This window comes from Nonomuraea harbinensis, assembly GCF_019396385.1.
GTDB lineage: Bacteria > Actinomycetota > Actinomycetes > Streptosporangiales > Streptosporangiaceae > Nonomuraea > Nonomuraea ferruginea.
In genome coordinates this window covers 170,876-226,151 of the sequence record NZ_JAHKRN010000001.1, presented here as the reverse complement: position 1 = coordinate 226,151, position 55,276 = coordinate 170,876, and the positions used below count along the sequence as shown (strand labels likewise).

Annotated in this window: 56 protein-coding genes (2 of these 56 cut by a window edge); 24 read left to right on the top strand and 32 right to left on the bottom strand. The window is 72.0% G+C overall.

The genetic code is table 11. From position 1 onward, the window contains the following. On the top strand, window positions 1-418 hold the 3' portion of the coding sequence (locus KME79_RS01065; protein WP_219542906.1) for a hypothetical protein. Its footprint begins 323 nt before the window's first position; the window shows 418 of its 741 coding nt (coding positions 324-741); its start codon lies beyond the left edge, outside the window; its stop codon occupies window positions 416-418. An 11-nt stretch (window positions 419-429) separates the two neighbouring features. Here the strand turns inward: KME79_RS01065 and KME79_RS01060 are convergent, their stop codons facing one another. Both KME79_RS01060 and KME79_RS01055 read right to left on the bottom strand, forming a co-directional pair. Then, entirely contained in the window at window positions 430-1,977 is a 1,548-nt protein-coding gene (locus KME79_RS01060) for an OmpA family protein (RefSeq protein WP_219542905.1), read from the bottom strand. Between the two features lie 98 nt (window positions 1,978-2,075). Further along, the gene (locus tag KME79_RS01055; RefSeq protein ID WP_219542904.1) at window positions 2,076-3,224 is read right to left on the bottom strand and encodes an FAD-dependent monooxygenase; all 1,149 of its coding nucleotides are present in this window, start codon (window positions 3,222-3,224) and stop codon (window positions 2,076-2,078) included. Between the two features lie 53 nt (window positions 3,225-3,277). On the opposite strand from KME79_RS01055, the gene KME79_RS01050 reads away from it, so the two are divergent. Beyond that, on the top strand, window positions 3,278-3,835 hold the full coding sequence (locus KME79_RS01050) for a TetR/AcrR family transcriptional regulator (protein WP_148035424.1): 558 nt from the start codon (window positions 3,278-3,280) through the stop codon (window positions 3,833-3,835). Between the two features lie 79 nt (window positions 3,836-3,914). Then, window positions 3,915-4,982, top strand: a complete 1,068-nt coding sequence (locus KME79_RS01045) for a tetratricopeptide repeat protein (RefSeq protein ID WP_219542903.1) — start codon at window positions 3,915-3,917, stop codon at window positions 4,980-4,982. A gap of 1 nt (window position 4,983) precedes the next feature. Here the strand turns inward: KME79_RS01045 and KME79_RS01040 are convergent, their stop codons facing one another. The 3 genes from KME79_RS01040 to KME79_RS01030 form a co-directional block, all read right to left on the bottom strand. Beyond that, window positions 4,984-5,499: a hypothetical protein gene (locus tag KME79_RS01040; RefSeq protein WP_219542902.1), complete on the bottom strand. Its 516-nt coding sequence runs from the start codon at window positions 5,497-5,499 to the stop codon at window positions 4,984-4,986. 74 nt (window positions 5,500-5,573) lie between these two features. Next, on the bottom strand, window positions 5,574-6,857 hold the full coding sequence (locus KME79_RS01035) for an acyl-CoA dehydrogenase family protein (RefSeq protein ID WP_219542901.1): 1,284 nt from the start codon (window positions 6,855-6,857) through the stop codon (window positions 5,574-5,576). Continuing rightward, window positions 6,854-7,699 carry an enoyl-CoA hydratase/isomerase family protein gene (locus KME79_RS01030; protein WP_219542900.1) on the bottom strand — a complete coding sequence of 282 codons (846 nt, stop codon included), beginning with the start codon at window positions 7,697-7,699 and terminating at the stop codon, window positions 6,854-6,856. The genes KME79_RS01035 and KME79_RS01030 overlap by 4 nt, the downstream gene beginning before the upstream one ends. 74 nt (window positions 7,700-7,773) lie before the next feature. On the opposite strand from KME79_RS01030, the gene KME79_RS01025 reads away from it, so the two are divergent. Genes KME79_RS01025 through KME79_RS01000 form a run of 6 tightly spaced genes read left to right on the top strand, consistent with a single transcriptional unit; the run spans window position 7,774 to window position 13,456 of the window. Next, the gene (locus tag KME79_RS01025; RefSeq protein WP_219542899.1) at window positions 7,774-9,048 is read left to right on the top strand and encodes a hotdog family protein; all 1,275 of its coding nucleotides are present in this window, start codon (window positions 7,774-7,776) and stop codon (window positions 9,046-9,048) included. Then, window positions 9,045-10,247, top strand: a complete 1,203-nt coding sequence (locus KME79_RS01020; protein ID WP_219542898.1) for a CaiB/BaiF CoA transferase family protein — start codon at window positions 9,045-9,047, stop codon at window positions 10,245-10,247. The genes KME79_RS01025 and KME79_RS01020 overlap by 4 nt, the downstream gene beginning before the upstream one ends. Continuing rightward, the gene (locus tag KME79_RS46785) at window positions 10,244-11,389 is read left to right on the top strand and encodes an acyl-CoA dehydrogenase family protein (protein WP_308248731.1); all 1,146 of its coding nucleotides are present in this window, start codon (window positions 10,244-10,246) and stop codon (window positions 11,387-11,389) included. The genes KME79_RS01020 and KME79_RS46785 overlap by 4 nt, the downstream gene beginning before the upstream one ends. Before the next feature lie 18 nt (window positions 11,390-11,407). Beyond that, window positions 11,408-12,199, top strand: coding sequence for an enoyl-CoA hydratase/isomerase family protein (locus KME79_RS01010; RefSeq protein WP_148035432.1), 792 nt, complete (start codon window positions 11,408-11,410; stop codon window positions 12,197-12,199). Between the two features lie 43 nt (window positions 12,200-12,242). Further along, window positions 12,243-12,998 carry a 3-oxoacyl-ACP reductase FabG gene (gene fabG / locus KME79_RS01005; protein ID WP_246639052.1) on the top strand — a complete coding sequence of 252 codons (756 nt, stop codon included), beginning with the start codon at window positions 12,243-12,245 and terminating at the stop codon, window positions 12,996-12,998. Beyond that, window positions 12,998-13,456: a MaoC family dehydratase gene (locus tag KME79_RS01000; RefSeq protein WP_219542897.1), complete on the top strand. Its 459-nt coding sequence runs from the start codon at window positions 12,998-13,000 to the stop codon at window positions 13,454-13,456. Before fabG ends, KME79_RS01000 begins: the two co-directional genes overlap by 1 nt. A gap of 49 nt (window positions 13,457-13,505) precedes the next feature. Here KME79_RS01000 and KME79_RS00995 read toward each other — a convergent pair whose 3' ends face one another. From KME79_RS00995 to KME79_RS00985, 3 genes are all read right to left on the bottom strand, one after another. Next, window positions 13,506-14,507: an LLM class flavin-dependent oxidoreductase gene (locus KME79_RS00995; RefSeq protein ID WP_219542896.1), complete on the bottom strand. Its 1,002-nt coding sequence runs from the start codon at window positions 14,505-14,507 to the stop codon at window positions 13,506-13,508. A 9-nt stretch (window positions 14,508-14,516) separates the two neighbouring features. Continuing rightward, window positions 14,517-15,386, bottom strand: a complete 870-nt coding sequence (locus tag KME79_RS00990) for an amidohydrolase family protein (RefSeq protein ID WP_219542895.1) — start codon at window positions 15,384-15,386, stop codon at window positions 14,517-14,519. 71 nt (window positions 15,387-15,457) lie between these two features. Continuing rightward, window positions 15,458-16,654 (bottom strand): acyl-CoA dehydrogenase family protein, encoded by a 1,197-nt coding sequence (locus KME79_RS00985; protein ID WP_148035436.1) that lies wholly within the window; start codon window positions 16,652-16,654, stop codon window positions 15,458-15,460. Between the two features lie 136 nt (window positions 16,655-16,790). Between KME79_RS00985 and KME79_RS00980 the strand changes: the two genes are divergently transcribed. Continuing rightward, the gene (locus tag KME79_RS00980; RefSeq protein ID WP_308248730.1) at window positions 16,791-17,744 is read left to right on the top strand and encodes a MaoC family dehydratase; all 954 of its coding nucleotides are present in this window, start codon (window positions 16,791-16,793) and stop codon (window positions 17,742-17,744) included. A gap of 55 nt (window positions 17,745-17,799) precedes the next feature. Then, window positions 17,800-18,546, top strand: a complete 747-nt coding sequence (locus KME79_RS00975) for a GntR family transcriptional regulator (RefSeq protein WP_219542894.1) — start codon at window positions 17,800-17,802, stop codon at window positions 18,544-18,546. 79 nt (window positions 18,547-18,625) lie between these two features. Here the strand turns inward: KME79_RS00975 and KME79_RS00970 are convergent, their stop codons facing one another. The 3 genes from KME79_RS00970 to KME79_RS00960 all read right to left on the bottom strand — a co-directional run bounded on the left by KME79_RS00970 (window position 18,626) and on the right by KME79_RS00960 (window position 23,023). Further along, window positions 18,626-22,066, bottom strand: coding sequence for an AAA family ATPase (locus KME79_RS00970; RefSeq protein ID WP_219542893.1), 3,441 nt, complete (start codon window positions 22,064-22,066; stop codon window positions 18,626-18,628). A gap of 100 nt (window positions 22,067-22,166) precedes the next feature. Next, on the bottom strand, window positions 22,167-22,361 hold the full coding sequence (locus tag KME79_RS00965; RefSeq protein WP_148035439.1) for a CsbD family protein: 195 nt from the start codon (window positions 22,359-22,361) through the stop codon (window positions 22,167-22,169). A gap of 122 nt (window positions 22,362-22,483) precedes the next feature. Beyond that, a complete protein-coding gene (locus tag KME79_RS00960) occupies window positions 22,484-23,023 on the bottom strand; it encodes a DoxX family membrane protein (protein ID WP_219542892.1) in 540 nt (179 codons plus the stop codon). Between the two features lie 181 nt (window positions 23,024-23,204). Here KME79_RS00960 and KME79_RS44435 point away from each other — a divergent pair, with 181 nt between their 5' ends. Continuing rightward, entirely contained in the window at window positions 23,205-23,558 is a 354-nt protein-coding gene (locus KME79_RS44435; protein WP_308248729.1) for a DUF488 domain-containing protein, read from the top strand. A 5-nt stretch (window positions 23,559-23,563) separates the two neighbouring features. On the opposite strand, the gene KME79_RS00950 is transcribed toward KME79_RS44435, so the two are convergent. Genes KME79_RS00950 through KME79_RS00935 form a run of 4 tightly spaced genes read right to left on the bottom strand, consistent with a single transcriptional unit; the run spans window position 23,564 to window position 26,197 of the window. After that, on the bottom strand, window positions 23,564-23,971 hold the full coding sequence (locus KME79_RS00950; protein ID WP_219542890.1) for a nuclear transport factor 2 family protein: 408 nt from the start codon (window positions 23,969-23,971) through the stop codon (window positions 23,564-23,566). A 12-nt stretch (window positions 23,972-23,983) separates the two neighbouring features. Further along, on the bottom strand, window positions 23,984-24,196 hold the full coding sequence (locus KME79_RS00945; protein ID WP_148035443.1) for a ferredoxin: 213 nt from the start codon (window positions 24,194-24,196) through the stop codon (window positions 23,984-23,986). Window positions 24,197-24,218: 22 nt separating this feature from the next. After that, the gene (locus KME79_RS00940) at window positions 24,219-24,962 is read right to left on the bottom strand and encodes an SDR family oxidoreductase (RefSeq protein WP_148035444.1); all 744 of its coding nucleotides are present in this window, start codon (window positions 24,960-24,962) and stop codon (window positions 24,219-24,221) included. Then, the gene (locus KME79_RS00935) at window positions 24,959-26,197 is read right to left on the bottom strand and encodes a cytochrome P450 (protein WP_148035445.1); all 1,239 of its coding nucleotides are present in this window, start codon (window positions 26,195-26,197) and stop codon (window positions 24,959-24,961) included. The genes KME79_RS00940 and KME79_RS00935 overlap by 4 nt, the downstream gene beginning before the upstream one ends. A 120-nt stretch (window positions 26,198-26,317) precedes the next feature. Between KME79_RS00935 and KME79_RS00930 the strand changes: the two genes are divergently transcribed. After that, window positions 26,318-27,490 carry an NAD(P)/FAD-dependent oxidoreductase gene (locus KME79_RS00930; protein ID WP_219542889.1) on the top strand — a complete coding sequence of 391 codons (1,173 nt, stop codon included), beginning with the start codon at window positions 26,318-26,320 and terminating at the stop codon, window positions 27,488-27,490. A gap of 34 nt (window positions 27,491-27,524) precedes the next feature. On the opposite strand, the gene KME79_RS00925 is transcribed toward KME79_RS00930, so the two are convergent. The 3 genes from KME79_RS00925 to KME79_RS00915 are packed head-to-tail and all read right to left on the bottom strand — an operon-like array spanning window position 27,525 to window position 31,469. After that, window positions 27,525-28,649, bottom strand: coding sequence for an ABC transporter ATP-binding protein (locus KME79_RS00925; RefSeq protein ID WP_219542888.1), 1,125 nt, complete (start codon window positions 28,647-28,649; stop codon window positions 27,525-27,527). Beyond that, window positions 28,649-30,388, bottom strand: a complete 1,740-nt coding sequence (locus KME79_RS00920) for an ABC transporter permease (protein ID WP_219542887.1) — start codon at window positions 30,386-30,388, stop codon at window positions 28,649-28,651. The genes KME79_RS00925 and KME79_RS00920 overlap by 1 nt, the downstream gene beginning before the upstream one ends. A gap of 49 nt (window positions 30,389-30,437) precedes the next feature. Further along, on the bottom strand, window positions 30,438-31,469 hold the full coding sequence (locus KME79_RS00915; RefSeq protein WP_219542886.1) for an ABC transporter substrate-binding protein: 1,032 nt from the start codon (window positions 31,467-31,469) through the stop codon (window positions 30,438-30,440). 293 nt (window positions 31,470-31,762) lie between these two features. Between KME79_RS00915 and KME79_RS00910 the strand changes: the two genes are divergently transcribed. From KME79_RS00910 to KME79_RS00900, 3 genes are all read left to right on the top strand, one after another. Continuing rightward, complete coding sequence (locus tag KME79_RS00910) at window positions 31,763-33,010, top strand: serine/threonine-protein kinase (protein ID WP_219542885.1); 1,248 nt, start codon at window positions 31,763-31,765, stop codon at window positions 33,008-33,010. 80 nt (window positions 33,011-33,090) lie between these two features. Beyond that, window positions 33,091-34,344: a C39 family peptidase gene (locus tag KME79_RS00905; protein WP_219542884.1), complete on the top strand. Its 1,254-nt coding sequence runs from the start codon at window positions 33,091-33,093 to the stop codon at window positions 34,342-34,344. 241 nt (window positions 34,345-34,585) lie between these two features. After that, window positions 34,586-34,882 (top strand): hypothetical protein, encoded by a 297-nt coding sequence (locus KME79_RS00900; RefSeq protein ID WP_219542883.1) that lies wholly within the window; start codon window positions 34,586-34,588, stop codon window positions 34,880-34,882. 51 nt (window positions 34,883-34,933) lie between these two features. Here the strand turns inward: KME79_RS00900 and KME79_RS00895 are convergent, their stop codons facing one another. From KME79_RS00895 to KME79_RS00875, 5 genes are all read right to left on the bottom strand, one after another. Beyond that, entirely contained in the window at window positions 34,934-36,193 is a 1,260-nt protein-coding gene (locus KME79_RS00895; RefSeq protein WP_372452394.1) for an NAD(P)/FAD-dependent oxidoreductase, read from the bottom strand. A 101-nt stretch (window positions 36,194-36,294) separates the two neighbouring features. Continuing rightward, window positions 36,295-37,851, bottom strand: a complete 1,557-nt coding sequence (locus KME79_RS00890; protein ID WP_219542882.1) for a PucR family transcriptional regulator — start codon at window positions 37,849-37,851, stop codon at window positions 36,295-36,297. A 25-nt stretch (window positions 37,852-37,876) separates the two neighbouring features. Then, entirely contained in the window at window positions 37,877-39,034 is a 1,158-nt protein-coding gene (locus tag KME79_RS00885; protein WP_148035455.1) for an AI-2E family transporter, read from the bottom strand. A gap of 198 nt (window positions 39,035-39,232) precedes the next feature. Further along, a complete protein-coding gene (locus KME79_RS00880; RefSeq protein WP_219542881.1) occupies window positions 39,233-39,388 on the bottom strand; it encodes a hypothetical protein in 156 nt (51 codons plus the stop codon). Window positions 39,389-39,432: 44 nt separating this feature from the next. Beyond that, the gene (locus KME79_RS00875) at window positions 39,433-39,975 is read right to left on the bottom strand and encodes a hypothetical protein (RefSeq protein WP_219542880.1); all 543 of its coding nucleotides are present in this window, start codon (window positions 39,973-39,975) and stop codon (window positions 39,433-39,435) included. Between the two features lie 59 nt (window positions 39,976-40,034). Between KME79_RS00875 and KME79_RS00870 the strand changes: the two genes are divergently transcribed. After that, complete coding sequence (locus KME79_RS00870; protein WP_246639051.1) at window positions 40,035-40,991, top strand: NAD-dependent epimerase/dehydratase family protein; 957 nt, start codon at window positions 40,035-40,037, stop codon at window positions 40,989-40,991. Here KME79_RS00870 and KME79_RS00865 read toward each other — a convergent pair. Further along, a complete protein-coding gene (locus tag KME79_RS00865) occupies window positions 40,978-41,778 on the bottom strand; it encodes an IclR family transcriptional regulator domain-containing protein (RefSeq protein ID WP_219542879.1) in 801 nt (266 codons plus the stop codon). The two genes, KME79_RS00870 and KME79_RS00865, sit on opposite strands and share 14 nt — an antisense overlap. A gap of 35 nt (window positions 41,779-41,813) precedes the next feature. Beyond that, complete coding sequence (locus KME79_RS00860) at window positions 41,814-43,250, bottom strand: amidohydrolase family protein (protein ID WP_219542878.1); 1,437 nt, start codon at window positions 43,248-43,250, stop codon at window positions 41,814-41,816. Window positions 43,251-43,428: 178 nt separating this feature from the next. On the opposite strand from KME79_RS00860, the gene KME79_RS00855 reads away from it, so the two are divergent. From KME79_RS00855 to KME79_RS00830, 6 genes are read left to right on the top strand one after another with little or no spacing between them, the layout of a single operon-like run. Further along, window positions 43,429-44,595, top strand: a complete 1,167-nt coding sequence (locus KME79_RS00855; RefSeq protein ID WP_219542877.1) for a CaiB/BaiF CoA transferase family protein — start codon at window positions 43,429-43,431, stop codon at window positions 44,593-44,595. Further along, window positions 44,588-45,400 (top strand): citryl-CoA lyase, encoded by an 813-nt coding sequence (locus KME79_RS00850; protein WP_148035460.1) that lies wholly within the window; start codon window positions 44,588-44,590, stop codon window positions 45,398-45,400. Before KME79_RS00855 ends, KME79_RS00850 begins: the two co-directional genes overlap by 8 nt. Further along, window positions 45,393-46,256, top strand: a complete 864-nt coding sequence (locus KME79_RS00845) for a DODA-type extradiol aromatic ring-opening family dioxygenase (protein ID WP_148035461.1) — start codon at window positions 45,393-45,395, stop codon at window positions 46,254-46,256. The genes KME79_RS00850 and KME79_RS00845 overlap by 8 nt, the downstream gene beginning before the upstream one ends. Then, window positions 46,253-46,612, top strand: coding sequence for a hypothetical protein (locus KME79_RS00840; protein ID WP_148035462.1), 360 nt, complete (start codon window positions 46,253-46,255; stop codon window positions 46,610-46,612). Before KME79_RS00845 ends, KME79_RS00840 begins: the two co-directional genes overlap by 4 nt. A gap of 2 nt (window positions 46,613-46,614) precedes the next feature. Then, the gene (locus KME79_RS00835) at window positions 46,615-47,571 is read left to right on the top strand and encodes a quinone oxidoreductase family protein (RefSeq protein WP_219542876.1); all 957 of its coding nucleotides are present in this window, start codon (window positions 46,615-46,617) and stop codon (window positions 47,569-47,571) included. Between the two features lie 47 nt (window positions 47,572-47,618). Beyond that, window positions 47,619-48,434: an SAM-dependent methyltransferase gene (locus KME79_RS00830; protein ID WP_219542875.1), complete on the top strand. Its 816-nt coding sequence runs from the start codon at window positions 47,619-47,621 to the stop codon at window positions 48,432-48,434. Between the two features lie 5 nt (window positions 48,435-48,439). On the opposite strand, the gene KME79_RS00825 is transcribed toward KME79_RS00830, so the two are convergent. Together KME79_RS00825 and KME79_RS00820 are read right to left on the bottom strand one after the other, a co-directional pair. After that, window positions 48,440-49,072 (bottom strand): hypothetical protein, encoded by a 633-nt coding sequence (locus tag KME79_RS00825; RefSeq protein ID WP_219542874.1) that lies wholly within the window; start codon window positions 49,070-49,072, stop codon window positions 48,440-48,442. Beyond that, window positions 49,069-50,268 (bottom strand): hypothetical protein, encoded by a 1,200-nt coding sequence (locus KME79_RS00820; protein WP_219542873.1) that lies wholly within the window; start codon window positions 50,266-50,268, stop codon window positions 49,069-49,071. The genes KME79_RS00825 and KME79_RS00820 overlap by 4 nt, the downstream gene beginning before the upstream one ends. Window positions 50,269-50,457: 189 nt before the next feature. Here KME79_RS00820 and KME79_RS00815 point away from each other — a divergent pair, with 189 nt between their 5' ends. Continuing rightward, window positions 50,458-51,036, top strand: coding sequence for a hemerythrin domain-containing protein (locus KME79_RS00815; protein WP_308248728.1), 579 nt, complete (start codon window positions 50,458-50,460; stop codon window positions 51,034-51,036). A gap of 22 nt (window positions 51,037-51,058) precedes the next feature. On the opposite strand, the gene KME79_RS00810 is transcribed toward KME79_RS00815, so the two are convergent. The 5 genes in view from KME79_RS00810 to KME79_RS00790 are tightly spaced (each overlapping or abutting the next) and all read right to left on the bottom strand, a layout consistent with a single transcriptional unit that may run on beyond the window. Then, the gene (locus tag KME79_RS00810; protein ID WP_219542872.1) at window positions 51,059-51,634 is read right to left on the bottom strand and encodes an HPP family protein; all 576 of its coding nucleotides are present in this window, start codon (window positions 51,632-51,634) and stop codon (window positions 51,059-51,061) included. Beyond that, entirely contained in the window at window positions 51,631-52,365 is a 735-nt protein-coding gene (gene narI, locus KME79_RS00805) for a respiratory nitrate reductase subunit gamma (protein ID WP_219542871.1), read from the bottom strand. Before narI ends, KME79_RS00810 begins: the two co-directional genes overlap by 4 nt. Then, complete coding sequence (gene narJ, locus KME79_RS00800; RefSeq protein ID WP_219542870.1) at window positions 52,362-53,042, bottom strand: nitrate reductase molybdenum cofactor assembly chaperone; 681 nt, start codon at window positions 53,040-53,042, stop codon at window positions 52,362-52,364. The genes narI and narJ overlap by 4 nt, the downstream gene beginning before the upstream one ends. Beyond that, window positions 53,042-54,799 carry a nitrate reductase subunit beta gene (narH, locus tag KME79_RS00795; RefSeq protein ID WP_219542869.1) on the bottom strand — a complete coding sequence of 586 codons (1,758 nt, stop codon included), beginning with the start codon at window positions 54,797-54,799 and terminating at the stop codon, window positions 53,042-53,044. The genes narJ and narH overlap by 1 nt, the downstream gene beginning before the upstream one ends. Continuing rightward, on the bottom strand, window positions 54,799-55,276 hold the 3' portion of the coding sequence (locus KME79_RS00790; RefSeq protein WP_219542868.1) for a nitrate reductase subunit alpha. It continues 3,233 nt past the right edge of the window; only the last 478 of its 3,711 coding nucleotides appear in the window; the start codon falls outside the window, past its right edge; it ends in the stop codon at window positions 54,799-54,801. The genes narH and KME79_RS00790 overlap by 1 nt, the downstream gene beginning before the upstream one ends.

Below are 55,276 nucleotides of genomic sequence, written 5' to 3'. Positions count from 1 at the left end.
CGGGCACGTCAAGGTCGGCTACCTGCCCGAAGGACTGCGCTGGTCCACACGGTCGATCGACCACGGCGACATGTACTCCACCTCGTACAACTACAAGGGCGATGCCGAGGGTTTCTATCAGGTTCAGATCCTCATGTACGAGGAGGAGGCCGTCCGGGAGGTCACCGAACGGATCCAGCGCTATCGCGAGGAGAAGGACGGCGAGGACGTGATGATCGGCGACCGGAGCGGCTATCTGGTCGTGCAGCACGTCGGCGAGGACGGCATGGCGGGCTCCCCGACCCTCTTCCTCAAGATGGGCGACCGGCAGTGGGCCGAGATCACCTTCAGCCCCGTGTACGCCAAGGAGTTCTCCGGCGCCGAGGCCGTCAACACCGAGCTGAGGAAGATCGCGAAAGGACTCACCTCCACCATGTGACGCCCAGGTCCTCAGGTGATCGGGACGTCGCGCATCGGCTCGAAGGCGAACAGCTCGACGTCCACCGTCCGCACGTCCGGCGGTGGCGAGGTCATCAGGGCGAACGTCCTGACCCGCCCGCCCTGCGGCAGCTTGCCGAGCTGGCTGCACAGGCAGTGGTGAGCGGGCGGACCGGACGTGCGCAGGACGTAATAGCGGTTGTCGGCGGTGTCGGCGAGCGAGAGCCAGAAGAACTCGAAGGCCGCGATGTTGGTGGTGCCGGTGGACCTCCGGGCGTCCTCGTCCATCACGACGTCCTGCATCGTGATCTCGCGGGAGCTCTCGTTGCGGAAGTCGAAGGTGGCGATCAAGGTGGTGGGGCTCAGCCGGCGCAGTTCCACCAGGTCCGCGGTGACGCCCTCCATGCCCCGCAGCCCGGCGGCCGTCGCCCCGGTGGTGGCGGGCACGGACGGGCCCTCCTCCGGCTTCGGGACGGACGGGGTGGCCCGCGCGGTGGGGGCCGATCGCGGATAGCCCACCTCGACCCGGCGGTTGGCGGCGCGTGCCGCCTCCGAGCCGCCCTGCTCCTTCGGCTCGCGCTCGCCCTTGCCCTCGACCTCGAAGGTCAGGTCGCCGTCGGCTCCCGAGGCGCGGAGCGCCCGCTCCACCGCTTCGGCGCGGCGGCGGGAAAGCCCCAGGTTGTACGTGTCGTCGCCGACGTCGTCGGTGTGCCCGACGATCCGCACGGTCCCGGCGGCCTGGCTGCGGATCCGTTCGGCGGTGCCGCGCAGCGTGGCCCGCGCCTCGGAGGTCAGGCTCGCCTTGTCGAAGGCGAACAGCACGTCGGTGTCGAGCGCGATCTCCACTCTGTCGGAGGTCTCGGAGACCTTCTCGGCGGCGCCGCTGAGGTGGGTGGCCAGACCTCGGGTGTTGGGGAAGGCCGTGGCGATGGCAGCGGGGCCGGGCTCGTCCGGCGCGGCGGCCTGTCCGCGCGGGCCGATCGGCAACGGGGCCGTGACACCGGCGGCGAGCAGGCCCACCGCGACGCTGGTGGTCTCCGCGGGCACCCGGTAGACGATCCAGGCCTGGGCGGGCTCGGAGGTCACCGTCACCTTCCCGGACAGCTGGGTGCACAGGCAGGCCGCGCCCATCTCCTCCTTGTCGCGCTTCATCGCCAGATACACCGACAACCGTGGCTCGTCGAGGAGGAAGAATCCCGCCGAGGACGCGGTGTAGTTGTAGGCCACGGTGCCGGCGATCGCCGGGGGACCGAACTGGCCCAGATCGACCTCGCCGCGCTCGGCGCTGATCCGCAGCCGTGCGGTGACCGTGTCGGGGGTCGTCCGTTCCAGCGCGACCACGTCGATCCGGCCCGTGCCGGACCCGTCCCCCTCGCCGCCGACCCGCAGCGTCGCCAGCGCGGCGGGCCCTTCGGGGGCGGTCGGGGACGCGGCCGGCGCCGACGGCTCAGGTGCGCTGGCGGGCGGCTCCGCAGCGCACCCGGCCAGCAGCGCGACGACCGCCAGCGCGCTCGCCGTGATCGTGCTCCTACGGCCCGCGCGCCATAACGGCATGGTCATCCCCTCGTCCGCCCGACCGTTGATAGGACTTCGAACAACGGCATCCCGTCCGAGTCAGGATTTAAGCAGACTCGTCCGCGATGCGGGCGGATCAGCGCTCACTCGGCGTGCCAGAGGGCCGCGAGCTGCCGGGTGGCCAGGCGGGACGGTATCGCGCGCAGCAGCGCGTCGCGGAGCCACGCGGTGACGCCCGTCCGCGAGGTCATCCGTGACTGCCGGAACGCGCCCCGCATGACGCGGTTGGCGCTGGGCCGGCGCTCGGCGTCGTAGCGCAGCAGCCGCTCGGCGGCGTCCGCCGGCTCGGCGCCGGTGAGGTGGCGGGTGAGCGCGGCGGCGTCCTGGAACGCCTGGCTGGCGCCCTGGCCGAGATCGGGTGGCATGCCGTGCGCGGCGTCGCCGAGCAGCGCGACCCTGCCGGACACGTACGAGGGCAGAGGTTCGGCCAGGCCGGCGATCGGATCGACGTGGATGTCCGCGGGCGGCGTGTCCTCGATCAGCCTGGTGACCAGCGGGTGCCAGTCGGCCATCAGGGACAGCATCTGCCTACGCGCCTCCTCGGGGCCGGGCGGCGCGCCGCGCAGAGCGGTGTCGGTGAACCAGTAGAGCCGGTCCTCGCCGACGGGGAACAGGCCGAACATCGCCCCGCTGCGGCGGTCGACCAGCTGGCAGGCGAGCAGGTCCGGCGTGAGGTCTCCGGGGCGGGGCAGCATGCCGCGCAGGTCCAGCCGGCCGGTGCGGCGCAGACCGGGGTGGCGGGGGAACAGCTGGGCGCGCAGCTCGCCGGCGATGCCGTCGGCCGCGACCACGACGTCCGCTTCGGCGACGGCGCGGCCCCCGCTGATCACGGCCACCTCGGAGTCGCCGATCTCCAGACGGTCGACCGGGGTCGCGGTGCGCACCAGGTCGGCGGGCAGCGGGGCGCGCAGCGCCTGGTGGAGCTCCGCCCGCTCGACGATGACGACCGCGCCGATCTCCTCCTGCGCCCGGATCACGTCGGTGACGAGCAGCGGCCGGCCGCGCCAGTCACGCAGCCCTCCGGCGAAGGCTTCCGTGTGCCGCCCGCGGACGTCCTCGGCCAGCCCCAGCGCGTCGAGTGCGCGCAGCCCGTTGGGCATGATCGCGATCCCGGTGCCCTTCTCGCGCAGTGCGGCGCCCCGTTCGAGGAGTGTCACCTCGTGTCCCGCACGGTGCAGCCCCACCGCGACCGCCACCCCGCCCAGCCCCGCGCCGACCACCGCGATCCTCACGCGTCCTCCATTCACTACGATCGTACTAGTACGACTATTGGTAACATGGCCGCGTGCCGCCCGCCAATCCGGCCCGTCGCCGGGCACTGACCGATGCCGCCATCGAGTTGCTCGCGTCGTCGGGGGTGCACGGGCTGACCCATCGCGCGGTGGAGAAGGCGGCGGATCTCCCGCCGGGCACGGCCTCCAACTACTTCCGCAGCCGGGAGGCGCTGCTGGTGGCCGCGGCCGAACGCGTCGCCGAGCTGCATCACGCCGACACCGGCCGGGCCGTCGGGCGGCCCGCTCCCCTGGTCGACCTCCTGACCGAATCGCTGTTCGCCGCGGCGACCACCCTGCGCACCCGCTACCTGGCGATCTTCGAGCTCCAACTGGAGGCCGCCCGGCGACCGGCCCTGGCCCAGGCGCTCACGGGCCTTCACGACACGGCCTCACAGATCACCGCCGGGCAGCACGACCGGCTCGGCCTCACCATCCCGCGCGAGAAGATCCCCGCCATGATCGCTCTTTACGGGGGCGCCCTGTTCACCCTCGTCACCGCACCGCCCGAGAACGTCAACAGAGATCTGGTACGCGACCTGGTGCGGGTCATCGTGGACGGCTGCGCCTGAGCCTTGTATCCCGCGTTTCACACGGCGTCAGCGATCCGGGTCATTCTACTCGATCCCCTTGAGGGCTAACGTGACGCTTATGCCGTCGTTCAAGCCGCCTCGGTGGTCCAAACCGGCGGCGCCCGGCTATGGCCACGCCGCGGACGCGGCGCATTTCGTCGCCGCGCCACTGCTGGTGGCGGCGGGCGTGGCGATGATCGGCGTGGTGGGGGCCGATCGGGAACAATTCCGGTGGCCGGGAATGACCTTGTTATTCCTTTCCATCGCCATGATCGTTCTTGTGGGGAGCATTCAGTACGGATTCCAGGCCCGGGCGCTCCTCTATTCGGCAGGCGATCTGGAGGAGTGGTGGGGGGCCGCCGATCTGGAACGACATGAGGAAACTCTGCGTTCCCGGCAGCGGGAGGAATTCCGGCAATGGAAAATCAAGATCGGAAAGGCCGTACTTCTCTATAACGTAGGAGTGGCCATGCTCGGCGCGGGCCTGAGCCTGTGTGTCGCACCTCCGGCGGACGCCGGGGCGGGTGAGGCGATACCCCGCTGGATCGCCTGCGCACTCGTCGGAGCCGCCGCCGTCGCCGAGTTCGGCTGGGCGGTGCTGGCACGACAGGACTTCCAGCTCCACCGGCCGGCATGGCCGGGCTCTGGAGCCGGCCTCGATGGAGCGGGTGCTGTTCGCCGTCTTCGTGCCCGCGGCAGGAGTGACATGAACGGTTCCGAGTACGTCCGGCGGGGCGACGAACTGATGGCCGCCGGGCACATCGCCGCGGCGGTCGAATGCTTCGCCACCGCCCTCCGCCTCGATCCGGGTGATCCCGATGCCCACTTCGGGATCGGGTTCTGCGCGTACCAGAGCGGCGACGACGCCCGCGCCGTCCGCGCGCTGACGACCTGCATCGAGCTGCGACCGCAGTCTCCTTCGGTCGCCACCGCGTACATGATGAGATGCATGGCCAGGGCCAATCTGCAGGACCGCATGGGAGCCATGGAGGACTACCGGGAGGCGGTGTCCCGGGATCCCATGATGGCGGAGATCATCGAATCCATGACCTGCGTCGGAACGGCGCAGCTCGCGGTTCTGGCGGCGTTCTATCCGGCGAGGATGGCGCGGATCGCGCAGAAGCTGACCGCCCTGCACCCTCGGTAGATCAGGACATCTCCGGCTCGGCGTCCCAGAATCGGAACTCGGCCGACACCACCATGGGCCGGTGGGCCGAGACGCTCACGTAATACAGCAGGCAGTCCCCGGCGGGAAGGAGCGGCGGGACCTTCTTCAGCGCGAACGCCAGGCCGGACATCTTCAGGACGTGGGTGTTCTCGCCCTCACGGGACATCTCGCCGATCGCGTGCTTCACCGGGGCCGGGTCGCGCAGCAGGTGGACGAACTCCGCCATCCGGCTGTCGAACGGGCCCACGGCCAGGATGAAGAGGACGATCACCGCGAACACCACGCCAGGGAACAGACCTCCCTCCGTCTCCATGGTGGACGTCTCGAGCTCGCCACGCACCAGGCGGACGAAGAAGAGCACCGTCGGCAGCGCGAACACGGTCAGGGCGATCAGTCCGCCGGCGGTCCACACCAGGGCGTGGTAGACGATCCGGCGGACCAGGCGGCGGCGCTGCCGCCGCTCCCTGTTCGCGCCGCATCCCGCACCTTTCGCCACGTATGCGTTGCCCTGACCACCATTCAGCCTGCCGGGCGGCAGGATGTCCACTCCCGTCGGCTGGGCGGCGCGGGTCAGCTGCGGGGCAGGTCGCGCCAGGGCTTGCCGCGGTACGGGTCGAAGTCCTTGGGGAGGCCGAGCACGCGTTCGGCGATGACGTTCTTGTTGACCTCGGTGGTGCCGCCCTCGATGGTGTTGGCGCGGCTGCGGAGCATGCCCCGGGTCTCGGCGGGCATCGAGGCCCAGTACTCGGCGGGGGACGACGCCGTGCCTGGCCAGGCGATGGCGTCCTCGCCGGACAGGGTGGCGGCCGTCTCCTGGATGCGCTGGTTGAGGTCGGTGCCGTGGACCTTGCCGATCGAGCTCTCCGGGCCGGGGGGCAGGTTGCCGGCCTGGCGGGCGCGGACGCGGCGGTTGGTCCAGGTGCGGACCTGTTCCTCGCACCACAGCTCCACGATGCGGGCGCGGACCAGCGGGTCGTCCCAGCCGCCGGGGAGCCCGGACTCGGTGCGGCGGCGGGCCAGGCGGACGAGGTGCGAGGCGCTGACGCCGCCGATGCGGTCGACGCCGACGGATCCGCCGCCCGACACCATCTGGCGCTCGCCGGCGAGGGTGGCCTGGGCGACCCGCCAGCCGTTGCCGGGGTCGCCGAGCCGGTGCGCGTCGGGGACGCGGGCGCCGTCGAAGAACACCTCGAAGAACTCGGCCTCGCCGCCGATGTGCGGCAGCGGCCGCACCTCGACGCCGGGCTGGCGCATGGCGAGGAGGAAGTAGGTGATGCCCTGGTGCTTGGGGGCGTCGGGGTCGGTACGGGCGAGCAGCACCGCGTAGTCGGCCTGGTCGGCCCAGGTGGTCCACACCTTCTGGCCGTGCACGACCCAGGTGTCGCCGTCAAGTTCGGCCCTGGTGGAGAGGGAGGCGAGGTCGCTGCCGGAGCCTGGCTCGCTGAAGAGCTGGCACCAGATCTCCTCGGCCCTGGTGATCGGCTTGAGGAAGCGCCGCCGTTGTTCCTCCGTGCCGTGGGCGAACAGGGCGGGGGCGGCCAGGTTGAGGCCGAGCGGGTTGAGCCGGGGCAGGTGGTAGGGGCGCAGCGCCTCGTCGGCGGCCACGGCGGCCTTGCGCGACCAGCCGAGGCCGCCGTAGTCGACCTCCCAGGTGGCCGCGACCAGTCCGGACGCGCCGAGCTCGGGGTACCACGCGCGGTACTCCTCGCGGGTCCGGACGGTGCGCACGGCGCGCGGGCCGCCCTGCTCGCCGGCCTCGCGCCAGGCGGTGGGCAGGTGGGCCGCGATCCAGCCACGGGCGGCCTCCACAGCCTCGCCTGGGGTGACGTCCGGGCCGGTGGGCAATGCGGTCATGGGTGGATCTCCCCGTCAGCGTGAGGGCTCGCGCCCTGAGAGCGAATGGCGTCAAAAGGCCCTGCCTCAGCACGGCCGGACCCCGGGCGAGCCTGCGTGCGGGCGGCCTCCAGGCTGGCGGCCTCCACGTGGGCCTCCGCGCGGGCGGCCTCCGTGCGGGCGGCGGTGCGGCCGAGTTCCTGGGCGCGCCAGAGGGCCTGCTTGAGCGCGCGGGCGTGCGCGGGGTCGGCGGCGGCCACGGTCTCGGCGACCCGCTGGGCCGCGTCGCGCAGGGCGTCGGGCTCGACGACCTCGCCGACCAGGCCGAGCTGGTACGCGCGCGCCGCGTCGAGCCGCTCGTGGACGCCGATCAACGCGAGCCGGGCGGCGGCCGTGGCGGAGATCCGGCGCACCAGGCCGATCGCCTCCCAGGCGCTGACCTGGCCGACGCTGACGTGCGGGTCGAGGAAGGTGGCGGAAGCGGAGGCCAGGACGATGTCGGCGTCGACCACGAAGTGCAGCCCGCCGCCCGCGCAGACGCCGTTGACCGCAGCAACCACGGGGGTGCGGACGCCGAGATGCCAGCCGGTCAGCTCCAGCTCGCCGGCACGGGTGCGGCGGCTCGACTCGCGCAGGCTGGCGGGATCGCGGGCGAGCGCGGCCATGTCAAGCCCCGTCTGGAAGGCACGGCCGCGGCCGGTGACGACGATGCAGCGTACGTCGTCGTCGGCGTCCAGCTCGCGCCAGGCGAGCGGCAGCTCGGCCATCATCACGGCGTCCATGGCGTTGCCCGCCCGCGGCCGGTCGAACTCCAGCCAGCCGACCGGGCCGCGGCGCTCGACCGCCAGCGTCTCGTACGCCATCCGACCCCCTGTTCCCTCTGCCATAGTTATATATAAGATAGCAAAGAAAAGGCGAGAGAAGGCGGACAGGTTACATGGCTCCGACGGAAGAGAAGACCCGCCCCCGGATCACGGACGAGGGGGTGGAGGCGCTGCGGGCACGCATCGGCATCCCCCAGCCCAACCCCGTCCCGCCCCACTACCTGCGTCCGGGCACCGACGCGTTCCGGATCGTGGCCCGCGCGTACGGCGACGACAACCCGCTGTGGTGCGACCCCGACCACGCCGCCCGCTCCCGCTGGGGGCAGCCCATCGCCCCGTTCCCGCTGGTCGGCGGCGACAGCCTGATCGGCGAGGACGTGCTCACCGAGGCCGACCTGGCCAGGCAGGACGAGGTCAGGGGCGACCCGCTGCGCGGCGTGCACGCCTTCTACTCGGCCTGCGAGCGCGAGTGGTGGAACCCGCTCTACGAAGGCCGGGCCGTGCACCGGCGCAACGCGCTCGTGGGCGTGCTCGACAAGCCCAGCGAGTTCAGCGGCCGGGCCGTGCACGAGTGGAACGCCAACGTCTTCGCCACCGCCGACGGCACCCCGCTGGCCGGCCAGTACCGGCTGATGATCCGTACCGAGCGTGACGAGGCGCGCAAGCGCAAGAAGTACGACGACGTCGCGATCGAGCCGTGGACCGAGGAGAAGATCGCCGAGATCGACGCCCAGTACGCCGCCGAGCGGGCGCGCGGCGCGGAGCCGCGCTGGTTCGAGGACGTCGAGGAGGGCGAGGAGATCGCCCCGCTGGTCAAGGGCCCGCTGACGGTGACGGACATGGTCTGCTGGCACACCGGCATGGGGATGGGCGTGTACGGGGTCGCGCCGCTGCGGCTGGGCCACCGCAACCGGCAGCGCATCCCGCGCTTCTACCACCGCGACGACCTGGGCGTGTGGGACGCGATGCAGCGGGTCCACTGGGACCCCGAGTTCGCCCGCCGCTCCGGCAACCCGACCACCTTCGACTACGGGCGGATGCGCGAGACGTGGATGATCCACGCCTGCACCGACTGGATGGGCGACGACGCCTGGCTGTGGCGGATCCGGGTGGAGTTCCGCAAGTTCAACTACGTCGGCGACGCTCAGTGGATCACCGGCAAGGTGGTGCGCAAGCACCTCATGGAGGACGGCAACGGCGTCCACCCGGCCGTGGACCTGGAGCTGGCCGCCACCAACCAGCGCGGCGAGGTCACCGCGCCGGCCACCGCCACCATCCTGCTGCCGAGCCGCGAGCACGGCCCCGTCGCCCTGCCCGAGCCGATGGGCGGCGCGACCACGCTCGACGGCACCCTGCAGGCCGCGATCCGGCACTTCTCCCGGACATGACCAGGCCGCTCGACGGCGTGCTGGTCGTCTCGATGGAGCAGGCCGTGTCCGCCCCGTACGCCACCCGCCAGCTCGCCGACCTGGGCGCGCGGGTGATCAAGGTGGAGCGGCCCGACGGCGGCGACTTCGCCCGGGCCTTCGACACCCACGCCAACGGCACCGGGGCGCACTTCGCCTGGGCCAACAGGAACAAGGAGTCGCTGGCCCTGGACGTCAAGACGCCCGGGGGCCGGCGGGTCGTCGGCGAGCTGCTGGCCAGGGCCGACGTGTTCACGCACAACCTGGTGCCGGGGGCGGCCGCCCGGCTGAGGCTGGACGGCGCGTCGCTGCGCGCCGTCCACCCGCGGCTGGTGGTGTGTGAGATCTCCGGGTACGGCACCGGCGGGCCCTACGACGGGCGCAAGGCGTACGACCTGCTGGTCCAGGCGGAGTCCGGGCTGACGGCGATCACCGGCAGCCCGGAGGAGCCGGTCAAGCCGGGCATCTCGGTGGCCGACATCGCGGCGGGCATGTTCGCCTTCTCCAGCGTGCTGGCGGCGCTGCTGCGGCGTTCCGCCACCGGCGAGGGGTGCGTGCTGGAGGTGTCCATGCTGGACGCGATGGCCGACTGGATGGGGTACCCGCTGGTGGTGCGCAGACACGGCACCCAACCCGCGCTCGCCCCGGGGATGAGCCATCCGGCCATCGCGCCGTACGACGCCTACCGGGCGGCCGACGGGCGGCTGGTCACGGTGAGCGTGCAGAACGACCGCGAGTGGGCCAAGCTGGCCGCGTCGGTGCTGGGGCGGCCGGAGCTGGCCGACGACCCCCGGTACGCCACCAACCAGGCGCGCGTCGCGCACCGCGCCGTCATCGACGGGCTGGTGGCGGACGCCATCGGGGCCATGGACGCCGACCGCGCCGTGGCCGCCCTGCACGCGGCCGGGATCGGCTGCGGGCTCGTCAACGACCTGGCCGCCGTCGTCGACCACCCCCAGCTCGTGGCCCGCGACCGCTGGCTGACCGTGCCCGCCCCCGCCGGCCCGGTCTCCGCCCCGCTCCCCCCTCCGGTGACCGCGGCCTGGCAACCCCCCGCCGGCCCGGTCCCGGGCCTGGGCGAGCACACCGAGGCGGTGCTGCGGGAGCTGGGGTACGACGCGGCGGCCATCGCGAAGCTGCGCGCCGAGGGCGCCGTCCGGACGAGTGAGGAGAGGCCGTGACCGTTACCTCCGAAGAGGACCTTGAGGAGTTCCGCGAGAGCGTGCGGGGCGCGCTGTCGCAGGTCAGCACCTCGGCCCGGGTCAGGGCGGCGATGCTGACCGGGAGTGGGTGGGACGAGCCCACGTGGCGTGCCCTGGTGCAGCTCGACCTGCCCGGTCTGATGCTGCCTGAGCGGTGTGGCGGCAGCGGGCTCGGCGCGGCGGAGTTCGCCGTGGCCGCCGAGGAGTGCGGTGCCTGGCTGGCCTGCTCGCCGCTGTTCGGCACGTCGGTGCTGGCCGTGCCACTGCTGCTCGCGCTCGGCGACGACGCCGCGCTCGACGCGTACGGGCCGCGCATCGCGAGCGGCGACCTGACCGCCACCGTCGCGCTGGCCGAGGCCGGCGCCCGCTGGGACGTCGAGGCGATCCGCACCACCGCCCGCCGCGACGGCGACGGCTGGCGGCTCGACGGCGCCAAGACCCACGTCGTCGACGGCGCCACGGCGGACCTGCTGCTGGTCGTCGCGAACACACCCGACGGACCAGCCGTGTTCGCGGTCGAGCGCGCCACGGCTCCAGCGGGGGGCCCGGACGGGCGCGACGCGCATCCGGGGGTGGGCGTGGAGTCGCTGGTCACGCTGGATCTGACCAGGAAGATGGCGCGGGTGAAGTTCGACGGCACGCCGGCCGTGCGCGTCGGACCGGTCGGGTGCACAAGCGAGCTGGCCGGGGCCGCCGACGTGTCGCGGGCGTTGCTCGCGGCCGAGCAGACCGGGGTCGCGCAGCGGTGCCTGGACATGACGGTCGAGTACGCGAAGACGCGCATCCAGTTCGCCCGCCCGATCGGCTCGTTCCAGGTCATCAAGGAGCGGCTCGCCGACGCGCTGATCAAGGTCGAGTCCGCGCGCTCCGCCGTCTACACGGCGACCCGCTCGGAGGGCCCGGCGCTCGCGCGGGACTCGCGGGTGGCCGCGCTCATGGCGGGCAAGGCCGCGTCCTGGGTCACCGCCCAGACGATCCAGCTGCACGGCGGCGTCGGCTTCACCTGGGAGCATGACGCCCACCTCTACTTCAAGCGGGCGCGTACGAGCGCTCACCTGCTCGGGGAGGCCGGCGAGCACGTGACCGCGCTCGCCGGGATGCTCGAGCGCGAGGTCGTCTGACACGAGAGGGACACGAGCATGACGTACGAGACCATCAAGGTGGAGCGGCACGGCCGCGTCGGCTGGCTGATCAACGCCCGCCCCGGCGTGCTGAACGCGATGAACAACGCGATGCGCGACGAGCTGGCCGAGGCCTGGCTGGAGCTGGACCGGGACCCGTCGGTCCGGGTGATCGTGCACACCGGTGAGGGCCGCGCCTTCCAGACGGGGGCGGACCTCGCGGAGATAGCCGGTGACGGTGTGGGCATGCAGCGCTACCAGGACAGCCTGATGAACTTCGACCTGCACTTCACCTCCTGGCACCAGAACGTCTCCAAACCGGTCATCGCCGCCGTGAACGGCATCTGCGCCGGCGGCGGGCTGCACTTCGTGGCCGACGCCGACATCGTGATCGCCGCGTCCGACGCCACGTTCTTCGACCCGCACGTGAGCGTCGGCCAGGTGACCGCCATCGAGATGATCGGGCTGGCCAAGAAGATCCCGTTCGAGGCGGTGATGCGGATGGCGCTGGTCGGGTCGCACGAGCGGATGTCCGCCCAGCGCGCCCTCGAACTGGGCCTGGTCAGCCAGGTCGTGGACCCGCCGGAGCAGCTGCGCGAGGCCGCGCAGGAGCTGGCAGAGAAGGTCGCACGCAACTCCCCCGCCGCGATGGCCGCCACCAAGAAGGCCCTGTGGGCGGCGCTGGAGCTGGGGCTGACGGACGCCTGCAAGGTGGGCACCCAGCACCTCGTGGGCATGTGGGGGCATCATGACCAGAGCGAGGGCCCCCTCGCCTTCGTCGAGAAGCGCGAACCCCGCTGGGCTGAGTGAAGCACGAGCACGATCGACCCGCTGGGCTGAAAGAGAGAAGAGGATGGGTATGGAGATGAACCTGCTCGAAGGCCGCGCGGCCGTGGTCACCGGCTCGGCGCAGGGCATCGGCCTGGCGATCGCGACGGTCCTGGCCCGCAACGGCGCGTCCGTGGTGGTCAGCGACGTCAACGCGGAGGGTGCCAAGCAGGCGGCCGCCGACCTGGAGGCCCAGGGCCTGAAGGCGGTCGCGGTGCCGTGCGACGTGACCGACGAGGCGGCCGTCGAGGCGCTGGCCGACGCGTGCAAGAACGCCTTCGGGTCGCTGGACGTCATGGTCAACAACGCCGGCATCACCCGTGACGCCACGATGCCGAAGATGACCCTGGAGGACTTCAAGAAGGTGGTGGACGTCCACCTGACCGGGGCCTGGCTGGGCACCCGGGCCGCGGCGCGGATCATGCGGGAGCAGCGGCGCGGCGCCATCATCAACATCTCCTCCATTTCCGGAAAAGCCGGAAACTTCGGGCAGACGAACTACAGCTCCGCCAAGGCCGGCATGATCGGCCTCACCAAGGCCTCCGCCCGCGAGCTCGCCCGCCACCAGATCCGGGTCAACGCCATCCAGCCCGGCCCGATCCGTACGGCCATGACCGCCGGCATGCCGCCCGAGGCGCTGCAGAAGATGCTCGACAACATCCCGCTGGGCCGCATCGGCGAGCCGGAGGACATCGCCAACGCCGCACTCTTCCTGGCCTCCGACCTGTCGTCGTTCATCACCGGCATCACGGTGGAGGTCGCCGGCGGGAGGCACATGTGATGCGCGTCTTCGAGAGCCTCGCCGAGTTCACGGCGCAGGCCGGGCAGACGCTCGGCACCAGTGACTGGCTGGAGATCGGTCAGGAGCGGGTCGGCACGTTCGCCGACGCCACCGGCGACCACCAGTGGATCCACGTCGATCCGGTACGAGCCGCGGAGGGGCCGTTCGGCACCACGATCGCGCACGGCTACCTGTCGCTGTCGCTGCTGCCGGTCCTGGTCGGCACGATCTACCGGATCGAGGGCCTGCGGATGTCGGTCAACTACGGGCTGAACAAGGTGCGCTTCCCCAGCCCGGTGCCGGTCGGCTCGCGGGTGCGGGTCACCACCGAGCTACGGGAGGCCAAGGAGTCCAACGGCGGCGTCATGGCCGTGCTGGGCTCGACGATGGAGATCGAGGGCGGGACGAAACCTGCCTGCGTGGCCGAGACGATCTCGCTCTACTACCCGCAGGGCTGAAAAGGGGCCGCCCCCTCCGGAGCGCAGAACCGGAGGGGGCGGGCGTCGGCTACCAGCTCTTGAGCGTCGGCAGCACGCGGTCGGCGAACCGTTTGAGGTCCTCGTACGCCTCCTCGGGCGGCGTGCCGCCCGCCGGGCCGGAGTGCACGATGTCGGTCAGCGGCAGGCCCTTGACCAGGCCCTCCAGCGTCCCGATCACGGTGTCGGCGTCGCCGATGATCTCGTAGTCGCGGTAGGCCTCGGGGGTCGGCGCGAGACCGTACTGCAGGTCGGGGTCGCCCATCTCGTCGCGGATGCGCCGGTAGAAGTCCCAGCGCTCGAAGATGAGGTCCTTGCGGCGTTCCCAGACGGCGTCGGGGTTCTCGTCGGTGACGGTGATCGCCCACGGGTTCGACACGCGCACCTGGTCGCGCTCGACGCCGGCCTCGGCCAGGCCCTCGAAGTAGGCCTGGTGGAACTCGGGGTCCACGGAGGCGCCGTGCAGGTTGGCGCCCATCCTGCCGGCGCGGCGGGCGGCGGGCGGCGCGGTGGCGGCCACCCAGAGCGGCGGGTGCGGCTGCTGCAGCGGCGCGGGGGCGACGGTGACGTCCTTGAGGTCGTAGTAGCGGCCGCTGTAGCTGAAGGGCCGCTGGGTCCAGGCCAGCTTGAGCACCTCCAGGCCCTCCTGCATGCGGGACGGCCTGGTCTTGGGCGAGTAGCCGAGCGCGTGGTACTCGGCGGCGCTGTGGCCGGAGCCGACCGTCACGTCCAGCCGGCCCTCGGACACGTGGTCGAGGACCGCCGTCTCCTGCGCCAGCATGGCCGCGTGGTGCAGCGGGAGGATGTAGACGTACGAGCCGATCCTGATGGTCCTGGTGCGCTCCGCCAGCATGGTGAGGAAGATCGGCACGGACGGCGCGTACCCGTCCGGCTGGAAGAAGTGCTCCTGCACCATGACGTAGTCGAAGCCCATGGCCTCGGCCTCGCACATGAGGTGGAGGCAGTCCTCCCAGTGGTCGCGCCACGGCCGCCCGTGCGGGTTGCGCATGTCCATGGTGAATCCGACGTGCACGGTCTCTCCTCAGATCCGGTAGCGGCGCTCGGCGTTGGCGGCGAACACCCGGTCGCGCTCGGCGGCGGTCAGGTCGCCGGTGGCGCCCAGGTAGGCCTCGGCGACCTTGTCGTAGCCGCCGAAGATCGAGTCGACGGGGAAGTTGCTGCCGAAGAAGGAGCGGTCGACGCCGAAGACCTCCAGGCAGGCCTGGATCCACGGGCGCAGGGTCTCCGCGTCGAGCGTGTGCAGGCTCATGGGCAGGCCGGAGATCTTGCAGTCGACGTTGGCGAGCGAGGCGAGCCGGGTCAGGCCGTCACGCCAGGCGGTGAACTGGTCGGGGTCGCCGCCGTCGGGCCAGCCCGCGTGCTCCAGCACGACGGCGAGGCCGGGGAAGTCGCGCAGCAGCGACAGCCAGCCGTCGACCTCGCCGGGGTGGATGACGACGTCGAAGACGTGGCCGCCGGCGTCGAGCAGCTCGGCCAGCCGCCGGGTGACCGGGTCGGCCGGGTCGAACCCGTACAGCACCCTGATGCCCCTGAACAGCGGGCTCTTGGCCTGCTCGGCGAGGTCGGCGGCGACGGTCTCGGCGTCCGCGCCTGGCTCGACGGCGCCGATGACGGCGCCGACCAGGCCGTGCTCGGCGGCCACCCGGTCGAGCCAGCGGGCCTCGTCCAGGTGGGTGCCGGGGGCCGTGACGGCCGAGACGTGCACGGCCTTGACCACGTCGAGGCCGGAGCCCGCGGCGTCGGCCAGGTAGTGCTCGGGCAGGTAGTCGCGCCGCAGGCCGGCCATGTCGCCGATGCCGAAGTCGTCGGAGTCCTCGGGCGGGTCGAGGGCGGGATACCACTTGTGCTCGGTCAGATGCCACAGGTGCATGTGGCTGTCAACGAAGCGCACCGGGGCCACCTCACTTGAATCATTACAACAATAGCTAAGATACCGTCTCACCTGGGCCCCTGTCCACGACGTCAGCCGGGCAGCCCGTACTCCTCCAGCAGCCGGCGGCCGATGATCATGCGCTGGATGTCCGCCGTGCCCTCGCCGATGAGCAGCATCGGGGCCTCCCGGTAGAGGCGCTCGATCTCGTACTCGGTGGAGTAGGCGTAGCCGCCGTGGATGCGGAAGGACTCCTCCACCACGTCCCGGCAGTATTCGGAGGCGAGATACTTCGCCATCCCCGCCTCCAGGTCGTTGCGCTGCCCGGCGTCCTTCTTGCGCGCGGCCATGACCATCATCTGGTGCGCGGCCTCGACCTTGGTGGCCATGTCGGCGAGCCTGAACTGCACCGCCTGGTGCTCGGCGATCCGCTTGCCGAACGTCCGGCGCTCCTGCGCGTAGCGGACCGCCAGCTCGAAGGCGCGCAGCGCGACCCCGCAGCCGCGGGCGGCGACGTTCACCCGGCCGACCTCGACGCCGTCCATCATCTGGTAGAAGCCGCGCCCGGGGGTCCCGCCCAGCACCTGCGAGGCGGGGGCGCGGTAGCCGTCGAAGACCATCTCGGTGGTGTCGACGCCCTTGTAACCCATCTTCGAGATCTTGCCGGGGATGGTCAGCCCCGGCTCGACCTCGCCGTATCCCGGCTCCTTCTCGACCAGGAACGTGGTCATGTTCCGGTAGACCGAGTCGGCGCCCTCGTCCGTCTTCACCAGCACCGCCACCAGGTTGGCCGTGCCGCCGTTGGTGAGCCACATCTTCTGCCCGTCGATCACGTACCCGTCGCCGTCGCGCGCGGCCCTCGTCGTGATCGCCGAGACGTCCGACCCGCAGCCGGGCTCCGACATCGAGAACGCGCCGCGCACCTCGCCGGTGGCCATCCGCGGCAGGTAGTGCCGCCGCTGCTCCTCGGTGCCGTGCTTCATGATCATGTACGCGACGATGAAGTGGGTGTTGACGATGCCCGACACGCTCATCCAGCCCCGGGCGATCTCCTCCACGGCCAGGGCGTAGGTCAGCAGCGACTCGCCCAGCCCGCCGTACTCCTCGGGGATGGTCAGCCCGAACAGCCCCATCTCGCGCATGCCTTCGACGATCTCCTGCGGGTACGCGTCCTCGCGCTCGAGACGCTGGGCCACGGGCAGGATCTCCTTGTCCGCGAACTCCCTGACCGTGCGGAGAATCTCCCGCTGCACGTCGGTGAGTCCGTCGGTCTGCGCGAGCCGTCCCATGCGTACCTCCTCGTCGATTTGTACGGCCATATTTATGACACATGCCCGGTACGCGTCACAAGGGCGGGTTGACAGCCACGCGGCGGGCCGGTTTTGATTTGGCCGTATATTTCCGCACGAGAGCAGGAGACAGCCGGTGGCGATCGTGGACGGCCCGTACTTCGAGGACCTGCGCGCCGGGATGCGGTTCGACGGCGCCCCGGCCATCACGCTCACCGAAGGGCTGGCGGCGGCCCACCAGGCGATCGTCGGCTGCCGGCTGCCGCTGGCGCTCGACCACGGACTGTCGCGCCGGGTCGCCGGCGAGACCCTCGCCGCGCCCCACCTGGTCTGGGACGTCGCCATCGGCCAGTCCACGGTCGCCACCCACACCGTGGTGGCCAACCTGTTCTACCGAGGCGTGGTGTTCCGGCGGGCGCCCGCGATCGGCGACACGCTCACGACGGTGACCGAGGTGGCCGGGCTGCGGCAGAACTCGCGCCGCCCCGGCCGCACGCCGACCGGGCTGGCCGCCCTCCGGATCAGCACCACCGACCAGGAGGGCCGCCCGGTCCTCGACTTCTGGCGGTGCGCGATGCTGCCGCTGCGCGACGGCGACCTCGACACCGGCCACGCCGAGGACCTGTCGGCCGTCGGCGCCGCGCCGGGGCACGACGAGCTGGCCGCGGTGACGGCCGGCTGGGACCTGTCCGCCCACCCCCAGGGCGGGGCGTTGAGCGCCGGCGACGTGTTCGAGGTGGCGGGCGGCGACGTGGTCTCGTCGGCCCCCGAGCTGGCCCGGCTCACCCTCAACGTCGCCAAGGTGCACCACGACGCGGCGGCGGGCGAGCGCCTGGTCTACGGCGGGCACACCATCGGGATCGCGCTCCACCAGGCCGTGCGGGCGCTGCCCTCGCTGGTCACCGTCGTCGGCTGGCACGGCTGCGACCACCTCGGCCCGGTACGCGAGAACGACACGCTCACCAGCACCGTCGAGGTCGAGCGGCTGGACCCGCTGCCGTCCGGCACGCTGGCGCACCTGCGCTCGCGGGTCCGCGCCAACCGCTCCACCGACGTCCTCGACTGGCGTTTCGCGGCGGTGCTCGCGTGATCGGAAAGCCGGCGCGGGCCGGTAGGCTGCCGCGAGGTCGACGGGAGGTCGGGCGATGGCGAGCACCGGGCGCAGGGAGAGCAGCTACAGCGCGCTCGCCCGCGAGGTCCGCGGCGACATCCTGTCGGGCCGCTACGCGGACGGGCGGCGGCTCCCCACCGAGGCCGAGCTCGCCGAACGTCACGGGGTGAGCAGGCAGACGGTACGACGCGCGTTCCAGGACCTGGTCGCCGAGGGCCTGGTCTACAGGGTCCCGGGGCGCGGCACGTTCGCCAGCCCGCGCGAAGGCACCTACCTGCGCCAGTTCGGCTCGGTCGAGGACCTCATGGCCCTGTCGGTGGACACGCGGATGGACATCACCGTGCCGCTGCACCGGCGCGTGGACGTGGCGGCGGCCGGCCGGCTCCGGCTGGCCAGCGACGCCGTGAGCAGCCTGGCGTTCCGGCGGCTGCACGACGCGGTGCCGTTCTGCCTCACCACCGTGTTCCTGCCGCCGCACGTGGGCGGACTGCTACGGGACGTGCCGGAGCTGGCGGCCGAGGGGGCCACCAGCGCGTTCACCGTCATCGGACTGCTCGACACCCGGCTCGGCGCGCCCATCGCGGAGGCCGACCAGAGCATCACCGTCGCCGCCGCCGACCCGGCCACGTCCCGCCACCTCGGCTGCGCCCCCGGCCACCCACTCCTGCGGATCGACCGCCTCTACCACGACACCGACGGCACCCCGGTCGAGCTGGCGATCAGCCACTTCCTCCCGGAGCACTACTCCTACCGCACCCACCTCCGCCGCAGCGTCACCTGACCGCCGCAGTGTCACAGGCGCGGGTGCCGGGGTCCTGCCCCACCCACCTGCACCGCAGCGTCAGCTGAGCGCCGCGTCGTCACAGGCGCCAGGTGATGGGGGTGTCGGGTTGGTAGCGGCAGGTGGAGCCGGTGGAGACCGTGGCGCGGAGGTGGGCGGCCAGTTCGGGGTGGGCGCGGTCGAGCTTGCGCAGCACGTCGCGGATGCGGGCGGTGACCGTTTTGCGGGCGCGTTCGGCCTCGTCGCCCAGGCGGCGGGAGCGCCCGCCGAGGCCGGCCGCGCGGCGCAGTTCCTCCAGCAGGGCCGCGCGCTCGCCGTCGAGCTCGGCGGCCCGCCGGTCGTCGCCCAGCTCGGTCGCGCGGTCGATCTCCTCGTCCAGCAGGGTCAGGTGGTGCCGGTAACGGGCCTTGGCCTCCTCGTCGAGGACGTCGTCACCGCCCATCCGCCGTGCGGCCACCACCAGCTCGCCGCCCTCCGGATCGAGCAACCGTACGGCCGGCATGTCGGTCCCCGGGCTGCCCAGCAGCGTGTGCAGGTCGCGCAGCCCTTTCGCGTCGGGCACGTGCACCGCCCGCCCGGCGAACACCAGCGACCAGACGGCCCCCTCCCTGCTGAACCTCGGACCGCCACCTCCTGGGCCCGCGCCCGCCGCACCGTACGCACCGTCGAACCCGACAGCCGCATCACCCGGCCCGACCCCAGTCACAGGGCGGCCACCCACCGAAGGACCCACACCCGAGCCCCCGGACGGCCCCGCCCGCGAACGGGCACTCCTCGACGAGTGCCCGCCCAGCACCGAACCGACGCTCCCAGACAGACCCGCGCCCGTGTCTTCACCGGCATCCCCGGATTGACCCGCGCCCATCACTTCACCGGTATCCCCCGACCGACCAGCGCCCCTCACTACACCGGCACCCCCCGACCGGCCCGCGCCGTCGGATTCGTCGGTGCCCGGCGGTGCCGGGGAAGCAGGGGTGGTGTCCGGGAGGAGGTCATGGACGCGGGCCGTCAGGTGGCGCATGCCCAGCGTCGTAGCCTCCTGACCGGCGTGTTCCAGGAGGGCGCGGGCCGCGGGGAGGTCGCCCGGGGCGGCGCGGGACAGGAGGGCGTCGGCGAGGTGGACGCGGGCCAGCACCGACCACGGGCGGGCGCGCATGCGGTCGGCCGACCGGTGGGCGGCGGTGAAGCCGGCGATCGCCTCGTCCCAGCGCTCGTCGGCCGCGTCGATGAGCGCCAGCCACAGGTCGAACGGCCCGCTGACGTCCCAGCCCATGAGCGAGACCGCCCACCGCCCGCGGTGCGGCTCCAGCGCGGCGCGGGCCCGCGCGCACAGGTCGGGGTCGTGGGCCGCGGCCGCCGTCTCCGCCAGGAAGCGCAGCCACAGCGGCTGGGCGATGCGGTTGCGCGGCTCGCCCTCGGCCAGCCGGCGCAGCGCCGTGTCGAGGTCGCCGGTGTGGAGCGCGGTCAGGCCTTCCAGCAGGCCGGGGCAGAGGTGGCCGCTGCCCCGGAGCAGCCGGACGACCTCCTCCTGCTCGCCGAACCTGCCCTGCAGCGACAGGATCGACCACTGGTGGTGGAGGAGCATGTCGATGTAGTGGGGGTGTTTCCTGGCGTCGCTGTCGCGCACCTCGGCCAGCAGCTTCTCCGCCTCGGCCAGGCGTCCGCCGAGCGCGGCGACGATGCTGGCGTCGACGGCGGTGTTGAGGTCGACGCTGGGCAGCTCGCTGCGCCGCCCCAGAGCCTGGTAGTCGTGGAACCGGTCGAGGTAGCCCGGGTCGCCCTGCTCGATCATGGCGACCCAGCGCAGCGCGGAGGCGAAGTGTTCGAGCTCGGGGTCGCCGGTGCGCCGGGCCAGGCCGATCAGCTCCTCCACCAGCCGCATCCGCTCTCCGGCGGTGTCGGGCCCCTTGAGGATGTCGTGGTGTGCCCAGAGGCTGAAGACCAGCGCGTCGTCGCCGCCGGCGCGTGCCCGGGCCGCGAGGTGGAAGACGAGGTCGAGCGCGAGCCGGTCGTCGGGCGCGGCGCCGCCGACGAGCGCGGCGTGCGCCTCGCGGAGGTGCGGCAGCGCGTCGGACAGCCCGAACTTGCGCAGCCAGGTGAGCGCGACGCGGGTGAGCAGCTCGCGGTCGTCCAGCTCGCGGGCGATGGCCCAGGCCTCGCCGAACAGCCGCCGCGCGGTCTCGCGCTCGCCGACGTGGGACAGCTCGAAGCCGAGGCTGAGCGCCGCCTTGGCGCGGGTGCGGGGGGAGGTGGCGCGGCTCAGCTGGTGAGCACGGCGCAGGTGGCCGAGATGCTCCTCGGCCGCGATGCGGCGGCCGGCGTCGCGGGCGGCGGCGAGCTGGAGCTCGACCACCCGCTCGGGGTCGACCCGGTCACCGGCCAGGTGGGCGTGGCGGGCCAGGTGGCCCGGCAGCATCCGGGCGGCCAGGCCGGGGTCGCGGTCGACGGCGTCGACGACGGCGCCGTGCAGGGCGCCCGGGTCGTCGAGCGAGTCGTACAGGGTCTCGCGGACGAGGTCGTGGGCGAAGGCGAAGACCCCGCCGCCTTCGGCGGTCACCAGCTTGGCGACGACCGCCAGCTCCAGGAGCCGGTCGACGTGCGCGGTCGGCTGCCGGGCGGCGGCGGCCAGCAGTTGCCGGGGGAAGCGCCTGCCGAGCACGGCGGCGATCGGCAGCAGCCGCGAGACGGGCTCGGGCAGCAGGGAGAGCCGCCGCAGCAGGGCGTCGCGCACGCCCGGGGGGACGGCGCCGGCCGAGCCGCCGCTGTGCCACAGGCGGGCGGTCTGCTCGACGAAGAACGGGTTGCCGCCCGTGCGGACGTGGACCTCGGAGACCAGGTCGGGCGGCGGGTCGGCGCCGACGGTGCGGGTCATGAGCGCGGCCACGCCGGCCGCGTCGAGACCGGTGAGGGTGATGGTGGTGGCCTTGAGCGCGAGCGGTGACAACAGCTCGCGCAGCGGGTGGTCGGCGGTCTCGACCTCGGTGTCGCGGTAGGTGCCGATCAGCAGCAGCCGCTCGAACCAGGTCTGCTGGGCCGCGAACGCGAGCAGCCGCAGCGAGGCGGGGTCGGCGAAGTGGAGGTCGTCGAGGACGACGACCACCGGCTGCCGCTGCGCCAGCACCACCAGGGCGTCGGTGACGGCGTCGTAGACCTGGAAGCCGTCGGGCGCCGTCTCCCCCGCCGCCGCCTCGCCGAGCAGCACGGCCAGCACGTCACCGGCGGACTGCCTGGCCTCCGCCCACCGCTCGGGCCCGGCGGCGCGGCGCAGGGCGCGCAGCGCCTGCACCCACGGCCAGTAGCCCGGCGCGCTGCCGGCCTCCCAGCAGGAGCCCGCCGCGACCAGCGCTCCCCTGCCGCGGGCCTGCGCCGCCGCGCTGCTGACGAGCGTGGTCTTGCCGATGCCGGCCTCGCCGGTGACCAGCACCAGCCCCCCGTGGCTGTCGATCACCCGGCCGATCTCGGCACGCAGCAGCCCGGCGGGGTGGTCCCTGCCGATGAGATCGCGTGCCGTCCCGTTCATGACACTGGCAACGTAGCCTGCCGCACCGACAGAATCCGGTCATGGGCAGGGCCGCCCCGGTCGATCCGGCGGCGGCCCGCGTGTCCTCAGTGCCGTGCGGTCAGTGCTTGAAGGCGTCCTTGACGTGCCTGGCGGCGTCCTTGGCCTTCTCACCGGCCTGCTTGACCTTGCTCTTGCTCTGGTCGGCGCGGCCCTCCGCCTCAAGACGCTCGTCGTCCGTGGCGCGGCCCATGCCTTCCTTGGCACGGCCCTTCATCTCTTCGGCCTTGTTGGAAATCTTGTCGTCGGCGCCCATGGCCGGCCCCCATCCTTCTCGATGAAAGAACTCCGGGCTGCCTCTATCCGAGGCCGCCACCGGGAAACGTCAAGGCGGAAGCCCGGCCCTCTGACGAGGACCGGGCTCCAGTGGGGAAGGGGTTACTTGAGTATCGGGTACCGCTGGACGATGGCCGTCTTGCCGAGACCGAGGGTTTCGCCCGCGTTGGCCATGGCCAGACCGGCCAGGACGACCGTGTAGACGAGGTGCTCGTCCATGAAGGGGTTGGTGGTCAGGGGCAGTGCCGCCGCCCACATCATCACCATCATCAGGCCGCCGGCGACCGCCGCGACGCGGGTGCCGATGCCGAGCATGAGCGCGAGGCCGATGCCGAGGAGTCCGAGCATGAACAGCCAGTCGACCCAGGCGTGGCCGGCGAGTGCGGTGAAGAAGCCGCCGAGCGCGTTCTCCTCGGTGCCCTTCAGGAAGCCGGTGGTCGGGCTGCCGCCCGCCAGCCAGGCCTTCTCGGCCGTGGTGGCGAAGCCCAGGCCGAAGGTCTTGTCGAGGAAGGCCCACAGGAAGGTCCAGCCCAGTGCGATCCGGGCGATGGCCCACACGTAGTCGACGGGGCGGCGGGTGTGCGCCTCGGGAATCTGCACCGGGATCCTGCGTGCCGTGGGGCGGTCGTACGTGGTGGCCATGGCTCCTGTCCTTTCAGGGGTGCCTGCTGCTGGTTACAGTTCACCGCACCGGCGATCACGCAGGCAGAGCCGTACGACCCCGGCTCGATGGGACCTTCGGCACCCGTCCGTACGCCGTCCGCCCCTACCTTCTCCCGGCCACCACGTGGTGTCCTGGCGGGAAGAGGGTAGGCGAGCAGACGTGGGATCCATCACCATCCAGCGCGTGTACGAAGACCCGCCGGCCGAGGGGGCCGTTTTCCTGGTGGACCGGGTGTGGCCGCGCGGCGTGCGCAAGGACGACCTGCGGCTCGACGGCTGGGTGCGGGACGCCGCGCCGTCGAAGGAGCTGCGCCAGTGGTTCGGCCACCGGCCCGAGCGGTTCGCCGAGTTCGCCGTACGCTACCGGGCCGAGCTCGACGCCGGCCGCGAGTCGCTGCGCCCGCTGCTCGACGCCGCCGCCGAAGGGCCGGTGACCCTGCTCTACTCGGCCAAGGACACCGAGCACAACCAGGCCGTGGTGCTCCGCGACTACCTGCTGGAGCACCCCGGCTGAAGGCGTCAGAACGCGCCGTCGAGGGTGACGGAGCTCTCGTCGAACCTGAGCTCGCCGCCCTCCTCCCGGACGACGAAGCGGTAGGTCCCGGTGCACCTCGGCCGCAGCACGCCGTCGACGGTGACCATGAGCGTCAGGTAGGCGGCGACCGTCGAGGTGGCGCCCGCGACGGAGGCGACGCGGACATTGGTGATCACGTGCCGCCGGGTGTCCGTCTGCCGGCCGATCGTCCCGCCGAAGTGCGCCCGGATCGCGTCGTGACCCTCGTGGGGGCCGTAGAGCGTGCCGTCGGCGGCCTGGACGCTGTAGCGCGCCCCCGGCCAGTAGCAGGCCAGGACCGCGTCCGGGTCCTTCGTGTCGAGACCCCAGGCGAAGTCACCGAGGAGGGTGTTGAGTGCGGCCCAGTCGGGCATGGCTCCTCCCTCTCAGTCGCCGAGCGGTCTGAGCGTGATCGCGAGCTCGGGGCACCCTTCGGCCGCCAGGCCCGCCTCCTCGGCCTCCGGACCGCTCACGACGTCGGCCAGCGGCATCGCCTTCGAGTCGTCGGGCCTCATCCCGAACAGCCCCGGCGCCGTGGCGACGCACATCCCGTGCGCCTGGCACTGGTCCAGGTCCACTTCTATCTTGTAGGCGCTCATCAGCGTCCCTTCCTGCCGAACCTCATGGGGAACTCCGCACGGCGGGTGTCGCCGCGGTCTCGCCGCCGTCGGCGACGAAGTCGGCGCCCGTGCAGAAAGCCGACTCGTCCGAGGCGAGGAACACGACCAACGGCGCGACCTCGTCCACCGACCCCTTCTTCCGCCGCAGGCTGCCGCCCGGGCCGGCGAAGTCGGCGGTCATGGGGGTCTCGACCAGGCCGGGCACGATCGTGTTCACGCGCACCCCGTACGGGGCGAGCTCGACGGCGGCGGCCTTGGTCATCCCGCGCACCGCCCACTTGCCGGCCGTGTAGCCGATGATGCCGGGGAAGCCGGTCACCCCGGCCGTGCTCGACACGTTGACGATGGAGCCGCCGCCGCCTTCGCGCATGAGGGGGACGACCGCCTTCATGCCCAGGAACGTGCCGAACGCGTTCACCTCCAGCACCCGCTGGAAGGATGCCGCGTCCGTCTCCATGAGGGCGGTCCTGTGCACGATGCCGGCGTTGTTGACCAGCACGTCGAGGCGCCCGTAGCGCCGGCGGCAGTGGTCGGTCGCGGCCGCCCACGCGGACTCGTCCACGACGTCGAGCGCCACGGACGAGGCGTGCGGCCCGCAGTCCCCGGCGACCGCCCGCGCCGCCTCGGCGGCCACGTCGGTCACCACGACCCGCGCGCCTTCGGCGGCCAGAGCCCGGCAGTAGGCCGCGCCGAGGCCCGCCGCGCCGCCCGACACGAGCGCCACCTTGCCGTCGAGCCTGCTCATGCGGCCAGGTTCACGTAGAGGTCGCGTGGGCCGCGGGTGCGCAGGCCGACGTCGACCGGCTCGGCGCCGTCGGCGAGCCGCATGCCGGGGAACGAGTCGAGGAGCAGGTTGAGCCCGACCTCCATCTCCGTCTTGGCGAGCATCGCGCCGAGGCAGAAGTGGCGGCCCGTGCCGAAGGAGAGGTGGCCCGCCGCTCCGCTGAAGGCCCGGGCCGGGTCGAGGTCGGGGCGGCCGATGACGAACTCCTCGGACCTCTCGAAGCGCGACTCGTCCCGGTTGGCCGAGGCCGCGATGAGCAGCATCGTCGACCCGGCGGGCACCTGGACGCCCTCCAGCTCGACGTCCTCCTCGCACATGCGGGTGGTGATCTGGCTGGGCGGGGAGAAGCGCAGCGTCTCGGCGATCGCCGCGTCCACCAGGTCACGGTTGTCGCGCACCCGGGCCCACTCGCCGCCGACCAGCAGGTTCTTGCACAGGCTCCCGAACGCCTTGTCGGTCGTCTCGCCACCGGCGGTCAGCAGGAGGCTGATGTACGCGCGCACCTCGTCGTCGGTCATGCGGTAGTCGTCCACCTGGGACTGGACGAGCATCGAGATCAGGTCGTCGCCGGGGTGCTCGCGACGGTACGCGATCAGCGGGGCCATGTAGCCGGCCAGGTCCGCCCTGGCCTGGAGGCCCTGACGGTGCACCTCCTCGTCGCCGGAGAGGTTGCTGACGAACGCCATGATCTTGCCGTACCACCCCGCGAACAGCTCGTGGTCGGACTCCGGCAGCCCGAGCATGTCGGCGATCACCGCGATCGGGTACCGATGCGCGAACCCCGCCACGAGGTCGACGCGCGAGCCGTCCGCGCTGTCGCGCATCTCGTCGGCCAGCCGCTGGGCGCGGCGCGGGACGATCTGCTCCAGGATCTTGGCGGCCGTGCGGTGGATGAGGGCGTGCACGCGGTCGAGGCCCTGGCCGCGGAAGTGCGGGGTGAGCAGGGCGCGGTTCTTCGCGTGCAGGAGCCCGTCCATCGACAGGACCGTCCGGCCGTGGATGGCCTCAAGGGTCCCGGTGTAGGCGCGGGTCGAGAAGCGCGCGTCCTTGTAGACCGAGGAGACGCCGCGGTACGTGCTCACCAGGAACGATCCGAGCCGCGCGTCCTGGAGGACGGGGGCGTCGGCGCGGAGTTCCCGATAGAAGGCGTGGGGATCCGCCGCGACCTCCGGATCGAGGATAGATGAGCGTGTCATGCCTGCCCCTCCGCACTGTTTCCGACCAGAGCCCGGACGCCTGGGCTCCAACTATGATTATGGTAGGAATTGTTATCCTTGATGTGGGCGTAAAGTCAAGACAGCACCCGAGGAGAGCAGATGCCAGGACCCGTCGTCATCGCCGGTGGTGGTCTCGCGGCGCTTCGCACCGCGGAGAACCTGCGGCGGTTCGGGCATGCCGGGCCGATCACGATCGTGGGTGACGAGCCCTGGCTGCCCTACGACCGGCCGCCCCTGTCGAAGGCGGCGCTCGTCGGCGACCCGGCGGAGCCGGCGCCGCTGCGGTCCGGCGAGGTCCTGGCCTACCAGGGCATCGAGGTGATCCGCGGCGTCCGCGCGACCCGGCTGGACGGGCTGGACAGGCGGCTCGTCCTCTCCGACGGCGCCCGCCTGCCGTTCGAGCACCTGGTGATCGCGACGGGCGTACGGGCGCGGGCGCTGCCCGCCATCCACCCCGCGCTGCCCGTGCTGACCCTGCGCACCTGGGAGGACTCCCGCAAGGTACGGGACGCCGTCCTCGCCGCGGCGCACGTCACCGTGGTGGGCGCCGGCTTCCTCGGCCTGGAGATCGCCTCGGCGGCCAGGAGCCTCGGGCGGTCCGTGACCGTCGTCGAGGCCGGGTCCGCACCGCTCTGGGCGCTGGGGCCCACCGTGGCGGAACGCGTCGCCGCGCTGCACCGCCGGCACGGCGTCGGCCTCCGTCTCGGGCGTCGCATCGCAGGCGCCGAGCCGGAGGCCGGCCGCTTCACGGTCACGCTCGACGACGGCGACGTCCTGCCGACGGACGTTGTGGTCGGCGCGATCGGCGGCGTACCCAACGTCGAGTGGCTCGCCGGTTCGGGGCTGGACGCGGCCGCGGGCGTGCCGTGCGACGAGACCGGGGCCACGCCCGTCGAGGGAGTGCACGCCGTCGGCGACGTGGCGAGCATCGCCGGCCACGGGCGCACCGAACACTGGAACCACGCGGTCGCGACGGCGGTGGTCGTCGGCCACAACATCGCCCGGCCGGACGCGCCGCCCCGGCGCCTCTCCGACGTCCCGTACTTCTGGAGCGATCAGCACGGCTCCAAGCTGCAGTGCCTGGGCACCCCTGCCCCCTCGGACGAGCTGCGCGTCCTGCGCGACGACGAGCACGGCTTCCTCGCGGTCTACACCAGGGACGGGATCGTGACCGGGGTCGCCGCGCTGGACATGCCCCTGGCTCTCAACCGGTGCCGGCCGCACGTGAACACGGCCTTCGACGCGACGGCCATCGGCGCGATCGTCGCGTGAGAGCGGCCGGGCCGGCACGCCGGCCCGGCGGCCCTCATGAGGAGACGAGGTCACCCACCGGCACCCGCAGCCCGTCGGTCCCGAACCAGACGCAGGCCGGCCACGGCACCTCGACGGTGACCGGCTTGCCCCTGTCGAGACCCGCCGCGACGGCCGCGTCCGCGCGCGCGTTGAGCCGGACGTCGCCCAGGCTGACGCTGACGTCGTAGCTGCGGCCGACGTACACGGAGTCGGCCACGGTGGCCTGGAAACGCAGGCACGACCGGGACGTGGGAGCGGGCACGATCACGGCGTCGGACTGCCGGAACCGCACCTGGCACCCCGCCCCGAGCTCCTCCGGGAGCGACGCCGGCTCCACGGGCTCGTCGGGCGCCGCCTTGAGCCGCCACCGGCCGTCCTCGCGGACCAGGTCCAGGACGTTCGTGATGCCGACGAAGTTGGCGACGTAGGACGTCTCGGGACGTTCGAAGACGTCCTGGGGTGTGCCGATCTGCTCGATCCGGCCCTTGTTCATGACGGCGACCCGGTCACCGAGGGCCATCGCCTCGGACTGGTCGTGGGTCACGTACAGGCCCGCGAAGCCCAGGCGCTGGTGCAGCTCGTGCAGCTCGTTGCGGACGCGGACCCGCAGGAGGGCGTCCAGGTTGCTGAGGGGCTCGTCCATGAGCACCAGGCGGGGCCGTGACACGAGGCCGCGCGCCAGCGCCACCCGCTGCTGCTGGCCACCGGACAACTGGTGCGGGTAGCGGTCGAGCAGGGGCCCGCAGTCGACCAGGTCGGCCGCCTGCTCGACCCATTTCTCCTCCTTGAGCGCCTTGGTCAGCTTGCGCACCTTGAGCGGGTAGCTGATGTTCTGACGCACCGTCCTGTGCGGCCACAGCGCGTACGACTGGAAGACCATGCCCAGCTCGCGCTTCTCCGGGGCGACGTCGACCCCCCGGCCGGAGTCGAACACCACGGTGTCCCCGAAGCGGATCACGCCCTCGTCGGCGCTCTCCAGGCCCGCCACGCAGCGCAGCGCCGTGGTCTTCCCGCAACCGCTCTGCCCGAGGAGCACGACCAGCTCGCCCTCCTGGATGTCGAGGTTCAGCCCGTCGATCGCGGTGAAACGGCCCGCTCCGGACCCGAAGGTCTTCGTCAGGTTCTCGATACCGAACATCACAAACTCTCCAATGCTTTGGAGCCCCCGAGCCGTACCGCGAGGATGACGCCCGCGGCCGTCACCAGGCACATCACCAGTCCCATGGCGGCGACCAGAGGGTAGGAAACGTTGAGCCACAGGTCGTACAGGGTCGTGCCCATGACCTGGGTCCGGGTCGACCGCACCAGCAGCGACGCGGCGAACTCGTGGGTGAGCAGGACGAAGATGAGCGCGGCCGCGCCGCCGAGCGAGCCGCGGATCATCGGGATGACGACCTGGAGGTGCGTGCGCACCGGCCCGGCCCCGCTGACCCGGGCCGCCTCCTGGTAGCTGTCGCCGAGCGACATGCGGGCCGCGAGCTGCATGCGGGTGGCGAACGGCAGCATCAGCGTCACGTAGACCACCACGAGGACCCACGGCGTGCCGTACAGGACGAACGGCGGCGCGGTGTAGGTGAACAGGAACCCGGCGCCGAACACCACCGCGGGCACCCCCAGCGGCAGCGAGACCAGGATGTCGACGATCGCGCGGACGCGGGCGTCGAGCGAGCGGCGGTGCAGGATGTCCGCCAGCACGTACCCGATCGGCAGCGACACGAGCACGGAGATGCCCGAGGCGACGAGGCTCGTCTGGACGGCGCTGACCGCCGTCGGCGTGTCCCACAGCTCGCGGAAGTTCTTGAGGCTCCACGTGCTCACGTCGATCTGGCCGGTCCAGAACGGCGACAGGGAGGCGGCGATCAGCGCCAGCAGCGGCAGCAGCGCCACGACGGCGGAGAACAGCCCGATGACGACGACCGCGGCCGGGCTGCGCCGCGCGGAGTAACGGGAGGTCTTCCCCCCGTCGGTGACGAACCGCCGCTCCTCGCCGAGGAGCATCCGCTGCAGGGCGACGATGCCGAACCCGACCAGCAGGAGCGGGGACGCGACCGCGGCTGCGGCGCCGTAGTCCGCCAGGCCGGCGTTGGCGAAGAAGTACACCTCGGTCGTCAGGACCTTGACGTTCTTGATCGAGCCGAGCAGCAGGGGCGCCGTGAACTGGCCCAGGCCGAGCAGCAGCGCCACCGCGCCGCCGTAGATGAGCGAGGGCCGCACGACGGGCAGCAGGATGCGGAAGAAGACGCCCACCGGCCCGTCCCCGGCCGTGCGCCCGGCCTCGACCAGCTCGTAGTTGACCCGCAGCAGGCCCGCCCGCAGGAACACGTACACGAACGACGTCAGCCCGAGCGCCGTCAGGAACACGATCCACGGGACGGTGAAGACGTCGATCGGCCCGGTGTCGCCGCCGGTCCAGAAGGGCAGCGACCTGATGAACCGGTTGACCGTGCCGGAGTTCGGGGCGAGGAGCAGCCCCCACCCGATCATGCTGGCGACCGGCGGCACCACGATGGGCAGGATCGGGAGCGACGCCATCCAGCGCGCCCGGGGCGGCAGCTGGATCGAGTACCACGCCAGCACCGCCCCGAACACCAGCCCGATGACGAGGGAGCCGAGGCCGAGCAGCAGCGTCGTGAGGATCGTGCGCGCGATGTCGGCGGTGCCGAAGCCACGGGCGTAGCCGGCGCCGCCGTCCGCCAGCGCGAGAAGCTGCAGGCGGACGAGGGGCGCCAGCACGAGGTACCCGATCACGATGATCGCGGCGATCGGCAGGGCATGGCGGCGCAGCGCTCTCCGGCGGGAGAGGCCGGGCCTGGTCTCACCCTTCGGGTCCGCGCCGCGCCGGGCCGCCGCCGGCGGCGCCTCACTGATGCTTTTCACTACTACGGCCTCCGATGGAGCGGACTGGTGGAGAAGGGAGAGACGGGCGTCAGCGACCGAAGGTCTGCTTCCACTCGCTCTGCGCCGACCCGAGCCAGCCGGGCTTGGTCGCCCGGGTGAGGTCGAGCAGGGTGAGCTCCTTCGGGGCCTCGACCGCGCCGGCGACGTTCGGCAGGACGCTGAGGTTGTCCTTGGCCAGCGACTCCTGGCCCTCCGCGGACGCCATGAAGTCGAACAGCACCTGGGCCGCGTTGGGGTTGTCCGACTCCTTGAACATGTAGCCCAGGTTCATCGGCGCCCAGCCGGGGTCGGGCATGAGCCAGTCGATGGGACCGCCCGAGGCCTTGATCGGCTTGACCGTCGAGTTGGCGCCCCACAGGGCGATGGAGATCTCGCCGGACAGCAGCGCCTCCTGCAGCGGGACGGCGCTCGGGTAGAACTTCGGCTTGAGCGCCGCCAGCTTCGTCAGGTAGTCGGCGCCGTAGGTGTCCTCGAGCCAGGCGTACAGGTCGGCCATGGGAGCGGCCAGGTTGTCCACGAGCCCGAGCCGGCCGCCGCCGTACTTCGGGTCGACGAGACCCTCGTAGGTGGCCGGCGGGTCGGTCACCTTCTCCGTGTTCCACGCGATGCCGAGCGCGGTGAGCGCGGACGTCTGCAGGACATCGTCGATCAGGTAAGGGGTGCCCTTCCATTCGGGACCGGCGCCGTTGGGGCCGACCGGCTCGGCGAAGAGCCCCTCGTCCGCCTTGGTCTTCGCCCACTCGTAGTTGACGTGGTTGACGATGTCGGCCCCGAGCGACCCGGACTTGAGCTCGGCGTCGAGCTTGGCGCTGACCTCAGGTCCGACGATACGCGTGATCTTGAGGTCGATGTCCGGGTACGTCTTCTCGAAGCGGGTCTCGAGCTCCTTGTTCACCTCGGGGAGCAGGGCCGAGTACAGCGACACCGTGCCCTCTTCCGACGCCTTCTTCAGGACCTCGTCCCAGGTCGAGGCCGCCGTCGACATGCCGCCCCCGCCAGGGGCGGCCGCCTGGCCGCCGCACGCCGCCAGCAGTGCCGCCGCGACCACTGCGATGCCCACTCGGGTGGTTCTTCCCACTGATCCAAATCCTCTGCTCGTCAGCCTGGCGGGCAGGGTGGACAACCGTGCCACAGGCCCGTCTTTAGGCGAATCATAGGGATGATTATCAAGCAGGACAAGGGACAGTATGCGGTTAATGGTACGCATGGATCAGCGCAGCCCGGAGGCCGATTCCGGCAGAGTCGGGGCGTACGGGTCGGAGGGCCCGTCCAGGGCGTCCATGACAACGATATTCAAACGGAGTCCGGAGGACGCGTTGTGTGGGGCGGCGATGGTCGGGTAAGTCTGCTGCCATGCTCGACGCGCGCGACGAGGGACGGTTACTGACCGGACGCTACCGGCTGCGGTCCGAGCTGGGCCGGGGCGGCATGGGCACGGTCTGGCGGGCCTACGACGAGCTGCTCGACCGAGAGGTGGCGATCAAGGAGCTGTCCATCCCGGCCTCGCCGCCCGAGCACCGCGACGTCCTGATCGAGCGCACCATGCGGGAGGCGCGCATCGCCGCCCGGCTCCACCACCCGCACATCGCCGCCGTGTACGACGTGGTGCTGGCCAACGACCGGCCGTGGATCGTCATGCAGCTGGTCCGGTCGCGGAGCCTGGCCGACGAGATCTACGACCGCGGCGCGCTGGCGGTGCCGACCGTCGCCCGGATCGGGCTGGAGGTGCTGGCCGCGCTGCGCGCCGCGCACGCCGCCGGGGTGCTGCACCGCGACGTCAAGCCGGCCAACATCCTGCTCACCGCCGACGGCCACGCCGTGCTCACCGACTTCGGGCTGGCCACCACGCTCGACGACGACTCCACGCTCACCCAGCAGGGCATGGTGATGGGCACGCCCGCCTACCTCGCCCCCGAGCGCGCCTCCGGCGAGCGGGCGACCGCGCTGTCCGACGTGTGGTCCCTGGGCGCCACGCTCTACACCGCCGTGGAGGGGCGGGCGCCGTTCGCCCAGGGCGGCAGCCGGGCCGACACGCTCAACGCCGTGCTCACCCGCGACCCGGCGCCCTTCGAGCAGGCGGGCGAGCTGGCGCCGGTCATCACGGCGATGCTGACCAAGGACCCGTCCGAGCGCGCCGACGCCGCGCGGGCGCAGGAGCTGCTGCGGCAGGTGCCCGGCCGGTCCAAGCGCGCGAGGACCCGGCCGTTGACCGCGGCGACGGCGCCGAGGGCCGCCAGGGCCGGGCGGCTGATGGCCTCGCGGTGGCGGGAGGCCGCCGCGGTCGCGGCCCTGGTCACCACCGTCATCGCCACCGTGTCGCTGAACTCGGCGTCCGCGCCGCGCCGGCACGCCCACCCGATGCCGCAGCCGACGGCCGACGCGCCCAGCGGTGTCATGCGGGCCGAGCCCTCGTCGCGGCCGCGCGCCGGAGAAGCCCGCGAGCAGGGCGTCCAGGTCCGCACGGAGCACACGCAGCGCACCGCAGTCACCGGACAGACCACGTCCCCCGCCAGACGGGCGGCCGACGGTTCCGGCCGGGCCCGTACGAAGACGCCCGGCAACTCACAGCCCCAGGGGAAGGCCAAGGGTCACTACAAGTGACTACGTAGATTCCCCGATGCGTGACCCGGGCGGCGCGCCTACTGTCGGCTGACCAGGCCGCGTCCGACGAAGGTGGGTCCATGCGCACGCTGACCGCGTTCCTCTCCACCGTCCTCCTTGCGACCGCGCTCACGGCGCCCGCCGAGGCCGCCCCGAAGAAGCCCGCCGCGGGCGCCGCCGACGTGGTGTTCAACCGGGCCGACTTCGCCGCCGGCACGCCCGAGGGCACCAGCGCGGGCGACGGGCTCGCCTTCGCCACCGCCGCCGGCACCACCTCCTACACCGACCGCCTCGGCACCAGGACGTGGGAGTACGCCCGCTGGACCGGCCCCGAGCGGCCACTGGAGTTCACCGCCACCGAGCTGATCGCGTCCTGGACGGCCGACGTCCCGGCGGGCAGCTGGGTGCAGGTCGAGGCGCGCGCCCGCAACGCCGCCGGGCTGACGAAGTGGTACGTGCTCGGCCGGTGGGCCTACGGCGAGGGCGACATCGACCGCACGTCGGTGCCCGGCCAGGGCGACGACGACGCCCGGGTGGCCGTCGACACGCTGGTCGCGGCGGAGGGCAGGCAGATCTCTGCCTACCAGCTGCGCGTCACCCTCTACCGTGCGCCCGGCTCGTCCGTCGTGCCGCGGGTGCGCACGCTCGGCGCCATGGCCTCCAACGTGCCCGACCGCAAGACCGTGCCGGTGAGCCCCGGCGGCGGCGCCTGGGGCTCCGAGCTGGACGTGCCGCGCCGCTCGCAGAGCGTCCACTCCGGCCACTACCCCGAGTGGGACGGCGGCGGCCAGGCCTGGTGCAGCCCCACCTCGACCACGATGGTGCTCGGCTACTGGGGCCGCTGGCCGAGCGCGGAGGACACCGCCTGGGTCGACCCGTCCGATCCCGATCCGGAGGTCGACCACGCCGCCCGCCACACCTACGACCACGCCTACCAGGGCGCCGGCAACTGGCCGTTCAACACCGCCTACGCGGGCCGCTACGGCATGGACGGCTTCGTCACCCGGCTGCGCACGCTCACCGAGCTGGAGAAGCTGATCACCGCCGGCGTCCCGGTCATCACCTCGCAGTCGTTCAAGAAGAACGAGCTGCCCGGCGCGGGCTACGGCACCAACGGCCACATCATGGTCGTGGTCGGCTTCACCGCCGACGGCGACGTCATCGCCAACGACCCGGCCTCGGCCACCAACGCCGCCGTCCGCCGCGTCTATCCCAGGGCCGCCTTCGAGAACGTCTGGCTGCGCAGCTCCAGCAGCGGCGGCGTGGTCTACGTCATCCACCCGCCGGGCCACGACCTGCCCGCGACCACGCCCGGCCTGCCCGCCAACTGGTGACGTGCGGATGCGTAACGTCCGTGGACAGGGTGGATCATGGTGTTCGGGCAGTCTTCCCGTTCCCGTGGGGTTCACACCGCTATGCCCGAGAAGCCCCGCCGACGTGACGGAGATTTGAACCTCTTCGGCCCTGCCAGTCCCCCGCTTCGCGCGCCCAGGGGGACAGCATGGCTACGCGGCGTGAACGCGCCGTAACGAAAGGTGCGATACAGCCAAGTATCGCCTCGTTCAGGAGGTTTTCATGCTCAAGCGGACCCTCATCTCGCTTGCCGTTCCCGCCATGCTCGCCACCGGGCTCCTCGCGATGGGCGGGAGCGCGAGCGCCGCCACCGGCGAGCGCTTCGAGTGCCAGCTGCGCACCGTCGACCACGGCAACGCCTCGCTGGCCACCTGCCGCAACCGGGGCGACTACGTCCACTGGATCCGGTGCGACAGCGGCACCCGGATCGTGGAGGTCAGGGACGAGTTCACCGGTCGCCGCCACGTGCTCGACTGCCCGAACGGCTACCGGCTGAGGAACCAGTCCATCGGCTTCTGAGCCGAAGCAGGAAAGGCCACCGCCTCCAGGGGCGGTGGCCTTTCGCGTGTGTCAGCGGGTGGGGTCGAACTCGCGCAGGATCGCGGAGGTCTTGCCCGTGGTGATCTGCTCGGCCAGCATGCGGCCGGTGGCCGGGCCGTGCGTGACGCCCCACATGCCGTGCCCGCCCGCCACGTAGACGCCGGGCACCCGGGTCGCGCCGACCAGCGGCTTGCCGTCGGGGGTGACGGGACGCGCGCCGACCCAGGTGTCGGTCCGCTCCTCCCAGCGCACGCCGGTCATGAGCGGCCGGGCCGACTTGATGATCGCCTCGACCCGGCGCTCGAACAGCGGCGCGTCCGCGTCGCGGAACTCCATCGTGCCCGCCACCCGCAGCTTGCCCTGGTACGGGGTGCAGGCGACGCGCACGGCCGCCAGGTAGAGGGGGCTCGGCACCGGCTCGTCGGTCGGCACCGTGAACGAGTAGCCGCGCCCGGCCTGGACGCGCGTCCGCACGCCCCACTCCGCGCCGAGCTTGTTCAGCCAGGCGCCGGTGGCGAGCACCACGGCGTCGGCCTTGACCTCGTCGCCCGCGCCGGACCGGACCACGTGCCCGCCGGCCTCGGACGTCACACCGGTGACCCGGAAGCCCGGCCGGATCTCGCCGCCACGCGCGGTGACGGCGGCGGCCAGGGCGTGCGTGAACGCGCCGGGGTCGATGTAGCGCTGGCCGTCGAGCCGGACACCGGCGGTGGCGCCGGCCGAGAGCTGCGGCATCTGCGCGCGCAGTTCGTCACCCTCGAACGCCGCGTAGCGGATCTCCAGGCCGGAGTCGTTGATGCGGCGCAGCTCGTGCAGCAAGGAGACGGCCTGCTTCTGGGTCTCGAACGCCGCCATGATCGGCGCCTCGATGGTGGGAGCCTCGACGCCGTTGCCGGTGAGCACGTCGAACGCTTCCAGGCACTCCTCGTTGAACGGGAGGTTGGCCCGCACGGCGCGGCCCCACGAGCGCCAGTTGCAGTGCAGCGCGAACCGGGTCAGGAACGACCACAGCCCCACGTCAGGGGTCACCGGGACGTGCAGCGGAGCGTTCTTGTCGAGCAGCGAGCGCAGCCCGTAACGGAGCACGCCGGGCTCGTTGAGCGGAATGGCCAGCCCCGGGGACAGCCAGCCCGCGTTGCCCCATGACGCGCCCGCGGCGACCCCGTCGCGGTCGACCACGGTGACCTCCACGCCGCGTTCCTGCAGGAACCAGGCGGTGGACAGACCCACCACACCGGCGCCGATCACCACAGCCGTACGCGGCCCACCGTCGATGCCCATTGCTGCCATCCCCTTCCTCAGATAAGGGAAGGATTACCGGTACGCGAGCAAAAGGCGCTGTGCTGGGAGAACAACCGCTCAACGCCTCTTTGTCCATCGGCGACAAAGGCTCAGCCCTGGTGGAGCGCGAGTCCGATGATCATGGCCAGGCGCTTCTCCGGCCGGTCGAGCTCCAGGCTGGTGACGGCGGCCATCTTCCGCAGCCGGTAGCGCACCGTGTTCGGGTGCACGCCGAGCCGGGTGGCCACGGCCGCGAGGTCGCCCTGCGCCTCCAGCCAGGCCCGCAGGGTCTCGACGTAGCGGGTGCCGTGTTCGGTGTCGTGGCGGGTCAGGTCGGCGACGGGACCGCGGGCCGGGGTGCGGCCGGAGGAGGCGGCGGCGCGCAGCCGCTGGAGCAGGATCTCGTCCCAGGACTCGTCGTACACGACGGGGCCCGCGGGCACGGCGGCGCGCAGGGCCAGGCTCTCGTCGGCCTCCTGCCTGCTCGCGGGCAGCCGCGCCGGCTCGGCCGGCCCGCCCACCCCGGCGGGCACGATGACGCCGCGCGGCAGCACGGACACGATGGCGCGCACCCAGTCGCGGGCCGGGGCGGCGTCGTTCCCGCAGGGCAGCACCGTGTAGAGCGTGTTGCCGAACAGCGCGCTGCGGCCCGGCCGTGACCAGCCGAACCCGGTGGTCGCCCGCTCGAACGCGGTGAGCACCGCCGCGTGCCGCTCCGCGCCGACGTGCGCCTGCAGCGCGATCACCCGGAACTGGCCGCCGGGCAGCCCGAGCCTGCTGATCAGCGCCGGGGCGTCCGTGGTGCCCTCCACGAGCTGGATCACCAGGTCGGACTCCACCTGGCGTTCGAGGTCGGCGCTCACCCGGGAGCGCAGCAGGTGGAGCGCCACGGCCCTGGCCCCGTCGGCCAGCCGGTCGCGCTGCCGCCCGGCGAGGGGACGCTGGCACTCGACCCAGATGGACCCGAGCAACTCGCGCCCGGCCCGCACCGCCACCACCATGCGGCCGCGCAGCCCGTGTTCGGGCGACGGCTCCACGAACAGCGGCTCGTCGGAGGCGGCCAGGTGGGAGAAGACGCCCTTGCCTTCCAGCAGCCCGCGCATCTCCTCGGGCACCCGCCGGCCGAGGATCGTCTCCAGCCGCACCGGGTCGGCCGTCTGCTGCGAGCCGGAGTAGGCGAGCACCCGCGACATCTGGTCCTCGACGGTGACCGGGTAGCCCAGCTCTCCGGCCAGCGTGTCGGCGAACGCGAACAGGTCGGTCGGGCCCCGGCCCGCCTCGGTCTCGCGCCCTTCGAGCACCAGCCCGTACACGATCCCGAGCAACTGGCTCCAGGACACGGCCGGGTCGACCAGCAGCACCGCGACCCCAGCGGCCCGGCCCTCGGCCGCCGCGTCGTCGCCGTCGCCGTCGCCGCCGCCGCCGTCGCTGCCGCTGCCGCTGTCGCGCACCAGCACCGCGGCGGCCCGCGCGGCGGCGCCCAGCCGCACCGCCTCCGGCGCGGACCCGACCCCGACGGCCAGGAAGACGTCGCCGGTCGCCGGTCGCGGATCGGCCGGATCGTGGACCACCACGCTGCGCAGCGGCACGTCACGGGAGGCGGGCGCGCACACCAGGCGCGTCCCGTATCCACCGAGGACGTTCACCAACCGATCGAGCTTCAGCATCTCCGCCGAAGCGTACCCGGCCTGGTCAGCCCGGTTGCTTCTGGCCGGCGGGCGGTTCCTTCGGCGGTTCTTCGGGCTGGGGGGCCTGCACCGGTGGTTCGAGCTTGTGGCGGGTGCCGAAGGTGTCCAGCAGCGCCAGGAGCATCGCCACCGTCGGGATCGCCAGCAGCGCCCCCGTCACGCCGAACAGCAGCGCTCCGGTGATCGCGGCCGAGAACGAGACCCCCGGGTGGATGTCCACCCCCCACGCGCTGATCCTGGGCTCCAGGGTGAGGTTCTCCACCTGCTGGTAGAGGATGCCCCAGGCGAGCGCCGCGAGCCCGATCCACGGCCGGTCCGAGACCAGCCCGACCACGACGGGCAGCGCGATCGCGATGTACGTGCCGATGGTGGGCACGAACTGGGCCACCACCCCGGTCCACACGCCCAGCGCGAGCCACGACGGCATGCCGAGCGCCAGGAACACGATGGTCGAGGCGGTGCTGTTGATCAGCGACAGGATCACCCGGGCGGCCACGTAGCCGCCGGTCTTGGCCAGCGAGATGTCCCACACGCTGGTGAAGACCTGCTGGAAGCGGCCGGGCAGTCGCCGCGCCAGCCACTGGCGGGCGCGCGGCCCGTCGGCCGACAGGTAGAAGGTCAGCAGCATCAGCGCGAAGATGTTGAACACCATCCCGGCCACGGTGCCCAGCACGCCGAGCACGCCCGCCAGGACCCCCTGCGCGTATCCGGCGGCCTCCTGGGGCGTCAGCTTGACCGATTCCAGGATGTCGGAGACGTTGTAGTTCGTCCCGAACTGCCGGTTGACCCACTCCGTCGCGGCGGCCAGCACGTCCGGCAGGCCCTTGACCAGCAGCGCCACCTGCTCCACGAAGAGCTGCCCGAACAGCACCAGGAAGATCGCGGCGAACAGGCCGAGCCCGGCCATCACCACCGCGGCCGCGGCGCCGCGCCGCATGTGCCGCGCGAGCCTGCCCACCGCCGGCTCCATCGCCAGCGACAGGAACCAGGCGATCACGACGAGGAAGAGGAACGAGCCCGCGTCGGTCAGCACGAACCGCAGGAACATCGCCAGGGCCAGGACGCCGACGACGACGAGCGCGGCCCGCCAGACGTTCCCCGGCGAGAACAGCACCCGGACGGTCGCCGCCGGCGCGGGCTCCGCCTTCTTTCCCGTCGTCATGGACCCTCCCGCGTGCGTCTCCGCCTACGATCTGCCAGGAACATGCCGTTTTACGCGGCTTTCACACCTGGCGGCACGCGTGATCGTCCGTCCTCGCAGGCAGCGTGGCAAGAACCGGTCGGGCGGTTCCCGAGGCGAACGCCGGGGCGGCGGTTCAGCGCGGTTCTCGGGCGGCCGGTGAAGGCGGCCCGCCGGCCGTCACTCGAAGTCGTCCGGGTTGAGCTCGGTGAGCCGGCGCAGCTCGTGCTCGTCGATGCTGTCCTCGATCCCGGGAGTGGCGCCCACCGGGCGGGGCGAGGTCTCCTCCGCCTCCCTGATGTCGCGCTCGACCTCATGACCTGGTTGCTCGCTCATGTTCTCCCCCTTGTCCCCCGTCCCCTGACCCCGGGCGGGTCACCTCAGACGGGCTGCACCTCCGGACTCGGCACGGTGACCGCCCCCTCGCCGGCGGGCCGACTGGCACGCCGTCCCAGCGCGTCGCCGGCCCACGCCGCGCCGCCGCCGATCGCGGCGCCCGCGAGCGCCACGCCGAGCTGAGTGGCGATCTTCGTCCCGGTACGGGCCGGCGGCGGCTCGGCGGTCCGCCGCCACGCGTAGAGCCAGCCCGCCTGGGCGGCGGCGTCGATCAGGTACGTGGGCGGGACCCGGCCGGTGAACACGTTGATCAGGTCCAGGCGCAGCTGGGTCAGGGCCGCCGAGGTGCCGAGGCGCTTGGCGTACGGCAACCCTTCCGGGCGGGCGGCGGCCCGCAACTGGTTGAGCCCGACTCCGACGAGCAGACTCCCGACGGTACGGACCAGGAACCGGTCGGTCTTGGCCCCGTACACCTTCTCGTAGCTGGACATGGACAGTGAGGGCCAGAGCCCGCACGCCATGTTGAACAGTCCTTGCGCACGCGCCAGCCGGACGGCGTCGGCCCGGCGGCTGCTCCTTTCGGCCATGTTCCCGCGGCTGCCCTCGCGGGATGTCGGCAAACCGGGCGGCGTTCTAAGCTTGCGCCATGCGCGTAGTGGTGATCGGTGCCAGCGGCCACATCGGCACCTACCTGGTTCCCCGGCTCGTCGAGGCGGGTCACGACGTGGTCGCCGTGAGCCGCGGCGCGCGGCGGCCCTACACCCCCCACGGCGCCTGGCAGCGGGTCACCACGGTGACCGCCGACCGGGCGGCCGAGGAGGCGGCAGGCACGTTCGGCGACCGCGTCGCCGGGCTGGAGCCCGACGCGGTCATCGACCTCATCTGCTTCGAGGAGTCCAGCGCCCGCCACCTGGCCGACGCGCTGGCGGGCCGGATCCGCCACTTCCTCCACTGCGGCACGGTCTGGGTCCACGGCCCCAGCGTCCACGTGCCCACCACCGAGGACGCCCCGCGCCGGCCCTTCGGCGACTACGGCGTCAAGAAGGCCGCGATCGAGGCCTACCTGCTCGACCGGGCGCAGCGCGACGGCTTCCCCGCCACGGTGATCCACCCCGGCCACATCGTCGGGGCCGGCTGGGTGCCGGTCACGCCGGCGGGCAACGTCAACCCGGTCACCTTCCAGATCCTCGCCGACGGCGGCGAGCTGGCGCTGCCCAACCTGGGCCTGGAGACCCTCCAGCACGTCCACGCCGACGACGTGGCCCGGCTGTTCATGGCCGCGCTCGCGGGCCGCTCGGTCACGCTCGGCGAGGCGTTCCACTGCGTCGCCGACTCCGCGGTCACGCTGCGCGGCTACGCCGAGACGGCGGCCGGCTGGTTCGGGCGGGAGGCGCGGCTGTCGTTCCTGCCGTGGGAGCGGTGGAAGGAGACCGTTTCGGCCGAGGACGCCGACGCCACCTGGGACCACATCGCGCACAGCCCCCACTGCGGCATGGAGAAGGCGGCGCGGCTGCTCGGGTTCCGGCCGCGCTACTCGCCCTTCGAGGCGATCCGGGAGTCGGTCGACCGGCTGGTCGGGGAGGGTGTCGTCAAGACGCGGTGACCTGCGGCACCGCCGCATACTGCGACCAGTCGGCGCTGATCGCGCCGGCGGTCTTGAGCAGCAGCGGGAGATGCTCCTCGGTGAGCTTCTCCACCGAGGTCTCGGCGGCGTGCGCGTTGACGTTGACGGCGGCGATCACGTTGCCCATGCCGTCGCGCAGCGGGGCGGCCACCGACCTGATGCCGAGCGCCAGCTCCTCGTCGGTGAGCGCCCAGCCCTTGGCCCGCACCGCACGCAGCGCGCTCTCGCGCTCCTCGCGGCCGGGCCGCCAGCGCGGCGTGATGCCCGACCGGCTCGGCTCGGCCAGCACCCGCTCCACCTCGGCGGGCGGCAGCGCGGCCAGCAGCACCTTGCCCAGCGAGGTCTGCAGCGCCGGGAACCGGGTGCCGATCTGCACCGACAGGGTGACGATCTTGGGGACCGCCACCCTCGCCACGTACACGATGTCGGACCCGTCGAGCTGGGCGATCGACGACGACTCGTGCGTCCGCGCGACCAGCCACTCCAGGTGGGGTCTGGCGACCTCCCAGAGCCCCATCGAGCGCACGTACGACACGCCCAGCTCCAGCACCCGCGGCGTGAGCGCGAACCCGCCCTGCTCGGCCCGCGCGTAGCCGAGCTCGCTCAGCGTCAGCAGGATGCGGCGGGCCGTCGGCCGGGCCAGCCCGGTCGCGGTCGCCACCTCGGTCAGCGTCATGACGGGCCGGCCGGGCTGGAACGCCTTGATCACGTCGAGGCCGCGGGCCAGCGCCTCGATGAAATCGGGTCCGGTGTCAGCGCGTGCCATCGACGCCTCGCTCAGCAGGTCTCACGGGTAGGACTTTAACGGTCGCGCGTGGCGGAGCTTCGATAGTCGGTGTACGTGTACGGGTTGTCGAGGATCTTCGTTTCCGGGATGTCGGGGTTCATGCCCTTCAGCCAGGTTTCCTCCCCCATGGTGGAGCGCAGGTACTCGATCGTCGACTCCACCTGGCGGCGGGCCGCGGCCAGGTCGACGCCGACCAGCTCGTGCTCGTGCTTGACCACCCGGCCGTTGACGACCACCGTGTGCACGTCGCCGCGCTGCGCCTGGAAGGCGACGTGCCCGTACGGGTTGAGCAGCGGGAACGACACCGGCGACCGGTCGTTCTTGATGAGCACCAGGTCGGCCTTCTTGCCGGGCTCCAGGCTGCCGAGGTCGTCGCGGCCGAGCGCCCGCGCGCCGCCCCTGGTCGCCCACTCGACGACCTGGTCGGCGCGGAGCGCGCAGTGCGTGACGGTGTCGCCCTTGGCGTGCGCCTCCAGGTGGGCGCGGGAGCGGTCGGCGCCGAGCGTGGTGCGCATGGCGGAGAACAGGTCGCCGCTCCACCAGACGCTGGTGTCCATGGACAGCGAGACCGGGATGCCGTGCAGGCGGATCGCCCAGGTGGGCGGGTAGCCCTGGCCGGCGCTCTGCTCGCTCTCGGTGGACACCGAGATGGAACCGCCGGTGGCGGCGATGCGGTGGTAGGAGTCGGGCTCCAGCGTGGCGGCGTGCACGTAGACGGTGCCCGGGGTCATGAACCCGTGCTCGTACATCTGCCTGATGCCCTCGTCACTGGTGGCGCCCCAGACGCCCGCGTGGGTGGTGACGGAGACGCCCAGGTCGCGGGCCACCTCGAAGGCGGGCCTCTCCGGGAAGGCGGGGTCGCCCACCACGTCGAAGGCGAGCTGGAAGCCGAGCATGTCGTCGCCGGTGATGCGGCGGCTCACGAAGTCGCGGAACTCCGGCGCGGCGGTCCACTCGGCGGGCGGCGCCTGGATGTTGCCGTACGCGAGCACGAACCGGCCGGGCACCGACTGGAGCGCGTCCACGGCGGCGTCGGCGTGGTCGACGGTCTGCAGGCCGTGCGACCAGTCGACGACCGTGGTGACGCCGGCGTCGATCGCCTCGATGGCGGCGAGCGTGTTGCCCGCGTGCACGTCCTCGGGGCGGAACAGCCTGCCGTGTTCCAGGTAGTACCAGACGAAGTACTGGGTCAGCGTCCAGTCGGCGCCGTAGCCGCGCATGGCGGTCTGCCACATGTGCCGATGGGTGTCGATCATGCCGGGCATGACGATGCCGTCGGTGGCGTCGATCTCGATCGTGCCGTCGGGCACCGCGAGCTCCGGCCCCACGGCGGCGATCCGGTCTCCCTCGACGAGCACGTCGGCGCCGGAGAGCACCTCGTGGCCGTCGGTCATCGGCAGCACCGTGCCGCCCCGCAGCACCACGGGGCGTCCGGCCTCGAATTCTGTCATGGTGGACTCCCTCACCCCGAATTCTGCGTACGACTGTCCGTCATACGGTCACCGCTGGTTAAGGGACACTCTGATGACGCTCGGGCGGCCTGTCAATGGTTGACGCTTCTCCTGTTGGATGGTGAGAATGTGCGTCACGGACATCTGTCCGTGTAACGGATATGGAGGGCGGAGCCGGATGACAGCAGGACCACTGTCCGGTGTGCTGGTGGCCGACTTCTCCCGCGTGCTGGCGGGCCCGTACGCCACGATGCTCCTCGCCGACCTCGGGGCCGAGGTGGTCAAGGTCGAGGGGCCCAAGGGGGACGACACCCGGTCGTGGACACCGCCGGCCCGTGGCGAGGCGGCCACCTACTACCTGGGCGTCAACCGGGGGAAGCGGTCGATCGCGCTGGACCTGCGCGACGAGGAGGACGCCGGGCTGGCCAGGGAGCTGGCGCGGCGGGCCGACGTGCTGATCGAGAACTTCAAGCCGGGCGGGCTGGACAAGTACGGCCTCGGCTTCGACGCGGTGCTGGAGGCGAACCCGGGCATCGTGTACGCGTCCATCAGCGGGTTCGGCTCCGGCCCTGGGGCCAAGGTGCCCGGTTACGACCTGATGGTGCAGGCCATGTCCGGTCTGATGAGCCTCACCGGCGACCCGGAGGGCCCGCCGTACCGGGCCGGCATCTCGGTGTTCGACGTGATGGCGGGCAACCACGCGGTCATCGGCATCCTGGCCGCGCTGCGCCATCGGGACGCCACCGGCCGGGGGCAGCATGTCGAGATCAACCTGCTGTCGTCGGCGCTGACGGCGATGGTCAACCAGAGCTCCGCGTACGTGGCGGGTGGCGTGGTGCCGTTCCGGATGGGCAACGCGCATCCGAGCGTGTTCCCGTACGAGCCGCTGCCGGCCGCCGACACCGACCTGATCGTGGCGACCGGGAACGACGGCCAGTTCCGCAAGCTGTGCGAGGTGCTCGGCATCCCCGAGGTGGCCGACGACCCGCGCTTCGCCCGCAACGCGGGGCGGACCGCGAACCGGGAGGAGCTGCGGCCGATCCTCGTGGGCCGGCTTCGCGCCAAGACCGCCGTGGAGTGGTTCGACCTGCTGGTCGAGGCGGGGGTGCCGAGCGGGCCGATCAACACCGTCGACGGCGGGTTCGCGATGGCCGAGCGGTTCGGGCTGGACCCGGTCGTGGCGGTCGGCGAGGGCGAGCGGGCGGTGCCGACGACGCGGCACCCGATCCGGTTCTCCGAGAGCGCGCTCACGTACGAGCTGCCGCCGCCCGAGCTGGACGAGCACGGCGCGGAACTGCGCGCCTGGCTGTCCGAGCCGGGCGGGGAAGGCGGCGGTCGTGGCTGACCGGGAGTATCCGACCGCGCTCGGCGCGTCCTCGGTCGAGAAGATCACCCTGCTGGGCCACGACCTCGCCGAGGACGTGATGGGCGAGGTGGGCTTCGGCGAGCTGGCGTTCTGGCTGGCCGCCCAGCGCAGGCCGTCACCCGGCGAGACGCGCGTGTTCGAGGCCGTGCTCGCCGCACTGGCCGACCACGGGTTCACGCCCACCGCGATCGTCACCCGGCTCACCTACCTGTCGGCGCCCGACTCGATCCAGGGCGCGCTGGCGGCGGGGCTGCTCGGCGGCGGGTCCCGGTTCCTCGGCGTGACCGAGGACTGCGGCCGGTTCCTGCACGCCGTGCTGGAGTCCGCCGGCGAGCCGCCGGAGGACGACGCCGGATGGGACGCGCTCGCCCTGGAGACCGTGCGCGCCCGGCGTGCCGAGGGCAGGTTCGTCCCCGGGCTCGGCCACCACGTGCACAAGAACGGCGACCCGCGCACCCCCCGGCTGCTGCGGATCGCCGCCGAGGAAGGGCTCTACGGGCCCCACCTGTCGCTGTTCGCCGCCATCGGCCGCGTCCACCCCGAGGTGCTCGGCAAGACGCTCCCGCTGAACGGGGCCGGCGTCTGCGGGGCCGCGCTGGCCGACCTCGGGCTGCCGCTGGAGCTGCTGCGCGGCTTCGCCCTGCTCGCCAGGACCGCCGGACTGATCGGCCAGCTCGCCGAGGAGCTGCGCCACCCGGTGGCCAACGACATCTTCCTGTCGGTCGATCTCAACAACCGGTCCGTCGCCCCCGACCCGTACCCCCCTGGAGGCACGCATGGCTGAACTCGTCGCCGTGATCGCATCCACCCACCATCCGTTCTACTACCGCGCCAGCACGGCCACCGGTGAGGACCGGCCGCCGTTCGCCGACGAGTGGGTGCGCAAGGTGGAGGCGTTCCGCGAGACCCTCACCAGGGCCAGGCCCGACGTGCTGGTGATGGTCGGGTCCGACCACTTCCATCAGCTCTGGCTCGACAACATGCCGCAGTTCCTGGTCGGCAAGGCGCCCTACTACGACGCGAACTGGTACAACGAGGAGCGTGAGTTCGGCCTGCCCCGGATGCTCTTCACCGGCCAGGAGGACCTCTCTTCCCACGTGCTGCGCGAGGGCCTCGACGCGGGCTTCGACCTGGCCTTCTCCAACGAGCTGCGAATCGACCACTCGATCACGTGCCCGATCATCACCCTGCGCCCGCAGAACGACCTGCCGATCGTGCCCGTCTACACCAACATCTTCGCGCCGCCGCTGCCTCGGCCGAAACGGTTCGTGGAGCTGGGCCGCACGATCCGGCAGCTGGTCGAGTCGTGGCCGTCGGACCAGCGGGTCGCCGTCATCGGCACCGGCCACCTGTCGCTGGAGCTGGGCGGGCCGCGTCAGTTCGGGCCGCACGGGCCGGACCCTGAGTTCGACGCCAAGGCCGTCGAGTGGATCGCGGGCGGAGACATCGAGGGCTGCCTGGCGGAGGTCACGCTCGACAGCCTGCACGCGCCGGGCAACGCCACCCACGGGTTCATGGACTTCATGCTGATGATGGGTGTCGCGGGCGAGGGCCAGAAGGCCGACTACGTCGACACCTACGATCTGTTCCACACCATGGAGGCGTACTTCACCTGGTACCCGCGCGGAGGCCGGTCGTGAGCAAGTATCTGCTGAACAAGTTCCTGTTCACCGTCGACCGCGACCCCGAGCTGGTCGAGCGCTACCGCGAGGACCCGCGCGGCACGGTCGAGTGGTGGGAGTCCACGCGGGCCAACCTCGTGCTCAACTGCCACGGCGGCGAGGCGTCGACCTGGCTGCGCTTCGACGACGCCGAGCGGGAGGCGCTGGCCGCGCACGACTACGTGCGGCTGTTCGAGATGGGCGCGCACCCGTTCCTCACGCTCACGCTCTTCATCGCCATGTTCGAGCGCGACTACGAGCCTCTCGGGTTCCAGAAGGAGTACGCCCGTAAGCTGGCCCACATGAGCCTGCCCTACCCGGACATCGCGACCTGACCATGCGCGCCGCCCAGATCCACACCTGCGGAGAGCCGCCGGCGGTGGCCGAGCGCCCCGCGCCCGCGCCCGGGCCCGGCGAGGTGCTCGTCGAGGTGTCCGCCGCCCCGGTCACACCGCTCGACCTGCTCTGCGCGACCGGGACGTCCTACTTCGGCACGCCGCCGACCCCGTACGTGCCGGGCGTCCAGGGGGTGGGCACCGCCGGCGGCCGGACCGTCTGGTTCCCCACCACGGCGGGGATGGCGCCGGGCGACGGCAGCATGGCCGAGCTGGCCGCGGTGTCCGAGAGCGACCTGGTGGAGCTGCCGCCCGGCGCCGACCCGGTGGCCGTGGCGGCGCTGGGCCTGTCGGCCGTGGCCGCCTACATGGCGCTCGGCTGGCGCGGCGAGCTCAGGCCGGGCGAGCAGGTGATCGTGCTGGGCGCGGGCGGGACCGTCGGGCAGGCGGCCGTGCAGCTCGCCCGGCTGGCCGGCGCCCGGCGGGTGGTCGCCGCCGCGCGTTCCGCCGCCGCGCGGGAGCGCGCCGAGCGGGCCGGGGCCGACGCGGTGGTCCCGCTCGACGGCGACGACGCCGGCGAGCTGGCCGACCGGCTGTCCGCCGCCCTCGACGGCCCCGCCGACCTGGTGCTCGACCCGCTCTTCGGAGTGCCGGCCGCGGCGGCGACCCGGGTGTTGCGCCCCGGCGGGCGCCTGGTCAACCTCGGCGGCTCCGCCTCCGAGACCAGCCCGATCGACTCCTCGACGCTGCGCGGCAAGTCGCTGCGGCTGCTGGGCTACACCAACAACGAGCTGACTCCGGCCCAGCGCGCCGCCGCCATCACCGAGATCGCCGGACACGCGGCGCGCGGCGCGTTGTCGGTCGTTCATGAGATCATGCCGCTCGACTACGCGGAAAAAGCGTGGCAACGTCAGGCGGCGGGCGCTCCTTCGGGGCGGATCGTCCTTTCCGTCCGTTGAGAAGCCGCTACCGTTGTCCGTAGCGCTCCGCGAACAGGAGATCACTCATGAGCGATGCCACTCAGCCGCCGAGCCCCGGCGTGTCGGCCAGCACGCCCAGTGTCGCTCGGATCAACAACTACTTCGCCGGCGGCAAGGACAACTTCGCCATCGACCGCGAGCTGGCGGAGAAGGTGCTCGCGCTGGCCCCCGAGGCCAAAGCCATGGGCGAGCACGTCCAGGAGTTCCGCCAGCGGGTGGTCACCCACCTGGTCGAGGCGGGCGTGCGGCAGTTCCTGCAGATCGGCGCCTGGCTGCCGGTCGAGCGCAACGTCCACCAGATCGCCCAGGAGCTGGCGCCCGAGTCCAGGGCCGTCTACGTCGCCGACGACCCGGTCGCGCTCAACCACGCCCGCGCCCTGCTGGCCACCAACGAGCGCACCGGGGTGGCGGAGGGCGTCATCCTGGAGCCTGACGCGATCCTCGACCATCCGGTGACGCGGCGGCTCATCGACCTCTCCCAGCCGGTGATGGTGCTGCTCTTCGGCATGCTGCAGTACATCCCCGACGACTTCGGCGCTTACGAGAGCGTGGCCGCCCTGTGCGACCGGCTCCCGCCCGGCAGCTACGTCGCGATCACCCACGCGGTGTTCGACACGCGGCCCGACATCGCGGAGGCGGTCGCCGACATCTACCGCGACGCGCTCAAGCGCCCCTCGGGCGGCCCCCGCACCATGGCGGAGGCGAAGCGCTTCTTCGACGGCCTGGAGCTGATCGAGCCCGGCTTCGTCTACGTGAGGCAGTGGCGGCCGCACACCCCGGTGTCCGACGCCGAGGCCGTCAAGACCTGGATCGCCGCCGGAGTCGGCCGCAAGCCGGGCTGACGGGCTCAGAGCTCGGCGTGGCGTCCCTCCCGGGAGCCCTGGTAGGCGCCGCGCCGCAGACGGGCGAGCGACCCCTCGATCCGCAGCGACGGGTGCCCGTGCCGCACCGGGTCGAAGGACAGGTCCGCACGCTCCGACAGCGTCGCCCGTACCCTGAGGGTCGCCAGCGGCCGGGCGGGCGTGTCCCGGCGCGCGGCCAGCAGGTGGAACAGCAGCGGGCCGCGCATGAGCGCCGCGGGCAGCAGGGCGGGATCGGCCGGCACGTCCTCGCCCTCGGGCACGGCGACCAGCCAGACAGGCCCGGCGTCGCTGCCGTACGGCACCACGCTGGAGTACGGGCCCGCGGTGAACCCGGCCCTGGGCCGCAGCAGCCACGGCGCCGCCCCGCAGGTGGACAGCAACAGGTCGACCGGGCCGGGCAGGCGCACCGCCAGGCCGAGCACGTCGGGCAGGCGGCCGGGCAGCGAGCCGCCCTTCGACAGGCGGGCGATCACCTCGTACTGTCCGCGCTCGTCCAGGACCGGCACGCCGAGCTCGCCCGCGCCGGTCACCTCCAGCGTGCCGGCCAGCAGGCGGCCCCTCGGGTGCAGGACCCGGCCGCGACGCAGCCGGGCCCCGAGCGTGGCTAGTCTCCTCATCGGCGCCTGAGACTCGGCACCGGGTGGAGACCTTCGGTCTCCAGCCGGTACTCCTCGCCGGACTTGTGCACGTTCTCCTGCATCGCCACCTGCGACGGCGCGGGCTCGCCGCCCATGATCTGCTCCTGCATCCTCTCGAACCGCTCGTGGGCCTCCTGGACGTAGCCGGTGCCCAGCGTGGTGTAGTCGATCTGGGTGGCGAGCAGCTCGCGGATGTAGTCCTTGTTCGGCTCGAACGTGACCGGGGCCGGCAGCTCCGGCGCCAGCACCTGCTCCGGGTCGCGGCCGTCGTGCGTCTTGAACAGCTCGGCGGCCAGGCGCAGGTGCTCCAGCTCCATGTTGAGGTGGAGCTCCCAGATGTTCTTCACCTTCGGGTCGGACTCGGTCTCCATGAACGAGTGGTAGAGGTAGCACTCGTTGTACTCGTGGTTGAGCAGCATCTCCCACCAGCTCTCGCCCGGGTCGACCAGCGACTCGTAGTGGGTGACGTGCTCCTCCTCGATCAGCCCGATCTCCTGGTAGAGCTGGCGGGCGATCGGCTCCATGTAGGTCGGGCCGACGTTCATGTAGAAGTTCATCGTCTGCTGCTCGGCGGCCATGATGGTGAGCGCGTGCAGCTTGGAGATGGGCGCCGCCGTCGACCTGTCGTACGGGTCGCGGACGTTGTCCATCGGGTCGCGGTGGTGCAGGGGGGTCGGCCTGCCCGGCATGATCTCGGTCAGGTTGTCGACGATCTTCTCGGCCTTGCGGTGCTCGATCATCTCGTACAGGTTGGAGTACCTGTAGAGGTGGTCGAAGTCCTCCAGGACACCGAACTGGTAGGCCTGCTTGAGGTACGGGTCCGGCTCCATCCGGGCGACCCAGGCGGTCAGGTCGACGGCGACCTGCTCGTAGGCGATGGTCGTCTCCAGCACCGAGGCGACGCCCGGCAGCAGCCAGTTGACCACCTTCTGCTGCTGGGCCTCGATGTAACGGACCCGGGCGAGCTGCTGCTTGATGTCGATGCTCGGGCAGTGCCGGGCCAGGTGGTGGCTGAAGAAGATCGCCTCGGTCTCGATGCCGTTCATCGCGATGACGCGGCAGCGCGTGTACGGGTCCGCGTGATCGGGATCGATGGGCATGACGTTCAGCTCACGCCAGTTACGTATCTGCTTGTCCAGCGGGATGCCCCGCTCCCGCAAAGGATTGAAGGTCATGTGTTTCGCGCTCCTTCGGCTGCTCGACTCGCGTGCGCCGGGGGGTGGGCGACGTCCGAATCGGGCCTACCCGAGGCTTTCGGGAGCAATCTCCTCAGCTCACCGCCGGTCCCTCCAGAAACGGCAAGACCATGCGTGACCAGCCGGACCACGGGTAGCAACCCGCCGTAATCCGAGAGGAGATGGACCGTGACGAAGACAGTTCCCGAGAAGATGGAAGAAACGGACGTCATCGAACTTCTGATCGCCCAGCACGGCATGATCAGGAATCTGTTCGACGAGGTCGAGCAGGCACCGCCCGAGCGGCGCGGCGAGTCCTTCACCCGCCTCGTGCGGCTGCTGGCCGTGCACGAGACGGCCGAGGAGGAGATCCTCCACCCCTACGCCCGCACCAAGCTCGACGGCGGCGCGGGCGTCGTCCAGGACCGCCTCGAAGAGGAGCACGAGGCCAAGAAGCTCCTCCAGGAGATGGACCAGGCCGGCCCGGACGCGCCGAACTTCATGCGCAACCTCCTGGCGCTGCGCGCCGCCGTCGAGGCGCACGCCCGCGCCGAGGAGCGGTACGAGTTCGCGAAGGTCGTCCAGCACACCTCCCAGGCCGAGCGGCGCGCGCTGGGCGTCGGCGTCAAGGCCGCCGAGGCCATGGCACCGACCCACCCGCATCCCGGCACCGAGTCGGCGACCAAGAACCTGCTCGTGGGCACCCCGATGGCGATGATGGACCGTGCCAGGGACGTCATCAGGAAGGCCAGGGACAAGAAGCACTGACTGGGCTGTCCCGGCCGGCCTGTCAGTCGTCCGGCGGCGCGTTCTCCGCGTGCTTGCGCCACATCGGATAGGGCAGGCCGGCCGCCCGGTTGATGACGAAGCCCTGCAGGACGATGACGAACACCGCGACCATCATGATCAGCAGGTGTTCGGGGGTCCGTATCAGGCCCAGCGAGACGATCAGGGTGGTGGCGCCGGCCGGCGGATGCGCCGCCTGGAAGATCGGCATCAGCCCACAGGTCAGCCCGAGCGCGATGGCGCAGGCCAGGATCCGCTGCCAGTCGATCTTCTCCAGGTCGGGCGGCACTGCGAGCAGCCCGGTCACCGCCAGCGAGAACCATCCGGCCAGCAGGCCTATCAGGTGCCCGACCAGGGTGTTGTGCGGGGCGGACGCGGCGGCCAGCGGCGTGTAGAACAGCAGGAAGGCCGTGGGCCCGAGTGACGGGAAGACGAACGGGGCGTGGGTGTTGTAGGCGATGATCGCCATGAGGAAGATCGAGATGAAGCTGTTGACGCCCGTGTAGACCGAACGCACCGCCCACCTGGGATACCGGTCCTCCAGCGACTCCAGATAGTAGGGCTTCGCCTCGCGGGTCATACGTCGCTCCGCTTCCACCCCGGCCGGAGCGCCGCGGTGCCGATGTTGCGCGGGTCGCGGGCCCGGTAGACGATGTACGGCCTGAACAGGTAGTGCACGGGCGCGGTGAACGCGTGGACCAGCCGGGTGAAGGGCACGATCGCGAACAGCACCAGCCCGGAGATCGCGTGGATGCGGTACTCGATCGGCGTGCGCGCCATGAGCGCCACCTCGGGCTGGAACACGAAGAGGCTGCGCACCCAGGGCGAGACGTCGACGCGGTAGTTGTAGTGCAGCGTCGAGGCGTTGATCAGCGTGGTGGCCAGCCCGAGCGTCAGCGCCGCGACCAGGAAGACGTACATGAACTTGTCGTTGACGGTCGTGGCCAGGAAGACCGGCCCGGTGGTGCGCCGCCGCCAGACGAGCAGGGCGATGCCGGCGTAGGTGAGCACGCCGGCGGCGACGCCGAGCGAGATCGCCAGGAAGCTGTAGACGGTCTCGCTGACCCCGATCGCGGCCGTCCAGCTGTCCGGGATGAACAGGCCGAGCAGGTGGCCCATCAGCACGACGAGCAGCCCGATGTGGAACATCGGGCTCCCCCACCGCAGCAGCCGCGACTCGTACAGCTCGGACGAGCGGGTCGTCCAGCCGAACTTGTCGTAGCGGTATCGCCAGATGAGGCCGGTGACGAGGATCGCCACGGCGATGTAGGGCAACGCGCCCCACAGGAAGACGTCGACGGGTGAGATCACTTGAGACCCCCGGTGATGGCGAAGGGAAGCGACGAGGGGAGTCCGATGGTGTCCAGCCCGACCAGTTCGGGTCCGCCGCCGATCGGGCGGCGGGCCATCCGGGCGGCCTCCTCGGGGGTGCCGGGAGAGGCCCCGGGCAGCGTGCCGCACACCGCCTCCAGCAGTCGCGCGTACGGCGTGGCGGCTTTGACCAGGGCGAACCTCAGCAGTTCGAGCCCGGCCCGGTGCTCCTGGAGCAGTTCCGTGCCGTCCTCGCGCTCCAGGGTCGCGTACTCCAGGACGACGGGCAGGTAGTCGGGCAGTTCGTCCCTGCCCGGAGGCGTCAGGCCGTGCGCCCGGTAGCGCGCCTTGATCGCGGCGAGGGAGAACCCCCGGCGGCGGGTGTCGCCGTCGGTCCACCAGGTCAGGTGCAGCGAGCGGCGGTTGCGGACGTCGAAGACCGCCACGTAGTGCTCCTCGGCCCGCAGCGGCTCCAGGCCCGCCAGGTGCTCGGCGAACTCGGCGACGGCGGACACCGGCGGATGCGCGCCGGTCTCGGCGAGCGCGGCCCTGATCAGCGGCAGCCGGTCGAACAGGGCCCGGTCGGGGTAGCGCAGGCACATCCCGGCCGCCCGCCGCACCACGGCCACGCCGTCGGCGGACAGCCGGGGCCGCCGCGAGGTCCATGCTGGCTTCATCACGACTCTCCGCGCTCGCCTCGTTCGCTGATCTCGCCGGGTTCGGCGCCCAGGTCCTCGCCCCTGTCCACCTGACCGCCCCGGGCGCCGCCTTTCGCCCGGTACGGGAACAGCCCTTCGGGGAGGCCGCGGCCGTCCCAGTTGAGCAGGTTGATCCGGCCCTCGTGGCCGGAGGTGTCGGCGGCCGACTCCGAGGTCTGGCGCTGCCGCAGGACGTGGAAGGTCTCCACGGCCTGCGGCGCCGGCCGTCCGGACGCCTCGCCGAACGGCCCCGACGACTCGGTGCCGCCCATCCCCGGGCCGCCCTCGTAGTCGAGGCTGCATCCGCTCAGCGCGGTCTCCTCCAGGCTCCGTACGTCTCCGGCGGCGGCCGTCGGGATGACGTAGCGTTCCTCGTACTTCGCCAGGGAGAGCAGCCGGAACATGGCGTCCAGTTTCTCGACGTCGAAGCCGACCGAGGCGGCGATCTCCGGGTCGACCGGCTCGCCGAGGTTGATCCGCCGCCGGTGGGAGCGCATCGCGGCAAGCCGCCGCAGCGCCAGCTCGACGGGGGCCGGGTCGCCCGCGGTGAAGAGCTCGGCCAGGTAGGAGACCGGGATGCGGAGCGTGTCGATGGCGCCGAACAGGTTCCGGTAGTCCTCGCCGTCGTGGCCCGAGGCGGTGATCGCCTCCACCACGGGCGACAGCGGCGGCACGTACCAGACCATCGGCAGCGTGCGGTACTCCGGATGCAGCGGCAGCGCCACGCCGTAGGTGGCGATCAGGTCGTAGACGGGCGAGCGGCGGGCCGCCTGGATCCAGTCGTGCGGGATGCCCGCCGCCTCGGCGGCCCGCCGGACGTCCGGGTCGTGCGGGTTCAGGAACAGGTCGAGCTGCGCGGGGTAGAGGTCCTGCTCGCGCGGGGTCGCGGCGGCCGCCGGGGCCCGGTCGGCGTCGTACAGCAGCACGCCGATGTAGCGCAACCGGCCGACGCAGGTCTCGGAGCAGACGGTGGGCTGGCCGACCTCGATGCGCGGGAAGCAGAAGGTGCACTTCTCGGCCTTGCCGGTGCGGTGGTTGAAGTACATCTTCTTGTACGGGCAGCCCGTGACGCACATCCGCCAGCCGCGGCAGCGGTCCTGGTCGACCAGCACGATCCCGTCCTCCACGCGCTTGTAGAGCGCGCCCGACGGGCAGGACGCCACGCACGACGGGTTGATGCAGTGCTCGCAGATGCGCGGCAGGTAGAACATGAAGGTCTGTTCGAGCTCCATCCGCACCTTGTCCTGGATCCGCTGCAGGACGACGTCGTCGCCCTCGTGCTGCGGCATGCCGCCCAGGTTGTCGTCCCAGTTGGCCGACCAGGTGATGTTGTCCATCCGCTCGCCGCTGATGAGCGAGCGGGGCGCCGCCACCGGGAAGTCGTCACCGGCGGGGGTGTCGAACAGGGCGTTGTAGTCGTAGGTCCACGGCTCGTAGTAGTCGCGGATGTTGGGCAGCAGCGGGTTGGCGAAGATGCTCGCCAGCCGGCGCATCCGGCCGCCCGCCTTGGGCACCAGCCGGCCGCGCGCGGTCAGCTTCCAGCCGCCCCGCCAGCGTTCCTGGTCCTCGTAGCGGCGCGGATAGCCCTGCCCCGGGCGCGTCTCCACGTTGTTGAACCACACGTACTCGACGCCGGGCCGGCTCGTCCACGTCTGTTTGCAGGTGACCGAGCAGGTGTGACACCCGATGCACTTGTCCAGGTTCATCACCATGCAGATCTGGGCCATGACGCGCATCAGTACTCCACCTTCTGCGCCCGCCGCCGGATCACCGTGATCTCGTCACGCTGGGTGCCGACCGGGCCCATGTAGTTGGGGAAGAAGGAGAGCTGGGCGTACCCCCCGATGAAATGGGTGGGTTTGACGAGCACGCGGGTCAGCGAGTTGTGGATGCCGCCCCGCCGTCCGGTGGTCTCGCTCTTGGGGACGGCGATGACGCGGTCCTGGGCGTGGTGCATGTAGACCGTCCCGGCCGGCATCCGGTAGGACACGATGGCCCGGGCGACCACCACGCCGTTGCGGTTGACCGCCTCGATCCAGTCGTTGTCGGCGACGCCGATGGCCTCGGCGTCCTGCGGGCTGATCCAGATGACCTGACCGCCCCGCGACAGCGACAGCATGATCAGGTTGTCCTGGTACTCCGAGTGGATGGACCACTTGTTGTGCGGGGTGAGGTAGCGCACGGTCACCTCGCGCGCGCCGTCCGGGCCGAGG

Coding starts and splice junctions, on each gene's coding strand:
- KME79_RS01060 (WP_219542905.1), bottom strand. CDS start 1,977: ATGACCATGCCGTTATGGCGCGCGGGCCGTAGGAGCACGATCACGGCG.
- KME79_RS01045 (WP_219542903.1), top strand. CDS start 3,915: ATGCCGTCGTTCAAGCCGCCTCGGTGGTCCAAACCGGCGGCGCCCGGC.
- KME79_RS01035 (WP_219542901.1), bottom strand. CDS start 6,857: ATGACCGCATTGCCCACCGGCCCGGACGTCACCCCAGGCGAGGCTGTG.
- KME79_RS01030 (WP_219542900.1), bottom strand. CDS start 7,699: ATGGCGTACGAGACGCTGGCGGTCGAGCGCCGCGGCCCGGTCGGCTGG.
- KME79_RS01025 (WP_219542899.1), top strand. CDS start 7,774: ATGGCTCCGACGGAAGAGAAGACCCGCCCCCGGATCACGGACGAGGGG.
- KME79_RS01020 (WP_219542898.1), top strand. CDS start 9,045: ATGACCAGGCCGCTCGACGGCGTGCTGGTCGTCTCGATGGAGCAGGCC.
- KME79_RS01010 (WP_148035432.1), top strand. CDS start 11,408: ATGACGTACGAGACCATCAAGGTGGAGCGGCACGGCCGCGTCGGCTGG.
- fabG (WP_246639052.1), top strand. CDS start 12,243: ATGGGTATGGAGATGAACCTGCTCGAAGGCCGCGCGGCCGTGGTCACC.
- KME79_RS01000 (WP_219542897.1), top strand. CDS start 12,998: ATGCGCGTCTTCGAGAGCCTCGCCGAGTTCACGGCGCAGGCCGGGCAG.
- KME79_RS00985 (WP_148035436.1), bottom strand. CDS start 16,654: ATGGGACGGCTCGCGCAGACCGACGGACTCACCGACGTGCAGCGGGAG.
- KME79_RS00975 (WP_219542894.1), top strand. CDS start 17,800: ATGGCGAGCACCGGGCGCAGGGAGAGCAGCTACAGCGCGCTCGCCCGC.
- KME79_RS00970 (WP_219542893.1), bottom strand. CDS start 22,066: ATGAACGGGACGGCACGCGATCTCATCGGCAGGGACCACCCCGCCGGG.
- KME79_RS00965 (WP_148035439.1), bottom strand. CDS start 22,361: ATGGGCGCCGACGACAAGATTTCCAACAAGGCCGAAGAGATGAAGGGC.
- KME79_RS00960 (WP_219542892.1), bottom strand. CDS start 23,023: ATGGCCACCACGTACGACCGCCCCACGGCACGCAGGATCCCGGTGCAG.
- KME79_RS00950 (WP_219542890.1), bottom strand. CDS start 23,971: ATGCCCGACTGGGCCGCACTCAACACCCTCCTCGGTGACTTCGCCTGG.
- KME79_RS00945 (WP_148035443.1), bottom strand. CDS start 24,196: ATGAGCGCCTACAAGATAGAAGTGGACCTGGACCAGTGCCAGGCGCAC.
- KME79_RS00940 (WP_148035444.1), bottom strand. CDS start 24,962: ATGAGCAGGCTCGACGGCAAGGTGGCGCTCGTGTCGGGCGGCGCGGCG.
- KME79_RS00935 (WP_148035445.1), bottom strand. CDS start 26,197: ATGACACGCTCATCTATCCTCGATCCGGAGGTCGCGGCGGATCCCCAC.
- KME79_RS00930 (WP_219542889.1), top strand. CDS start 26,318: ATGCCAGGACCCGTCGTCATCGCCGGTGGTGGTCTCGCGGCGCTTCGC.
- KME79_RS00925 (WP_219542888.1), bottom strand. CDS start 28,649: ATGTTCGGTATCGAGAACCTGACGAAGACCTTCGGGTCCGGAGCGGGC.
- KME79_RS00910 (WP_219542885.1), top strand. CDS start 31,763: ATGCTCGACGCGCGCGACGAGGGACGGTTACTGACCGGACGCTACCGG.
- KME79_RS00905 (WP_219542884.1), top strand. CDS start 33,091: ATGCGCACGCTGACCGCGTTCCTCTCCACCGTCCTCCTTGCGACCGCG.
- KME79_RS00900 (WP_219542883.1), top strand. CDS start 34,586: ATGCTCAAGCGGACCCTCATCTCGCTTGCCGTTCCCGCCATGCTCGCC.
- KME79_RS00895 (WP_372452394.1), bottom strand. CDS start 36,193: ATGGCAGCAATGGGCATCGACGGTGGGCCGCGTACGGCTGTGGTGATC.
- KME79_RS00890 (WP_219542882.1), bottom strand. CDS start 37,851: ATGCTGAAGCTCGATCGGTTGGTGAACGTCCTCGGTGGATACGGGACG.
- KME79_RS00885 (WP_148035455.1), bottom strand. CDS start 39,034: ATGACGACGGGAAAGAAGGCGGAGCCCGCGCCGGCGGCGACCGTCCGG.
- KME79_RS00880 (WP_219542881.1), bottom strand. CDS start 39,388: ATGAGCGAGCAACCAGGTCATGAGGTCGAGCGCGACATCAGGGAGGCG.
- KME79_RS00875 (WP_219542880.1), bottom strand. CDS start 39,975: ATGGCCGAAAGGAGCAGCCGCCGGGCCGACGCCGTCCGGCTGGCGCGT.
- KME79_RS00870 (WP_246639051.1), top strand. CDS start 40,035: ATGCGCGTAGTGGTGATCGGTGCCAGCGGCCACATCGGCACCTACCTG.
- KME79_RS00865 (WP_219542879.1), bottom strand. CDS start 41,778: ATGGCACGCGCTGACACCGGACCCGATTTCATCGAGGCGCTGGCCCGC.
- KME79_RS00860 (WP_219542878.1), bottom strand. CDS start 43,250: ATGACAGAATTCGAGGCCGGACGCCCCGTGGTGCTGCGGGGCGGCACG.
- KME79_RS00855 (WP_219542877.1), top strand. CDS start 43,429: ATGACAGCAGGACCACTGTCCGGTGTGCTGGTGGCCGACTTCTCCCGC.
- KME79_RS00845 (WP_148035461.1), top strand. CDS start 45,393: ATGGCTGAACTCGTCGCCGTGATCGCATCCACCCACCATCCGTTCTAC.
- KME79_RS00835 (WP_219542876.1), top strand. CDS start 46,615: ATGCGCGCCGCCCAGATCCACACCTGCGGAGAGCCGCCGGCGGTGGCC.
- KME79_RS00830 (WP_219542875.1), top strand. CDS start 47,619: ATGAGCGATGCCACTCAGCCGCCGAGCCCCGGCGTGTCGGCCAGCACG.
- KME79_RS00825 (WP_219542874.1), bottom strand. CDS start 49,072: ATGAGGAGACTAGCCACGCTCGGGGCCCGGCTGCGTCGCGGCCGGGTC.
- KME79_RS00820 (WP_219542873.1), bottom strand. CDS start 50,268: ATGACCTTCAATCCTTTGCGGGAGCGGGGCATCCCGCTGGACAAGCAG.
- KME79_RS00810 (WP_219542872.1), bottom strand. CDS start 51,634: ATGACCCGCGAGGCGAAGCCCTACTATCTGGAGTCGCTGGAGGACCGG.
- narJ (WP_219542870.1), bottom strand. CDS start 53,042: ATGAAGCCAGCATGGACCTCGCGGCGGCCCCGGCTGTCCGCCGACGGC.
- narH (WP_219542869.1), bottom strand. CDS start 54,799: ATGCGCGTCATGGCCCAGATCTGCATGGTGATGAACCTGGACAAGTGC.